Raw genomic sequence first — 56057 nt, forward strand, 5'->3', positions numbered from 1 at the left:
GCCTCCGCCTGCCGGATGAGCGCATGCTGAAGCTTTGTCTCCGCATCGACATTGACGAGCCTAGCCTCCGCCGCTTCGACGTTGGCGACCGCTTGCGCAAGCCGTGCCCGGTAGTCGCGATCGTCGATCCGGAACAGGATGTCGCCCGCCTGGACGGCTTGGTTGTCCTTAATATCTACCGCCGTGACGTAACCCGCAACCTTCGGAGCGAGCGAGGTAACATCGCCGCGGACGTAAGCGTTGTCGGTCGACGCCTCGCCGCTCGAGCGAGCCTTGGCCCATCCAGCAGCCACAACCACCACGGCGCCGAGGCACAGCAGCAGGCCGATCATCTTTCTCTTGTTCTGCCGCGTCCCGACAGTTCCGGTCACGGAACCTCCGCCGGTGACGTGGGCAACCTTGTTCTCAAGCGAATCCATTTTCTCATGTCCTGTTGAAGGCGCAGCCCGGAACCGGGCCGCCGCCTGACGGGTCCGTGGGGAGCTTCAGTTCGCGGCTTGCTGCGCGAGCCAGTCCTCGAAACGGATCGCGCCGATGCGCGGGTTCTTGCCGGGGGTCAGCGATTTATCGTCCAGAACGGCGCCGAAGTAGCGCGCGTGGACGTCTGGCACGACCTTGCGCGTGTCCTGCGTTGCGCTGAGGAAACGCCGGACCACTTCGTCGAGCGGGATCGCCTCCGGACCGGCGACTTCGACCGTGCCGTTGACCGGCGGTGCGACGGCGACTTCGGCGAGCGCCGCCGCCACGTCTTCAGATGCGATCGGTTGGAACAGCGCCGGCGATAGGCGGATCTCCTCGCCGACGGCGGCCGACTCGGCAATGCCGCCGACAAATTCGAAGAACTGCGTGGCACGCAGGATGGTGTAGGGAATGCCGGACGCCTTGATGAGGTTTTCCTGCGCGACCTTCGCCCGGAAATAGCCGTTCTCGGGAAGCCTTTCGCTGCCAACAATGGACAGGGCAACGTGGTGGCGCACGCCGGCGGCAGCTTCGGCAGCCAGCAGGTTGCGGCCCGAGGTCTCAAAGAATTCGAGGACGGCCTTGTCTTCCCACACCGGCGCGTTCGCCACGTCGACGACAATCTCGGTGCCATCCATCGCTTCGGCCAACCCCTCGCGGGTGATGGTGTTCACACCCGTGTTGGGGGCGGCGGCCAGGACGTCATGGCCGCGCTCTCTGAGGTTCTTGACAAGTTTCGATCCGATGAGGCCGGTGCCTCCGATGACGACGATCTTCATGGCTTCTCTCCGCTTCTGTCGACCGCACCCATTGCCGTCGACTTGATGGAGAGTGCCTGCAAGCTTGCGGGAAGTCCTTGCGGCGTGCTTGAATTGACCTTGAGGGAAGCTTGGTTATTCGTCCAAGACGGATTGCCCGACGGGGATGGATTCTCTAACCAGGCGTTGCCGTGCTATCGAATGGACGGGAACATTCGCCGTTGCCCCGGCCATGAAGCCGACGGCACCCGGCCGAGGGACACGCGACGTGCAATTCGCATTTGGAGACTACGTGCTCGACCCCGAGCGCCGGGAACTCACCCTGCGCTCGCAAGTCGTGACCGTCGGACCGCAGGTTTTCGACCTGTTGCTCCATCTGATCATCAACCGTGACCGCGTCGTCAGCAAGGACGATCTGCTGCAGGCGGTATGGAGCGGCCGGATCGTCTCGGAATCGACGATCACCAGTCACATCAACGCGGTTCGCAAGGCCATCGGCGACAGTGGCGAAGAGCAGCGCCTGGTCCGAACAGTCGCCCGCAAGGGCTTCCGTTTCATTGGCGATATCATGATCGGCGAGATCGGGGACGCGCTACAGACCGGCGGCGCAGGAACTGTCGGACACGCCTCCACCGAATCGAGCGAGCCTCCCTCCGCGCTTGTCCTTCCGGACAAGCCCTCGATTACCGTCTTGCCCTTCCAGAACCTGAGCGGCGATCCGGAGCAGGAATATTTCGCCGATGGCGTGGTGGAGGATATCATTGCCGCCCTGTCGCGTATCCGCTGGCTGTTCGTCATCGCGCGCAATTCGAGTTTTACCTACAAGGGCAGGGCGGTGGACGTGAAGGACGTCGGCCAGGAGCTTGGCGTGCGCTACGTGCTGGAGGGTAGCGTGCGCAAGGCGGCAAACAGGGTGCGCATCACCGGCCAGCTCATCGACGCCACGACCGGAACGCATCTCTGGGCGGAGCGCTTCGAAGGCACGCTTGACGACATTTTCGAACTGCAGGACCGGATGGCCGAAAGCGTCGTCGGCGCGATATCACCGCAGCTCGAACGGGCGGAGATCGAGCGCGCCAAGCGCAAGCCGACGGAAAGCCTGGACGCCTACGACTATTATCTGCGTGGCATGGCGAAGCTGCACAGCGGAACAAGAGAAGCCATCGAGGCGGCGCTGCCTCTGTTTTACAAGGCTACCGAGCTCGACCCGGAATTCGCATCGGCCTTCGGCATGGCGGCCTGGTGCCATTTCTGGCGCAAGGTGAACGGCTGGATGGCCGACCGCCCGAGCGAGATCGCCGAGGGTGCGCGGCTGGCGCGGCTGGCGGTGGAGCTCGGCCGGGAGGATGCGGTGGCACTGACGAGAGGCGGGCATGCGCTCGCCCATCTGGTCGGCGACCTCGACAGCGGCATTGCGCTCATCGACAGGGCCGTGCTGCTCAACCCGAACCTCGCCCCCGCCTGGTTCCTCGGGGGCGCCCTGCGCGCGCTTCGCGGTGAAACAGACGCCGCGATCGAACACTTGGCGAATGCCGTTCGCCTGAGCCCGCTGGATCCGGAAATGTTCAGGATGCAGGTGGGGATGGCGCTGGCACATTTTTTTGCGGGGCGCTTCGATTTCGCCACGGCCTGGGCGGAAAAGGCGCTGGGAAACCTGCCCAGCTTGCTCCCGGCGGCCGCCCTGGCGGCGGCGAGCCACGCGCTTGCCGGACGGACGGACAAGGCGAAGCAAGCGATGCAGCACCTGCGCAGGCTCGATCCGTCGCTCCGCGTCTCCAATCTCAGGGACTGGCTCCCGATTCATCGCCCGGAAGATCTGGCGCGGTTCGCGGATGGATTGCGGCTGGCCGGGTTGCCCGAGTGACCGCGGCACGATGCCGTCCTCCACTTTTCTCGATTGGGTCGCAACGCCGCAACTACTGCACCAGCGGCCGCAGCGCGGCCTGCATCTCCCGGAGCATGGGCAGATAGCATTCCGCCAGATCGGAAGCGGCGACATGGGCGGCAGGCGCCCCGATATTGAGCGCCGCGACCACCTGTCCGCGCGCATTCATCAATGGAACGGCAATTGAACAAAGCCCGAGTTCGAGCTCCTGGTCGATGACCGCATAGCCCTGCTCGCGAACCCGGCGCAATTCCGCGATCAGTTCGTCCGGATCTGTCTTCGTCCGCGGCGTGTTGGCCTTGAGTTCAGTGCGGCTGAGGATCTCCCGCGCCTCAACTTCAGGAAGTGCGGCAAGCAGCACTCTTCCCATCGAAGCGCAGTAGGCGGGAAGCCGCGAACCGGGCATCAGGTTGATCGACATCACCCGGCGCTGCGAGGCGCGGGCCACATAGACGACCTCCGTGCCATCGAGCACCGAGGCCGAGGCGCTTTGCCCGGCCCTTTCCGAGAGCTGGTCGAGATAGGGCTGGACGATCGCCGGCAGCGGCGTCGCCGAGAGATAGGCGTGGCCGAGCCGCAGGATCTTCGGCGTCAGGGTGAAGAACTTGCCGTCATAATCGGCATAGCCGAGTTCCGCGAGCGTCAGCAGCGAGCGCCGCACGGTCGCACGGTCGAGGCTGGTGCGTTTCGATGCCTCGGCAATCGACAGTCGCGGCTGCGCCTCGCCGAAGGCTTCTATGACTTTCAAACCGCGTGCGAAGCCGCTGACGAAATCCGTATCCCGCATGATTCTCCCCCTCATCAACCTCGCTTTTACTTTGTGCGATATACGAACAAATGTCAAATATCGCACAAAATATTTGACGATCGACGGAAATGAGCGCTTATTCCCGGCAATCGCCGCTGCCGGACGCCTATCCGTTCGAGGCAAGACGCACCGCCAGGCGGCAAACAGAGGAGGAATTGGATGGCTCGCATAATGTCGCTCGCCGACGCGGTGGCGCAAAACGTCCGGGACGGCGACACAGTCGCCATGGAGGGCTTCACGCACCTCATCCCCTATGCTGCCGGTCACGAGGTGATCCGCCAGGGCAGGAAGGATCTGTTCTTGGTACGCATGACCCCGGACATCCTCTACGACCAGCTGATCGGCGTCGGCGCCGCCCGCGGCATGAAATTCTCCTGGGGCGGCAATCCCGGCGTCGGCTCGCTGCACCGCTTCCGCGATGCGGTCGAGAACCAATGGCCGCGGCCGCTCCAGATCGAGGAGCACTCACATGCGGCGATGGCCAACGCCTATGAGGCGGGCGCGGCGAACCTGCCTTTCGCCATGCTGCGCGGCTATATCGGCGCCGACCTGCCGAAGGTGAACTCCAACATCAAGAGCGTCACCTGCCCCTTCACAAACGAAGTACTCGCCGCCGTCCCGGCGATCCGTCCCGACGTGACGATCATTCACGCGCAGCGCGCCGACCGCAAAGGCAATGTGCTGCTCGAAGGCATCGTCGGCGTCCAGAAGGAGGCGGTGCTTGCGGCGAAGCACTCGATCGTCACTGTGGAAGAGATTGTCGAGGAGCTCTCGCCGCCCTCCCCCAATTCCGTGGTGCTGCCGACCTGGGCGGTGACCGCCGTCGCCCATGTACCCGGCGGCGCCTTCCCATCCTACGCGCATGGCTACTATCCGCGCTCCAACGCCTTCTACATCCGCTGGGACGAGATCGCCCGCGGCCGGGAGAGCTTCACCGCCTGGATCAAGGAGAACGTGCTCGACGCGAAGCCCGAGGATTTCGCCGAGCATGCCGCAAAGTCGGCCAAGGCCGCGTGAGGAGGAGACGATGACGGATTTCACGCCCACCGAAATGATGACCATCGCCGCGTCCCGCGAGCTTTCCAATAACGACGTCTGCTTCGTCGGTATCGGCGCGCCTTCGGCCGCCTGCAACGTCGCCCGGCTCACGCACGCGCCCGACATTACGCTCATCTACGAGAGCGGCACCGTCGGCACCAAGCCGGACGTCCTGCCGCTGTCGATCGGCGACGGCGAGCTTTGCGATACGGCGCTGTTCACCGTCTCGGTCCCGGAAATGTTCCGCTATTGGCTGCAGGGCGGCCGCATCACCACCGGTTTCCTCGGCGGTGCGCAGATCGACAAATTTGCCAACCTCAACACCACCGTCGTCGGCCCCTATGATCGTCCGAAGGTCCGCCTGCCGGGTGGCGGCGGCGCGCCGGAGATCGCCTCCAATTGCGGCCGCATCTTCATCACCATGGCACTTTCGAAGCGCGGTTTCGTCGAGAAACTGCCCTTCGTCACCTCCATGGGTCATGGCGAGGGCGGCGATCATCGCGAGAGGCTCGGCATGAAGACCAAAGGACCGACGCGCGTCATCACCGATCTCTGCATCCTCGAGCCCGACCCGGTGACGAAGGAAGTGACCGTCGTCTCGATCCATCCCGGCGTCGGCCGCGAACAAATCATCGAGAATTGCGGCTGGGCGATCAAATTCGCCGCGTCCGTCATTGAGACGCCTGCGCCGACCGAGACGGAGCTTTCGGTGCTGCGCGACATCAACGCCCGCACCAAGAAGGCCCATGAGGGTACCGGCACCGGCAAGGAGGCAGCCTGATGCGCGACGCTTACATCTGCGACTATATCCGCACGCCGATCGGCCGATTCGGCGGCGCGCTCGCCGCGGTGCGGGCCGACGACCTCGGCGCCGTCCCCTTGAAGGCGCTCGCCGAGCGCAATGGGTCGGTCGACTGGGAGGCAGTCGACGACGTGATCTTCGGCTGCGCCAATCAGGCGGGCGAGGACAACCGCAACGTTGCGCGCATGGCGGTGCTGCTTGCCGGGCTGCCGGTCACTGTTCCCGGCACGACGATCAACCGGCTTTGCGGCTCCGGCATGGATGCGGTGATCGCCGCTGGCCGCGCCGTCAAGGCCGGCGAAGCTGAGCTGATGATCGCCGGCGGCGTCGAATCAATGTCGCGGGCACCCTTCGTCCTGCCCAAGGCCGACAGCGCCTTCTCGCGGCACGCCGAAATCCACGACACGACGATCGGCTGGCGCTTCGTCAATCCGCTGATGAAGGCGCAATACGGCGTCGACTCGATGCCGGAGACCGGCGAGAACGTCGCCGAAGACTTCAAAGTTTCGCGCGAGGATCAGGACGCCTTCGCGGTACGCAGCCAGGCGAAGGCCGCGTCCGCGCAGGCAAACGGTCGTCTGGGCAAGGAGATCGTCGCCGTCACCATCCCGCAGAAGAAGGGCGAACCTATCGTCGTCGACCGCGACGAGCACCCGCGCGCCACGACGATCGAGGCGCTTGCCAAGCTGAGGGCGCCATTCCGCGCAGGCGGCAGCGTCACCGCCGGCAACGCCTCCGGCGTCAACGACGGGTCGGCGGCGCTAATCATCGCGTCGGAGGCGGCAGCAAGGAAACATGGACTGAAGCCGATCGCCCGCATCCTCGGCGGCGCCACCGCCGGCGTGCCGCCGCGCATTATGGGGATCGGCCCCCTGCCCGCCTCCAAAAAACTGATGGCGCGGCTCGGCATGACGCAGGACCAGTTCGATGTCATCGAACTCAACGAGGCTTTCGCCAGCCAGGGTCTGGCAGTGCTGCGCGAGCTCGGAATTGCCGACGACGATCCCCGCGTCAACCGCAATGGCGGCGCGATCGCGCTCGGCCATCCGCTTGGCATGTCCGGCGCCCGCATCACCGGCACCGCGGCGTTGGAGCTTGCCGAGACGGGCGGGCGCTATTCGCTCTCGACCATGTGCATCGGCGTCGGCCAGGGCATCGCCGTGGCACTGGAGCGGGTCTGACGCGGCCCGCTCGTTTTTGGCGACGGGCTGACTCGAGTGGCGGCTCCAATCGCCCCTCACCCTAGCCCTCTCCCCGCAAGCGGGGCGAGGAGACATTTGCGATCGCTTCGTCTTTCTTCAGCCGCACCGACTGGGGCGAGCGGGTACCGCGAGTCTGCTTCGCCCCCTTGCAGGGAGATGGTGGCCGGCAGGCCGGATGAGGGGGACCATTCAACTGCACATCGCGAGAACGCCTGCTAATGGGTGATCTGAAATCCGACAGGTGGGCGAACGGAGGAAGCGTCCTCACTCGCGACGCTGGCCACCGAAGCGCCCGGCGGCCCTTTCCAGAACTGGGCAAGCATCGTGTCGATGGCCGCATCCGGCCCGGAGATCAAAGCCGTCACCGAACCGTCGCTTTCGTTACGCACCCAGCCTGTTAATCCAAGCCGCTCCGCCTCGTCGCGCGTCCAGACGCGGAAGCACACGCCCTGCACCCTGCCGGTGATGCGGACCAAAGCCACCTTGCGCTCCTCCGTCATGGCCGCCTCCTCGTTCTTTCTTTGCGAATCTGGCGCAGAATGCCGCGAAGGCAAGCGCTGCGAGCTCGTCACCCGCCTACGACTCGCCCTATCGTTGTCGCAATTTTCCGTCATGTTTTTACCGGCCAGATAAATTTTTGTGTTTTTGCTCTTGCAATTGCTGCATTGCAACATTATTGTATGACTTATCGATAGAGCACTCCTCCTCCCGGCTCTATCGAGGGATCGGCAACCCTCCTCCTCCCAGTTGCTGATCAGGATCGAAGGCCCGGCGCACCTCCTCCCGCGCCGGGCCTTCTCTTTTTCCAGCCGAAATACAGTCCCGTATTCGCCCGAGAGACACGGATCGCCTATTGGCGGCTGCAGACGCTCGGTGGATCGCTCTGGTTTCGGAGGAAAGCCGGCGGTAATTTGGGAACGTTTCAGGAGTTAGGGCATCCAATCCGCGACAAGGAGCCGATCATGCCCGTTGCCGAAAATCACCGTTCGCTCAATCACCCGCGATCCGCGCCGGATATCGAAGGATTCCGCGCGATCATGCAGGCGCACAACCGCAAGCTCTACCGGATCGCTCGCAGCATCCTGCGCAACGACAGCGACGCGGAAGACGTGCTGCAGGAGGCCTATGTCCGCGCCTTCACGCGGTTTCAAGATTTTCGCGGCGACTCCACCGTCACGACCTGGCTCGCGCGCATCGTCATCAACGAGGCGCTCGGCCGCCTGCGAAAGCGGCGACGCCAGATGAGGCTCGTCGAGGATATGCGGCAGTCGCATCAGGCCGAGGTCATTGCCTTTCCCCTCAATTCGAACAGCAACGATCCGGAAAGAACGATGGCGCAACGGCAGATTCTCGATCTGGTCGAAAAGCTGACGGATCATCTTCCGGACACCTACCGGACGGTGTTTGTGCTGAGGGTGATCGAGGGGATCGGCAACGAGGAGACCGCCGCGTTGCTCGGTCTACGGCCGGAAACCGCCCGCACCAGACTGCATCGGGCCCGCCACCTCCTGAAAGAACAACTGGAACGGCAGATCGGCCCCGTCCTGCTCGACGCCTTCCCCTTTGCCGGTAAACGCTGCGAGCGTTTGACCGCAGCCGTCCTCGCCCGCATCTCGCATCAATTGGCCGAACCAAGCCGCAGATAAAACGGGAACGTTCCAAGCCGCGAAGCATCCAAAGCACGTCAACATAACGCTTTGATCTTCGAGGAAGGAACATCCCATGACCATCCGACTGACGACCGCGGCAACCGTCATTGCCCTGCTCTTTGGTGCCAATGGAGCGATCGGCGCCGACAAGCCGACGGATCCGCAGATTGCCCATATCGCCTACACGGCCGGCGTGCTCGACATCGAGGCGGCGAAACAGGCGATCGCCATGTCGAAGAACAAGGCCGTCGTCGAGTTCGCAGAGACCATGGTGCGCGACCACGACGCGGTGAACAAACAGGCCCTCGATCTCGTCAAGAAGCTCAACGTTACGCCCGAAGACAACGACACAAGCAAGGCTCTCTCTCAAGCCGCCGAAACGAAGCGCCAGGAACTGGCGAAGCTTTCCGCCGCGGAGTTCGACAAGGCCTATGTCGAGCACGAGGTCGCTTATCACAAGCAGGTCAATGGCGCGCTAGAAACCCTGCTGATCCCGGCCGCCCAGAACGGAGAACTAAAGGGTCTGCTCGAGACCGGGCTGAAGCTGTTCCAGGGCCATCAGCAACATGCGGAGCATGTCGCGACCGAATTGAAGTGAGCGCGGAAATGTTGCCAACGCGAGCAGCCATTCTCGCTCTCATGTTGGGAGCGGCCGCCGTCGCCGCTCCTTCGCAGGCCGAAACCATTGAGGTGACGATCGATCGCCTGGTTTACGCGCCCGCAGAAATCGAAGCCAAAGTGGGCGATGAGATCGAGTGGGTGAACAAGGATGCCCTCGTCCACACCGCCACCCTGAAAGGCGGTGCAGAAGTGCTGCTCCCGGCCAAGAAATCAGGCAGCCTTCTGCTGCAAGAGCCCGGCAGCTTCGATTATATCTGCCGCTATCATCCCAATATGAAAGGCCGCATCACCGTGCGGCCCTGACCTGCAACGGCCGGCGTTTCTGCCGGCCGTCCGCGATCCGGTTTTCAATGCACGCCGAGGAACTGCTTCAGTTCCGGCGTCTGCGGATTGGCAAAAACCTCATCTGGCGGACCGATTTCGTGGACGCGTCCCTGGTGCATGAAGACGACGCGCGAGCAGACGTCACGGGCGAACTTCATTTCATGCGTCACCATCAGGAGCGTCATGCCCTCGGCGGCAAGCTCGCGCACGACGGCCAGCACCTCCGCCACCAGCTCCGGATCGAGCGCCGAGGTGATCTCGTCGCAGAGCAGCGCGATCGGCTGCATGGCAAGCGCGCGGGCGATCGCCACGCGCTGCTGCTGGCCGCCGGAGAGTTCGTCCGGATAAGCGTCGAATTTTTGGCTGAGGCCGACGCGCTCCAGCATCTTGCGGGCCATCGCCTCCGCTTCCGGCTTCGGCGTCTTGCGAACGACCATCTGCGACAGCATGACATTGCCGCCGACCGTCAGATGCGGGAAGAGGTTGAACTGCTGGAAGATCATGCCGACCTTCAGCCTCAGCGCCTTCAAGTGCGCTTCATCGTCGAGAAGCTGTGCTCCGGCGACCGAAATCGCGCCATCGCTGATCGTTTCGAGCCCGTTGATGCAGCGCAACAGCGTCGACTTGCCCGAGCCGCTTTTGCCGATGATGGCGATCACCTCTCCGGGCTCGACATCGAGATTGATGCCCTTCAATACCTCGTTCGACCCAAAGCTCTTGCGGATGTCAGTGATTTCGATGAGCGACATTGAGCTTCCTTTCGAGAATCTGGCTACTCTTCGACAAGGGCCAGCAGAGCGCGAAATAGATAAGGGCCACGAGGCCGTAGACGGTAAAGGGCTGGAAGGTGGCGTTGGTGACGACGGTGCCGGCCTTTGACAGTTCGACGAAGCCGATGATCGAGGTGAGCGCCGTGCCCTTGATTACCTGCACGGAAAACCCGACGGTTGGCGGCACGGCAATCCGCATCGCCTGCGGCAGGATGACGTAACGCATCTGCTGCAGCCGCCCCATGCCGAGACTGGCCGACGCCTCCCACTGCCCCTTGGCGATCGCCTCGACGCAGCCGCGCCAGATCTCGCCCAGGAAGGCGGCACTCCACAGGATCAGCGCCAGGACCGCCGCAAGCCAGGCCGGCACGTCGATGCCGAAGAGGCCGAACCCGAAGAAGGCGATGAAAAGCTGCATCAGCAACGGCGTGCCCTGGAACAGCTCGATGTAGTATTTCGCTAGCGCCCGCAGCCATTTACGCCGGCTGATGCGTGAGAAAAGCAGGACGAGCCCGACGATGCCGCCGCCAATGAAGGAGACCAGCGACAGCGCGATCGTCCAGCGGGTGGCGAGCAAGAGGTTGCGCAGGATGTCCCAGATGGTGAACTCGATCATCGCGCCGACCTCCTCGGAAAGATCAGCCAACCGACCATCCCGAGCATTTGACGGAGCAGGATGGCAAGCAGAAGGTAGACGGCGGTCGAGATCATATAGGCCTCGAAGGCGCGGAAGGTCCGCGACTGGATGAAATTGGCGGCAAAGGTCAGGTCCTCGGCGGCGATCTGCGAGACGACGGCGGAACCAAGCATGACGATGACGACCTGCGAGGAGAGCGCCGGCCAGATTCGCTCAAGCGACGGGATGAGAACCACATGTCGGAAGGTTTCGAAGGGCGTCATGGCGAGGCTGGCGCCCGCCTCGAACTGGCCCCTCGGCGTCGCCTGGATGCCGGCGCGGATGATCTCCGAGCTATAGGCGCCGAGATTAACGATCATGGCGAGATTGGCCGCCTGGAGTTCGCTGAGCTGCACGCCGAGCGACGGCAGACCGAAGAAGATGAAGAAGAGCTGGATCAGGAACGGCGTGTTGCGGATCAGTTCCACATAGGTGGCGACCACCGGCCTCAGCCAGGCGGGGCCGAGCGCCCTCACCCAGGCGCAGACGATGCCGAGCGAGATGCCGGCCACCGCGCCGACGGCGATCAGTTGGATCGTAATGCCGATCCCCTTGACGATCTGCGGGTAGTATTCGAAGAGCCAGCCGAATTCGAATTGGTAATTCAAAGGCGCACCCCTGTTTGCAAAGCGAGATGGCGCCAGCCCTTGGGCGGAGTTGGCGCCTGCCTCGTGATCAGAGCTCGGCCGGCAGATCCGCGCCGAGCCATTTCTGCGCAATGGCGTTCAGGCTGCCGTCGGCCTTGGCGGCGGCGATGATGCCGTTGACCTTCTCGAGCAGCGCCGGCTGCTCCTTGGAAAGGCCGATATAGCAGGGCGAGTTCTTGATCAGGAACTTGAGCTCCGGGCGCTTCGGCGGGTTCTTGGCGAGGATCGCCGCTGCGACGACGTTGCCGGTCGCGACCGCTTCGACCTGACCCGAAAGGAAGGCCGAGATCGTGCCGTTATTGTCCTCATAGCGCTTGATGACCGTATCGGCCGGTGCGACCTTGGTCAGTTCCAGATCCTCGACGGCGCCGCGGGTAACGCCGACGGTCTTTCCGGCAAGCTCTTCCGGCTTCGTGGCCACGAAATCGGCCGGCGCGAAGACGCCGTTGTAGAAGGGCGCGTAGGCAGCGGTGAAGTCGATGACCTTTTCGCGATCCGGGTTCTTGCCGAGACTCGAAATGACGAGATCGACCTTGTTCGTCTGCAGATAGGGAATGCGGTTGGCGCTGGTGACCGGCACCAGCTCGACCTTCACCCCGAGCTTCTCGGCGATCAGATTGGCCATGTCGATATCATAGCCGGCCGGCGTCATGTCGGGACCAACGCTGCCGAAGGGCGGGAAGTCCTGCGGTACGGCGACGCGGATCGTGCCGCGGGCGGTGATGTCGCCGAGTGCATCGGCTTGCGCCACGGAGCCAAAGCCGACCGCAGCGGCCATTGCCGTCATCGCGATGAACAATCTTCTTGAAAGCATTGGGTCATTCTCCTCTGTTGATTTCATGGTTTGGATTTGCGGGGTGCATTCGAAGGCGCAATCGGCGTCTGCGGCGGAAGCGAGAGGGAGTGTCTGAGATCAGCAAGCGGATCGGGACGGCGGGTGAGATCCAGCCCCGTCTCCACCTCGTCCAGATGCTCGACGGAAAGTGCTGCTGCCTTGAGGAAATCCCCCTCCTCCATCGCCGCGACGATGCGGCAATGACCGAGATGCGACTGCATGGCATGGAAATCGGACTGATAGAGCAGAGAGATAAGAATGGTGCGCGCCGTCAGGTCGCGCAGGATCTCGACGAGGGTGGCGTTACCGGAGAGTTCGGCGATGCGGATATGGAAGTCGCCCATCAGGCACGTGAGGCGCTGCCGGTCGCCGGCGGCAATCGCCAGCTTTTCCTCGGCAAGATGTGCATGGAGCGTGTCGCGGCCGCTTTCGGTCAGTCGGTCCATGCTGCGCAACAGCCCCGCCTCGATGACACGGCGGGCCGCGTAGACCATCATCGCCTCTTCGGCCGAAGGCTCGACGACGAACCAGCCGCGCCGTGGGCTGACCTTGACGATGCCGCGCTGTTCGAGCCGCATCATCGCCTCCCGCACCCTAGTGCGTGACACGCTGAAGAGGCTGGCAACCTCGCTTTCGCCCAGCCGCGTGCCGGGCCGAATACGGGCGGACAGGATGCCGGAGACGATGGCTTCGTCGATGCCGGTCTGACCGTTCTGTTGTGGCGACAAATCTTGCATACAAGATTGGAAAGCAAGCGGCGTGCCAAGATTATACGGTGGTGTTTTTTCGGCGGCACGCTCCGCCCAATGCCGCCTGTTTAGGCGAGGAGCGGTCCGCCCATCAGCATCTGCTTATCTTTTCATCAAATGGACCAGCCCATAAAGCAGCAGGTTGCGCTATGCCGGAGGGGCTAGTCACCCTCCCACTGGCGCAGCACAACGACCTCCTCGGCCTTGCCGGGCCAGACATGCACCGCATAGTGATCATCCCCCTCAAGGCCGTTTTTGCTCAGCCTGCCAAGTCCGCTCGATACCACCATGGCACACAAGGGACCGGCGGGAACCGCAACAGGGCGGGCGTCCGGCAAATAGTCGTTCAGGCCCGCGATGACGATTTCGCCCGATGTGTAAAATCCGCCAATGACGACATGGTCCGCATCTTCGAGACCTATTTTCGGCTGGTGCTGGTGCAGTTCGACGATAAGTCGGACGCCGTGTTGCGTGCAGTCATAGCGATGAGGCTCTGTTCCCCCACGAGCAGTCGGGCGCCGAGGTCCCCCGCTGTCCAGTTCACAGCGAGATCCGAGCCGCTCAATGCATCCGCGACAAGGAACTGATGATAGTCAGCCAGCACGCTGTCATCGAAAAGGATCGTCATTGGGAAACCCCTTTGCTCAATCCATATCGCCTTCGTCGCTCTTCACTGCCTGGTCGCGGTTGCCATAGATGATCTCGCGCTTGCCGACATGGTTGGCCGGGCCGACGAGGCCGTCCTTCTCCATGCGTTCGACGAGCGAGGCGGCGCGGTTGTAGCCGATGCCGAGGCGGCGCTGGATGTAGGAGGTCGAGCATTTCTTGTCGCGCAGCACGACCTTGACCGCCTGCTCGTAGAGTTCGTTGCCGTCTTCGGCGGCAATCGCACTCTTGTCGAAGACGGCGCCTTGATCCTCTTCCGCCTCTTCTTCCTCTTCGTCCGCCGTCACGGTCTCCAGGTATTCGGGCCGGCCCTGTGTCTTCAGATGCGCCACCACATGCTCGACCTCGAGGTCAGAGACAAAGGGGCCGTGGACACGGGCGATGCGGCCGCCGCCGGCCATGTGCAGCATGTCGCCTTGGCCCAAGAGCTGTTCGGCGCCCTGCTCGCCGAGGATGGTGCGGCTGTCGATCTTCGAGGTCACCTGGAAGGAGATGCGGGTCGGGAAGTTCGCCTTGATCGTGCCGGTGATGACGTCGACCGACGGTCGCTGCGTCGCCATGATCAGGTGGATGCCGGCGGCGCGTGCCATCTGGGCGAGCCGCTGGATCGCCCCTTCGATCTCCTTGCCAGCGACCATCATCAGGTCGGCCATCTCGTCGACGATGACGACGATATAGGGCATCGGCGCCAGATCCATCTCCTGCTGCTCGAAGAGCGGTTCGCCGGTGCCCTTCTCGAAGCCGGTCTGCACCGTCGCCAGGATCGGCTCACCCTTTTCGCGGGCGGCGGCGGCGCGCTGGTTGTAACCGTCGATGTTGCGCACACCGAGCCGCGACATCTTGCGATAGCGGTCCTCCATCTCGCGCACCGCCCATTTGAGCGCCATCACCGCCTTCTTCGGATCGGTGACGACGGGCGTCAGAAGATGCGGAATGCCGTCATAGACGGAGAGCTCGAGCATTTTCGGGTCGACCATGATCAGCCGGCATTCCTCCGGCTTCAGCCGGTACAGCAGCGACAGGATCATCGTGTTGATCGCCACCGACTTGCCCGAGCCGGTGGTGCCGGCGACGAGTAGATGCGGCATCTTGGCAAGCTCGGCGATGACCGGCTCGCCGCCGATCGTCTTGCCGAGGCAGAGCGCCAGCTTGCAGCCGGTCCTCAGAAAGTCGTCGGATTCGATCAGTTCGCGGAAATAGACCGTCTCGCGCGTCGCATTCGGCAATTCGATGCCGATGACGTTGCGGCCGGGCACCACCGCGACGCGGGCCGAGAGCGCCGACATCGATCGGGCGATATCGTCGGCAAGGCCAATGACGCGCGAGGATTTGACGCCGGGTGCCGGCTCGAATTCGTAGAGCGTGACGACGGGCCCGGGGCGCACATGGATGATCTCGCCCTTGACGCCGAAATCCTCGAGCACGCTTTCGAGAAGGCCGGCATTCTGCTCGAGCTGCTCCTGGGTCATGAAGAAGCCTTGGCCCTGCGGCGGCTCCTGCAGCAGCTCCTTAGACGGAAACTCGTAAGCGTCGCCGACTTGATGGCGTTCGCTGGTGCCGATCGGCGGAAACGGCGAAGAGGAGCGCTGCACGACGGCCGGCATGGTGATCGCAGCCTTGGTGACCGGGACATCGGGGACCGGCACCTTCTCCTCGGCTTTGACAGCCTCGACCTGCGCCGGCGCAGGCGCTGGCAAGGGTGCGGTCGCCACGGCATCTATTTTCGGCGCGTTATCGACGCTCGCGGACGGAACAGGTGCGACCACGGCCGTTGCAGGCCGGCATTCGACCACGCGGAACATCGAGGTGATTGCCGTTGGCGGCAGCGGACGGATTTCCACCGACGGAGCGGCGGGCTTCGGCGCCGGCGCCATCTGCACCGGCACTTTCGCCGGTTGCTTCGCCGGCTCGGCGGCGATCCGAGGGACGGCCACCATCTCGAGCGGCATGAATTCGAAGAAAGCGTGATCGGAGAGGCAGGAAAGACGGGCATTTGCCCCGTTACGCACGACGATGTCGGAAGTGTCGGGTGCTGCCCCGACGTTGGCAGGGGTTATCTGGGCCACCTCCACCTCACTGACCGCAGACGCCAACGCCTCTTGCGTTGCGGCGGCCGCGGATTCCTCGTCCGTCGCCGCCTGCGCGGCGGTGCCCGTATCGCGCGCCTGCGCGGCACGCCAAGAGGGAAGCTGCTGCAACAGCACCCGCAGAAGTTCCGAGGGACTGTGTGCCGGCGCCTCGGATTCGGGCCCAGCGGGTGCCCCGTCGACGGCCGCCGTTTCAGCGACGACCTCTTCCTCCGCAATCTCGATCGCCACCGCCTCGGCCTCGCTTTCATCGGCCAACGGCGCCCGGCGCTTCATGAATTCGCGCTCGGGCGTGCGGGTAAAGCGGACATTCGGCGACAGGAAGAAATGGCTCTCCCAGCCGTCCCCGTCCGATTGGCCGGTGATCTCGGCAAGGGTTGGCAGCGGATCGTGGGTCGAGGCGGTGACCTGGGCTGGCGCGTAAGGCGATCCGTGACCGTAAAGGCGCGCGGCGCGCCCCGCATATCCCCCGTCGTCGCCCTGATGGCTGGTCGCCCGGCGTGGCGCTACCGGCGCCTCGAACAGGTGATCGTGCGCGGCCACCTGCGTCGCCTGGGCGTGCGTGCCGCCAGGCGCTCCCGGATGCGGATGCTCAAAATCATCCGCCTCATCTGCATCATGCAAAGCTGCTGTCGAGAAATTTGTCCGGGGAATACGCATGGCCTGAAACTCGAAATTCATCATCGAAAGGGCTGTCCCTAGCGAATAGGAAATGAAGGTTAACAACTCCCTTCCAGAGACTTCGTCGAATGGCCCCCACTGCCCGCCGCAGAGGATCACAGGCGTCGCTTCCCGGACGCTCGCTCGTGGATTCCCGGGGTTTCGACACGAAACTCCGCCGCAGAGGATCGCCGATCAATTTCTATTTCAGGTCAGGAAATTCTGCCGTCGACGGTAAGGCCGCCTGGGACCGGCCCAGGCTCGAACCTTGCCTGGTCAGGCCCATCGCGAACCGCTCAGGTGCTATTGAGTTTTCCATTCATCCCGTTCGGATAAAAGCCACCCTTGGTCGCACCCTCCTGATCGGTGAGATAGACGATGCGCAACACCTCTTGCGGCGTGCGGGTGAAGGCTATCGCATCCGGCGTCGAAGGGACGATGTTCGCCTTGCCCTCCACCTGGATGCCTTGGTCCTTGTCTTCCGATCCATCGATCTTGTCGCGCGCATCGGAGACCGCGTTCGCCGCCTTCCAGGCTTGCTCGCCCATTCTATAAAGCGTCGAACGGGCCATTCCCATGTGGTAGGCCTCAACCGCCAGAATTCCGGCGGCGGCGGCGAGATAGTCCTCGTTCTTCAGAACTGTCGCAGCGCCGGCATAGGCGGTGACGCCGACATCCTCGAACAGCATGCCGCCGAGCACGAAGTTCATCTCGTTGCCGAAGGGATCGAAGGTCTCGCCCAGCCCTGCCGCCTTTGCAACGGCCGCAAAGCCCGCATCAAAGTCGATGGTCGGCCGAGGCACGGCATCGGCGCCAAGCGTTTTGCGGTAGAACTTCACATGAGCAAGTTCGTTTTCCGCCACTTCGCTCATGAACTCGCCAATTGCCGGCGTTTCGAACGATACCTGCTTGCCGCCGGTTACGGCGCCGGCCTCCGCACCCGCATCGGCATCATCGATCCCTTTACCGGTCGTGCCGCGCAGGTAATACTCGGCTTCCATATATTCGAGGTTGAGCGCGAACTGCAGTATGTCCTCGTCCATCAGGTCAGTTGGTTCATCCGCGCGCGAGACACGTACGAGGCCCGCGGTCGAGGCGAGCGTCGCTCCGAGGCCCAACTGCAGCAGGCGACGGCGCGGAAGTAAAAGAGAAGGCATCATACGGATCATGGCTTCCTCCGAAGCCCGCCCGGCGTCAGTTTTGGCACCCTGGATCAGGCGGGCCAATCGGTGTCCAACATCATCAACGATGAAAAGTTCCGGCGCTCGTTGCACATAGCTGAATTGATCGCTTGACGGGCAACGAATACCGGACGGCCGCCGCGTCGTGACGTCCGCCCGATTACTTAGTATCGCCTTAGTCGCCCCCTAGGTGTTCCCTTGTGCGTCGCAACATAGCGCGCGGCAGTAACCTTTAGTTGCTCACAAGGACGCAGTGTACTGATGGCTGACTATGATCCCCGCAAAACTCGAATCGATTGTCTGGATGGGCTCCGCGGCCTGGCGTCCCTCTGGGTGATGATCGGCCATGCGCTGTTGCTGACGGGCTGGCGTCTGCCGGTTCTCTCGGAGCCTGATCTCGGCGTCGACCTCTTCATCATGCTGTCCGGCTTCCTGATGGTATTTCACTATCAGCTACGTGCCGGCAAGGAGCCGTGGGAACTGACCTCGACTTGGGTCACCTTCTGGGTTCGGCGTTTCCTGAGGATTGCGCCGCTTTATTATCTCCTCCTGGCAGTTGCCTTCATGCTCGGCGCCTGGCTGTTCGAATCGCGAATGGTCATCGACGCCTTCCTCGATCGGACGCCGCAATCACCGCAGCGTTATCTGGATAACGGACTGACGAACGGGCTGATGCATGTCAGCTTTCTTTTCGGTCTCTCTCCAGACTACGCATATAGGACTCCCCTGCCGGACTGGAGCATCGGGCTCGAAATGCAGTTCTATGCGGCCTTCCCCTTCATCATGCTTCTGCTTAAGAAGTTCGGCTGGCTGAAGGGCGCGCTGTTCACTGCCGTCCTTGCCGCCGTGATCGTGTCGGCGGCGAGCCTCTTGGGCGTTCACTTTCCAATGCCGGCGTTCCTGCCCCTGAAGATGCACATCTTCCTTTGCGGAATGCTTTTGGCGCTTGGTCTTCAGGCGGATGGATCGAAGGCTGTTCTCCACGGCGGGGCCGCCATGGCGCTCGCCCTTCTGCCGATCGGCGGTGACATGACGGCGACGAAGATGATGATGCGGGTCATGCTTGTCGGCGTTTTCTTCGCCCTGCTCTATCATCGCCTGGTCGGCGACGCGCTGGGTGTCGCCCTTCGTGCCGTCTCCTCATCTCTAGGCAACAGGTTCTTCCACTGGCTCGGGGAACTGTCATTCGGGGCCTATCTCTGGCACCTCATCTTTCTGCAGCCGATTGCCGCCTATTTCATCGGCACGTTCCGCGACACGATCTCACCGCCGGCGCGCTTCGCCGCGGTGACTGTCCTTCTGGTGCCTTTGGTTTACACGGCTGCCTGGATGACATTCGTCGCGGTCGAGAAACCGGGTCAAAAGCTCGCCAAGCGCTTGGTCAACAGACGGAAACCTCAGCCGGTCAGGGCATGAGCGTCTGAACCTAGCCGTCCGACGATCTCGGGGGTGAAGTCGACGGGATTGGCCGTTTTCACTTGAGGTCGAGAGACCAGGTCTGTCCCACAAGGTCATGACCGAAGGAGTGGTGCGGCGTTTCGTCGATCAATTTGAAACCGGCCCGCTCGTAAAGGCGGCGGGCCGCGACAAGAACGCTGTTCGTCCACAGCACGAGCCGCTCGTACCCGACTGCGCGAGCACGCTCGATGCAGGCGTTGACGAGCATCGCTCCGACGCCCGCCCCACGCGTATCCGGCTCGACGTAAAGCAGGCGGAGCTTGCCCATTCCCGGCTTGTCCCCGCGCACCAGGAAAATCGAACCGACGATACGGCCGTCGATCTCGGCAATCCAAGCCGCCTCATGGGTCTTGTCGAATGACTGGACGAAATCGGCGAGGATGCGCGCGACCAGAGCTTCATAGTCACGAGTCCAGCCATACTCCTCGGCATAGAGTATCGCTTGGCGATGGATGATCCAGCCAAGGTCGCCGGGCTTCAGATCGCGCAACACGATCCCCGAGATTGGACTGTCTTCGAACACCTGCCCGATAGTCCTGGTGGCCGAAAGCAGGCTCGAACGCTTACTCGGCGGCAGCGTGTCGAGCAGCGTGCCGATTGCGTCACGCGTGTTCGCTTCGAGCGCGGCGAACGCATTACGTCCGGCGCTTGTCAGCGAAAGCGGCCGACCACGACCGCCTAGCGGGTGCTCACAGGTCTCGATCAATCCTTTCTCGGCGAACCGCTTCAGCGTCCGGCTGAGCTGCGCCCGGTCGAGGTCGAGCGCCCGCGTGATCTCGGCGGCCGTGGGGTCTGTTCGGTGAGCGAGTTCATAGAGAATGCGCGCTTCGGTCAGCGTGAAGGGGCTTTTGTCGAGGTGAGCGTTCAGCAGGCCGAGGCGGCGCGTGTAGAGCCGATTAAAGGCGCGCAGCGCCGCAACGTCCTGATCATGATTGGGAACTGACATGGGGCTACATCTCATGTTGACTGAGTCAACAATACATCACGTTGACGGAGTCAACAATACGTGGTCCGATCGCCGTAACCTGCTTCCGACCACCGCCAAGAAAGGCACCCGACATGAGCGACAACCCTGCACTTCAGAGCGGCCTAGCCCTCATCGGCCGCCTGCTTCTCGCCGCCATTTTCCTCTCGTCCGGCTTCGAAAAACTAGCCGATCCCTCCGGAACGATCGGCTATATCGCGGCGGCCAACCTGCCCCTGCCTTCGGTAGCCTATGTTGTCGCCCTTGTGGTGGAACTCGGCGGAGGCATCCTTCTCGTCCTCGGCTATCAGGCGCGGTTGGCGGCACTCGTCCTTGCGGTCTTCACCCTAGCGTCGGCTCTCGGCTTCCATACCAATTTCGCCGACCAGAACCAGATGATCCATTTCATGAAGAACCTCGCGATGACCGGCGGATTCCTGCAGATCGTCGCCTTCGGCGCGGGCGCCTTCAGCCTGGACGGACGCGCCGGTCGCGCCTGAGCCAGAAATCACGTCAGAAATCAAAAATTCTCCGGCGTGATCGTTAGAAACCGCACCGGCTCGGGGCTCACCTCGACGTCGATCAGCCCAAGCGACCGCAATGTCAGGTCGATTGAGCGCCGCGCCTGGATCTCCGGCGCCTGGTCGAGGACGATCGACATGACGCCGTCGCGGAGAGCGCCACGCGACTGTTCGGAAAGTTCGTGACCGACCCATAAGATCCTGCGCGAGGCATGCTCCTTCAGCACCGCGGCGACAGAGCGGTTGTCACCGCCGGCGGTGTAGAGCCCGACGATCTCCGGGTCGTCGCGGAGCGCCCCACGCAGCAGTTCCATCGAATTCAGGTCGTCGTCATAGTCGAACATCACCTGCTGGAAGCAGTGATCGCCGTCACGGTCGGCGAGATAGGAGGAGAAGCCGCGGATGCGTTCCTTGTGGTTCTCGTAGGCGCCGCTGTGGCAGAGCGCCACGAAGGAACCTGACCGGCCGACGAGCATCCTCGACATGTAATAAGCGGCCGTCCGCCCCGCAGCATAATTGTCGATCCCGACATAGGGGAGTTCCGGCGCCGGTCGTGTCATGATTTGCACCACCGGCGTGCCGTGGCTCGCGGCCGTCCTCAGGCTTTTCACGACGTCCGGATGGTCGGGAGCCACGACGATCAGCGCAGAACGGCGAACCGCCGGATTGACGATGTAGTGGGCGAAGTCGACCGGATCGTTCTCGCGGGCGAAGGTGCGGTGAACGGTGATGCTTTTGTCGAGCAGGGCTGCGATCCGCTCGAAGGCCTGGTTCATGCGCGAGTAGAAGCTCGTCTCGGGCCGGACCAGGATGACCTCGATCCTGATTAGCCCGCGATGCGTTTCCGGCATACTATGCCGGTAGTCCAGCTTCCGGACTGCTAGGAACACCCTTTCGACCGTTTCCGGACGAACCCCGCCGCGACCGTTGACGACGCGCTCGACCGTCGCGGTGCCGACGCCGGCCTCCAGTGCCACATCCTTCAAGGTCACCTTGGTCACCGCGGTCCTTCGTGAGATCGCCTCGTCGACTCGGCCTCTGGACGACGCCAAATGATCAAATTTGATCAAGGAAGCTTTAGGGCAAACTGGCGCCCGGCGCTAGTCTCGTGACTGTTCGGGAGGAACAAAGGATCGAGACCGATCTGGAACCGAGAAGGACGATCCGGATGCTCTGGCGCGCCGGATTTGGAGGAGCACCGATGAAGATCGCACTCGACCCCTATATGCATCGTCACCTCGGCTTGCATGATCTGTGCCGCAAGGCGGCGGAGCTCGGCTATGACCATATCGAACTGTCGCCGCGCGACGACTTCCTGCCCTGGTGGGTGCGGCCGCGCGCCCACAAGGAGCGGATCGCCGAATTCAAGTCGGCGCTGAAGGACCACGGTGTCAAGCTCGCATCTATCCTGCCTATGTATCGCTGGGCGAGCCCGCATGAGGACGAGCGCCAGGCGGCTGTGCGCTACTGGAAGGAAGCGATTGAGGTCGCCGTCGAGATGGGCTGCGACACGATGAATTCCGAATTCGGCCGCGGCCCGTCGCCCGACCGTAGCCATCGCTCCAACTGCTGCGGCGGCATGCACACGCACGAGCACAGCGAGGCGGCCTGGTGGCGCTCGATGGAGGAGCTCGTGCCGGTGTTCGAGAAAGAGGGCGTGACGCTCAACATGGAGCCGCACCCGGAAGACTGGTGCGAGACGCTGCATCCGGCGATCGACATGCTGAAGACGATCGGCTCGAAAAACGTCAAGTTCCTCTATTGCGCCCCGCATACCTTCTATTTCGGCGACGACATGTCAAAGATGATCCGCGATGCCGGTCCGCTGATCGCCCATGTGCATGTAGCCGACACCTATAACCACAAGGCCTCTTCCGGCCTGCGCTACATCGTCAATCCGCCCGGCGCCAAGGTGACGATCCACCAGCACATGGACATGTACCAGGGCGAGATCAACTGGGATGTCTTCTTCTCCTCACTCGCCGAGGTCGGCTTCGACGGCATCGTCACGGCCTGCGTCTTCGGCTGGGAGGAGCGTGCCGATGCTTCCGGCCGCTTCATGCGGGCCGAGATCCAGAAATACGTGGACAAATACTGGCCAGCCAAGCGCGGCTAGCCACTGCAGACCATCATTATCAAGGAACAAAGCCGTGAGCATCACGATCACGACCGCCCCCTGCTGCTGGGGCGTCGACGACGTCAAGAATCCAAAACTGCCCGCCTGGGAGCGGGTCTTCGACGAGGCGGCGGCGGCCGGCTATGGCGGTCTGGAACTCGGCCCCTACGGCTATATGCCGCTCGACTCCGAGCGGGTCGCCAAGGCGCTCACCGACCGCAACCTCTTCATCGTCGCCGGGACGATCTTCGACGATCTCGTCTCGCCGGAGAACCGCGCCAATCTGCTGCGCCAGACGGACGAGATCTGCGCCGTCATCACCCGGCTGCCGCAGCCGGAGCAAGTGCCCGGTGAGCGCTTCAAGACACCCTATCTTACGGTCATGGACTGGGGCCATGACGAGCGGGATTACGCTGCCGGCCATTCCGAGCGCGCGCAGCGGCTCTCGGATGAGGAGTGGCGCGGCATGGTCGCCAACATCAAGGCGATCGCCGAACTCGCAAGCAGCAAATATGACGTGCGCGCCGTCATCCACCCGCATGCCGGCGGCTATATCGAGTTCGCCGACGAGATCGAGCGGATCGCCAGCGACGTGCCGGCGGAACTCGCCGGCTTCTGCATCGATACCGGTCACACCTATTACGCCGGCATGGATCCGGTCGAGACGCTGAAGGAATATGCCGACCGCCTCGACTATGTGCATTTCAAGGATATCGACGAGACGGTCTTCCGCCGTGTGCTCGGCGAGAAGATCCGCTTCTTCGAGGCCTGTGCCCAGGGCGTGATGTGCCCAATCGGCCGCGGCGTTATCGATTATCCGGCGGTAAAGCGCGCGCTCGAGGAGATCGGCTACCACGGCTTCATCACCGTCGAGCAGGAGCGCGATCCTTTAAGCGTCGCCGGCAGCCTCGCGGATGTGAAGGAAAGCCGCGATTATCTGCGGTCGGTCGGATTTTAGTGGCGACGTTTTACCCCCCTCTGCCCTGCCGGGCATCTCCCACAAGAGGGGAGATTGGCCAGCATCGATCTCTTCGCCGGCTGGAACGGCCAAGCTCCAGTGCCGTCACTCTCCTGCACCGAACTTAACGCTGTGGGAAAGATGGAAGAGGGAGCCCGCACCTTGCCGATCTCCCCCTTGTGGGGGAGATGCCCGGCAGGGCAGAGGGGGGTGAAACGCGGCACCGGCAGAAAAGCAACAGTGGGAATTCAAAACAAACAGGAACGGGATAATGTCGGTGAAGAAAACAAGGCCGATCCGCTGGGGCATGGTCGGCGGCGGACGCGGCAGCCAGATCGGCTATATCCATCGCTCGGCAGCGCTCCGGGACGACACCTTCGCGCTCGTCGCCGGCGCCTTCGATATCGACGCGGAGCGCGGCCGCACCTTCGGCGTCGAGCTGGGGCTCGATGAAGCGCGCAGTTATCCGGATTACCAGACGATGTTCGCCGAGGAGACCAAGCACGCCGACGGCATTGAGGCGGTCTCGATCGCCACACCGAACAATACCCATTTCGCCATCTGCAAGGCCGCGCTCGAGCATGGCCTCAACGTTGTCTGCGAAAAGCCGCTCTGCTTCACCGTCGCGGAAGCCGAAGAACTGAAGGCGCTTTCGAAAGCGCGTGGCCTAATCGTCGGCGTCACCTACGGCTATGCCGGCCACCAGATGATCGAGCAAGCGCGCGCCATGGTGAAGAACGGCGATCTCGGAGAGGTCCGCATCGTCAACCTGCAATTTGCCCACGGGTTCCACAGCGCGGCGGTCGAAGAACAGAACCCGTCGACGCGCTGGCGGGTCGATCCGAAATTCTCCGGTCCGAGCTATGTGCTCGGCGATGTCGGCACGCACCCGCTCTATATTTCCGAGGTCATCCTGCCGCATCTGAAGATCAAGCGGCTGATGTGCGTCCGCCAGAGCTTCGTCAAGAGCCGCGCTCCGCTTGAGGACAATGCGGTCACCCTGATGGAATACGATAACGGCGCCATCGCCAATGTCTGGTCGAGCGCCGTCAATGCCGGCTCCATGCACGGCCAGAAGGTGCGCATCGTCGGCTCGAAGGCGAGCATCGAATGGTGGGACGAGCGGCCGAACCAGCTGTCATACGAGATCCAGGGCGAGCCCATCCGCATCCTCGAACGCGGCATGGATTACCTCTATCCGGAAGCCCGGCTCGACGACCGTATCGGCGGCGGTCACCCGGAAGGCTTGTTCGAAGCCTGGGCCAACCTCTATCGCCGTTTCGGCCTGGCGATCAGCGGCAACCGCAGGCTTGCGCCAGAGGGCATTGAGGACCTGGTCTTTCCGGGTGTCGATGCCGGATTGGAGGGTGTGCGCTGGGTGGAGAACTGCGTCCGCTCGGCCGATGCCGGTGGCGTGTGGGTGGAGTACGAGTAGGAGGGACGGCGGAGGATTTCCGCCCATCCTGTGACCGGTTTATGTGGCTTGGAATAGCCCCTCCCTGCCCCTCCCACAAGGGAGAGGGGCTCGTAGGCGTCACCGCTTCCCCAACTCAGCGTCTCCGCAATCGGCGGCGGTGCTGTCATGTGTGTAGGACGCCGCACGGAAGCTTTCCGTGGGGAGGGGTTGGGTGGGGTTCCGGACGCGCCGTATTGTGAGGGCAACTCAAAAACGCGCGTCGGCAACAATCTAAGACTTCTGATTTTTCACAAAGCTTGCGTGCCATTTCGCCAGCATCGACACCGCCTCCTTGATGAAGGACGGATGAGTGCCGGGCAGGAACTCGATTCTCGGGGCCTTGCCCTCAAGCTTCAACCGCGCAAAGACCCGCCCCGCCTCATCCTTCAGTTCCTCCGGCTTTTCCGGCGCGGGCCTGTCGCTCTGAGACAGGCAATTGAAGACGAGTTGGAAGCGCTGGTCGGTATCGGCGGCGCGGAAGCGTGGCGAGGCGATCTCCGCTTCCGCCGTGTCGCGCCTCTCTGCCCCTTCCAGCAAGGTGCCGATCGCCATCCAGCGCTCGCGGCCGGCTTTCGGCGCCGGGCCGATGGCGCGGGCAAGTTCATGCGGCACGCTGTCGGCGACCTGAAGGAGGCGCGACAGCTCGCTCTTCTGCACGGCGAGCGCGTCGCCGATCACCTTGCGGTCGAAGCCGCGGGTGGCAAGGGCGGCGGCGAAAAGCGCCCGCTCGATGAAGGAGAGGTTGCGCCGCTCGGCGTTTTCCTTGCCTTGGGCCAGCACCAATTCGTCGTCGGACAGCGGCCGGACGATCGCCTTCACCTGAAGCTCGAGCCGGCGCACGGCCTTCAAGCGGCGATGACCATAGGCGGTCTGGTAGTGCCCCGGCTTTTCCGGATGCGGGCGGACGAGGATCGGCGATTGCTGGCCGTTGTCGCGGATGCTCTCGATGAGCGCCAGGAAATCCGGATCGTCGACTTCGCCGTCGGTCAGCCGGTCCTCGACGAAGGAAGCTTCGACGAGCGCCGGATCGAGCGCCACGACGCGCTCGCCCTGGGTCAGCGCTTCGCGGAGCGAGCGCGCCTCTTCGGCCTCGCGGGTGATGCTGCCGAGCGAAAGGCCCATCGCCTTGACCGCCCCTGACGCCGCGCGCGGTGCGCCGGCCGGCTGGCCGTTGACAGGTGTCAACTCCGCTGGCCCCGCTTCCTGGGCTTGTGGCGTGGCACCAGGAGCACCGCCCATGAACAGTGCCCGCAATTCGTTCTTCCGGTTGTTGCCAGCCATGTCTTAGCGCCCCCAGGCCGCGTGGATGAGAGCCTCGATCTCGCCATTGACGGCGTTGAGCGACTCGATCGCCCGGTCATAGGTGGCGCGGGTGAAGTTCTCGCGGCCGACCTCATAGAGCGTCTGCTTGGTGAGGCCCGCGTCCGAGATCGCCGTCGACTTGACCATGGCCGAGGTCAATACTCGGTCGCCGAAGAGCGAGCGCATGAAGCCGACGATCTGGGCCTGCGGCCCGTCATTCGGTTCGAAGCGGGTGACGAGGTAACGCAGGAAGTCGAAATTGAGCTCGCCGCCCGCCTCGCGCACGACGCTCAGGAGGTCCGAGGTCATGTAGAGGAACTGGTTCATGGAGGCGACATCCAGCATCTGCGGATGCACGGTGACGATGACCGAAGTCGAGGCGCAGAGTGCCGACAGCGTCAGGTAGCCAAGCTGCGGGGGGCAGTCGATCACGACGATGTCGTAGTCGTCGGCGACGCTTGCGAGGGCCGCCTGAACGCGGGCGAAGAACAGCGGTCCCGCATCGGTGCCGTTCTGCCGCGCGCTCAAGGCCTGCGGCGTCGTGTGCTCGAACTCCTGCAGTTCCAGATTGCCGGGCACGAGATCGAGGCCGTCGAAATAGGTCTTGCGGATGATGTCCCTGAGCGGCCGTGCCTCGGCGTCGTAGCGGATCGCGCCGTAGAGCGTGTCGTTGCCGGTCAGGTCCAGTTCCGGCTGATAGCCGAACAGCGCCGAAAGCGAGGCCTGCGGATCGAGATCAACCGCCAGCACCCGATGGCCGGTCAAAGCGAGATATTGCGCCAGATGGACGGAAGAGGTCGTCTTGCCGGAGCCGCCCTTGAAATTGGTGACGGAGATGACCTGAAGATGCTCGCCCCGGGCGCCGTCGCGCCAATTCACGTAGCCGCGCGCCTTGGCGGCATTGCCCTTGGCGAGCGCCTGTTCGGCGAGATGCCGGCGCAGCGCATTGATGTCGGAAAGCGAATAGGAACGCCGCCCGCCAATGCCGGTGTCGGGCTGCGGCCCCTCGCCCGCCAGCGACAATTGCCTGAGATAGCCGTCGGAAACGCCGATCAGCTTGGCCGCCTCGCCGGAAGTGAAGCTCCGGAGCGTCTTCATCGCCGTCGGCGCGAACAGGCGGTCGCGCATCGCCTTCAACTGCTCGGAGAGCGCCCGCGCATCCGCCGCAATCGCCTCGTCGGCGGACCTTCGAGACGCAGCGCCGGCGGTCGCCGCCTTGTCGATTGCGCTTGCGGCGTCCACGGCCGATCCTGTCATGTCCATGGTCAAATCCCCTCGTGCTTGGCGCAAATCGCGCCTCGAGCCGCAGGCGAATGGCAACAGCCATCCCCCCCGCCGGCCGCACAGATGCGCCCGCCGCATTCCCTAACAGAGCAATCGCTGAACTACGCTGAAATATGGAATATGCGATCTGTTCCGTTACAGGAATGATTCATCCGCTGATTCGCGTCAAGCCATTTCTCCCATCGCGGCCCTGCCGCTAGGCGCGATAGGTGTAAGTCTCGATCGATTGAGGCTTCATTTCGATCGAAAAGCCCGGCCGCTCAGGCGGCATATAGGCGGCATTCCTGATGACGCACGGGGCGACGAAGTGCTCGTGCAGGTGGTCGACATATTCAATCACGCGGCCGTCCTTGGTGCCGGAAACGGCGACGTAATCGATCATCGACAGGTGCTGCACGTATTCGCAGAGACCCACTCCGCCGGCATGCGGCCAGACAGGCAGCCCGTATTTTGCCGCCATCAGCAGCACGGAAAGAACCTCGTTCAGACCACCCAGGCGGCAGGCGTCAACCTGCACGATGTCGATGGCGCCCTCGGCTATGAACTGCTTGAAGAGAATGCGGTTCTGGCACATCTCGCCGGTTGCGACCTTGACCGGGGCGATCGCCTCGCGGATCTTTCGGTGGCCGGCAACATCGTCCGGGCTCGTCGGTTCCTCGATGAAGAAAAGCTTGGCGACAGCCAGCGCCTTCACCCACTCGATCGCCTCCCCCACCTCCCAGACCTGGTTGGCGTCGATCATCAGATAGCGGTCGGGACCAAGCACCTCGCGGGCGATCGTCAGGCGGCGTAAGTCATCGGCGCGGTCGCGCCCGACCTTCATCTTGATATGGTTGAAGCCCTGGTCGACCGCCTCCTGCGCAAGCCGCCTGAGCTTCGCGTCGTCGTAGCCGAGCCAGCCGGCGGACGTCGTGTAGCAGGGATAGCCCTCCTTCTCGAGCGTCGCAATGCGCTCCGCCTTGCCCGGCTCGGCGCGCTTGAGGATGTCGACCGCTTCCGCGCGCGTCAGCACGTCGGTCAGGTAGCGGTAGTCGACGATGTCGGCGATCTCCTCCGCCGGCATGTCGGCAATGAGACGCCAGACCGGCTTGCCGGCCTCCTTGGCGATCAGATCCCACACCGCATTGACGATCGCTCCCGTGGCGAGATGGATCGCGCCCTTCTCCGGGCCGATCCAGCGCAGCTGGCTGTCGCCGGTCAGGTGCCGCCAGAAACGGCCGGGCTGCGCGCGAATAGTCTCGATCTCCTGGCCGACGACAAGGTGGCGCATGGCCTTGATCGCCATGCAGCAGATGTCGTTGCCGCGACCGATGGTGAAGGTGAGGCCGTGGCCGGCAAGCCCCGGCCGGTCGGTGTCGAGGATGACGTAGGCAGCGGAATAGTCGGGATCAGGATTCATCGCGTCCGAACCGTCGAGGCTTTGCGAGGTCGGAAAGCGCAGATCAAAGACGCGGAGATCGACGATGCGGGTCATGGCATGCTCCTGATGCGTTCGGCCGCCAACTGGGCGGCAAGCCCGGATGGTATCACTTGGCGGCAACGACATGCATCCTCGACCCCTCCGGAGAGATCGAGCGACAGTGACGTCAGCGGCTCGGCGGCGCGCGGCCGTAAAGCAACAGCATCACGACGATGACGACGCCGTAGACGATCTGCCGGCCCGCCTCCGGCATCTGCATGACCGAGAGAATCGACTGTAGCAGCGTGATCAGGATGACCCCGGCGACCGTGCCGAGATAGGAGCCGCGGCCGCCGAGGATGGACGTGCCGCCGAGCACGACGGCTGCGATGGAGGGTAACAGATAGGCGTCGCCCATCGCCTGCGCCGCCTTCGAGGCATAGCCGGCAAGCAGCACGCCGCCGAAAGCGTTCAAGCCGCCCGAGACGACGAAGGCGATCATAACCACGCGCCTTGTGCCGACACCGGAGAGGAACGCCGCGCGCTCGCTGTTGCCGATGCCGTAGACCGCCCGGCCGAAGGCTGTACGCGTCAGCAGGAAGATCATCGCCGCGCTGACCGCAAACCAAACGAGAATGGCGTTCGGAACGCCCGGCACAAGTGCGCCGGTCGCCAGCCACCGTACGGCATGCGGGGCTGAATCCTGCGGCGAGAAGCCGCCGGTGTAGACGACCATCAGTCCCTGCGCCACGACATTGGACGCCAGCGTCACGATCATCGAAGGAATGCGCAGATAGGCCACGCCCAGGCCGTTCAAGAGGCCGAAGGCCATGCCGCAAAGCACGCCGGCCGGAATGGCGACGGCGGCTCCCATGTCGCCGAAACCGGCAACGGCGCAGGCCATCATAGCCCCCATCGTCATGACCCAGGGCACCGAAAGATCGATGTGCCCGAGGAGGATGACGATCATCATGCCGGCGGCCACGACGCCGAGGAAGGACGCGACCTTGAGCTGCTGCAGCAGGTAGTCGGGCGAAAGGAAATTGCTCGAATAGAGGCTGCCGAGAAGAAGCAGGAGCAAAATGCAGCCGAAAGCGGTGAGCACGGCCGGATCGGCGCGGCGGAGAAAGCGCGGCAGGCGCGCCTTGACGGACAAGCGGCTTTCGGATGTCTGGCTCATTGAAACCAGTCCAGACGGTTTCGGACGCGCAGCAGCGCCAGCGAGCCGATGCTGACGGCGATCATCAGCACGATACCCTGGAGCAGGGGCTGCCACAGCGGATCGACGTCGAAGGCAAACAGCATGTCGCCGGTGGTTCGGGCCGCGAAGGCGCCGAAGATCGCCCCGATGGCGCTGCCGCGGCCGCCATAGAGCGAGACGCCGCCGAGGACGACAGCGGCGATCGACCAGAGCGTATAGGCGCTGCCGCTCGCATAGGCCGCCTCGCCGGTGTAGGTGAAGAAGGTGAGGAACAGGCCGCCCATGCCGGCAAGCAATCCGCCCAGGAGGTAGGCCGCGAACTTGCCGCGCCGGATCGGCACGCCGGACATGAAGGCGGCCGGCTCGGAAGAGCCCGCCGCATAGGCAGCCCTCCCGGCGACAGACCGCTTGAAGGGCAGCCAGACGACCAGGACGACCGCCGCCAAGGCGATAAGGCTCGAGGGAATGACGCCGAAGAGCCGGCCGGTCAGGGCGTCGGCGAGATCCTCGTTGACGGAGCCGCCGGGGAAGGGCCGGAGCAACAGCGCCAGGCCGAAATAGACGGCGCCGGTTGCGATGGTCGCGACGATCGGCTGCAAGCGTCCGTAGATCACCAGCATGCCGTTGATTGCGCCGCAGAACGTTCCGGTTGCCAGCACAGCTGCTACACCAAGGCTCGTCGGTACCGCTCCGCCGATGACGATCCAGGAGGCGAGGCAATTGGTGAGCACCAGGATCATGCCGACCGACAGGTCGATCCCGGCGGTGATCACCACCAGCGCCTGCGCCATGGCGACGAAGGCGAGCAGCACGCCCTTGTTGGCGGCGGTGTGGACGACATTGGCCGTGAACCCGGCCGGATGATTGGCGACATAGACGGCAAACATCACGAGGAAGATCGCAAGGCCCGTCAGCGTGCCGCGCTGCTCATTCAGCCAATAGCGCCATTCGCTCATGTCGCCGTTCCCTCCTGTCGTTCCTCGACATTGAGCGCGCTGGCGATCAGCGCCCGTTCGTTGATCTCTTCGCCTGCGAGTTCGCGCACGACCCGGCCATCATAGAGAACCAGGACCCGGTCGCAGCAGCCGATCAGTTCGTCATAGTCGGTTGAATAAAAGACGATCGCCGCACCCGCCTCCGCCAGCCGCCGAAACAACCGATAGAGCTCCTGTTTGGTGCCGACGTCGATGCCCCGTGTCGGATCGTTGAGCAGAATGATCCGCGGCTTGCGCATCAGCCATTTGGCGATGACGACCTTCTGCTGGTTGCCGCCCGAAAGGGCGCCGACGGCTGCATCGAGCCCGGCGGTCTTGATCTCTAGTAGCCGCATCATGTCATCGATCAGTTGCTCCTCCCTGCCCCTGTCGATCACTCCGCCACGGGCTATGTGGTCGAGGGCGGCAAAGGACAGGTTCTCGCGCACCGTCATCGGCAGCATCAAGCCCTCGGTCTTGCGGTCCTCGGGAATGAGGGCCATGGAGAACGGCGGTTTACGCGCCGCCGACGGGCCGCCGATCGTCACCGGCGCACCGTCGACGAGTACCGAGCCGCTCATGCCCCTGAGCACGCCGAAGAGCGCGAGGAGCAGGAGCCGCTGGCCCTGGCCCTCGAGCCCGCCCAGCCCGACGACCTCTCCCTCACCGACGGAGAACGAAACATCGCGCAGCCGATCGCCCCAGCCGAGATTGCGGCACTCGAGCACGGGCGTCTTTCCCGGCTCCCCCCCGCGCTTCTGCCGCGGCGGGAAGACGTTGCTGTATTCGCGCCCGATCATCATTTCGACGACTTCGCCGTTGGTCCGGGTGCCGGCGCGGAAGCTCTCGACGTTGCGGCCGTTGCGGAACACCGTGCATGTGTCGGCAAGTTCGGCGATCTCATGCATGCGATGCGAGATGTAAAGCAGCGCCAGACCTTCGGAACGCAGGCCTTTCAGCACGGCAAATACCTTGGCGACATCGCCGGCCGTCAGCGCCGAAGTCGCTTCGTCGAGGATCAGGATGCGCGGCCCGGAGGCCAGCGCCTTGGCGATCTCGACCATCTGCCGGCGCGACAGGGGCAGGTCCTTCACCATGGCGCGCGGGTGTATGTCCCCGGCGCCGGCCCGGGCGAGCGCCTCCTCCGCGATCGCACGCTGGGCCCGGCGATCGATCAAGCCGAAGCGGCGCGGTGGATTGGAAAGGGCGATATTGTCGGCGACGCTGAGATCCGGGATCAGCGACAGTTCCTGAAAGACGCAGGCAATGCCCGCGGCAGAGGCTTCGGCCGGCGAGCCGAACACGGCCTCCCGGCCGTCGAGCAGCATGCGGCCCCCGTCCGGCGCCACCACCCCGGCCATGATCTTGATCAGCGTCGACTTGCCAGCACCGTTCTCGCCAAGGATCGCGTGGATGCGGCCAGCTTCCACGTCGAGATGAGCATTTTCGAGGGCGCGAACCCCGCCGTAACGCTTCGATACGCCCTCGACCCGGAGGAGCGGGGGCGTCGCCTGTATCTCAGCCATTGCCATCCGTCGCCTCGGCTCCCGACCGGTTGCGCAGGCCGCGTGCTGACGCGCGCGGCCTGGTGTTCAGGCAAATCCCGCGGGGACTACTCGTTTTCCTTCGTCTGACCCATGATCTCCTGCGCCGTGAAGTTGATGCCGCAGGTCGGGAAGGCGTTGCCGACGAAGAAGTTGTCCGACTGGTCGGGATAGAAATCCTGGCCCTCCTTGAAATTCGGATCCTCGACGATCGCCAGCGGCAGCTTGATCGACTGCGGCACCACCTGCCCTTCGAGCGCCGCGATCGCCGTCTTGATAGCAACTGCGACCTGAGCAGGACCTGTGCCGGCCGACGAGCACTTCAGACCCTCGGCGGCGTGCTTGGCGCAGAATTTCCGGAAGCCGTTTTCCGTCTCGCCACCGAACGGCACGAAGGGGTGACCGGCGTCGATCATCGCCTGCACGACGCCGGTATCGCCGCCCTGCGCGGTGATGCCGTCAAACTTCTTGTGAACGGCAATCGCGTCTGCCGTCGCCTTCTGCGCCGTCGGATCGTCCCATTTGCCGATGACCTCGACGACCTCCCACTTCTTGCCCGTCGCGGCGAATGTCTCCTGGATGCCGTTGTGCCGATCGGTATCGACGGACGTACCGGGGACGCCGCGAACCTCGAGGATCTTGCCGCCTTCCGGCAGATGCTTAGCGAGCCAATTGGCCCAAAGCACGCCGAGGCCTTTCTGGTCGACATTGACGTTGATGGCGTCCTCGGTGTCCAATATATTGTCGAAAGCGACGAGAACGACGCCGGCTTCCTTCGCCCGCTTGATGACCGGCCCGAAGGCGGTCGGGTTCTGGGCATTGACGATGATCGCGTCATAGCCGGAATCGATGAAGTTGTTGATCGCCGAAATCTGCGCCGGCACGTCCTCGCCGGTGGAAACGACCTTGAACTCCTTGAGCTTGGCGGCAACGTCCGGCTGCGCGGCATAGGCCTTGGCCGTCTGGATCATCTGGATGCGCCAGGTGTTGGCGATGAAGCCGTTGGCGAGCGCGATCCGGTAGGGACCATCTTTTTTCGGGAACTTGAAGAATTTGGTTTCGGCCGACCATGGCGCGAAACAATCCGGTTCGGCCGCGGGGCCGCTGACGATTTCAGGTTCTGATGAGGCGGTGGTGGATAAAAGTGCGAATGCAGCGACCGCGAGAATGCCGCTGACGAATGTTCTGGTCATCGATTTCCCTCCCGTTGTTATGCGGGGACAGGGCATCGAACGGGTGTCGATATTGCCCGCAGACATGTCTGCGGGCTGAAGCAAAAGAACGTCGAACGAACGCAGTCGAATTGCTCCAGGACACTGCAAAGCACCCTTTACACCTGGGCAAGTGCTTCAGTGGCCGATCCGGCACGATTTATCGATACGCGAGTCCAGTGACGCCAGACAGGCTCCTCCCGAGGGCGTCCGGTGGAAATGGTAGCGCTACCAATAAGTTATGTAAAGCGCGCTGCGGACAAGGCCGGAGGAGGAACATGTCCTCACACGTGGAAACAGCGCAGCTTTTCGGGCCACGCTGCTTCGCAACTCTCGGTTCAGCCTGGTTGTCCAGATCGTATCGGCTGATTGAAGCGCTCGGCGAAGGCCTCGATCGACCCGCGGCCGAACCGCCTCAGGCGCCGTCGCACCAGCACGGACATGACGCGTGCAGCGGTGGAAACGGTCATCTCGTCGAGCGGTCCCGTGCCGCTCCAGGGCTTCGTCAGCCGGTCCGTGACGATGCCGAGCAAGTTGGCGGGCATGATGTCGGTGCAGGGTCTCATCCATTCGAAGACGGCGCTGATCGGCACCACCTTGCCTTCGAAGGAAACGATCGGTTCGGGCATGTCTTCGTCCCAATCGTCATAGGCTTCGAGCGCATCTCTGAAGAGAGTCTGCAGGGTGATCGGGGCATGCCCTTCATAAAGGGCGGGCAGGAAATTCGTCATTAGGGTCTCCTCCGCGTGGTTAGGCCGGAAACGCGAAATGGCCAATTCTGTCAGCGATAACGGATTGTGATGTTCCTTCATAAAACGTGCATCGGGAGTATGGTTCAAAGCAAAGCGCCGTGCAAACGCAATCGATCAAAGAAGTGGATTTTCCGTCGCAAGCCGGCGACACGGCATCGCGACACCGACGCAAGTCCCTGAACTACTGAAAGAATCTCGGACCTGTGGAAAACAGCTAGACCGTCAGATGCCGGCGCGCTTCCGGCATATTCAGCGACTCCGCCGGCCCCTCGTGCACGAAGGCGCCCCGGTCCATGATATAGACCTGGTCGGCGAGCTCCCGGCAGAAATCGAGATATTGCTCGACCAGCAGGATCGCCATGCCGGTGGAATCCCTGAGATATTTGATCGCCCGGGCGATGTCCTTGATGATCGACGGCTGGATACCCTCAGTCGGCTCGTCGAGCACCAGGATCTTTGGGCGGGTGACCAACGCACGGGCGATCGCCAACTGCTGCTGCTGGCCGCCGGAAAGGTCACCGCCACGCCGGCCAAGCATCGTCTTCAGAACCGGGAACAGGCTGTAGATATCGTCGGGGATCGAGCGGTCGGCCCGGTTCAAAGGCGCATAGCCGGTCTCGAGATTCTCCTTCACCGTCAGCAGAGGAAAGATCTCGCGACCTTGCGGCACGTAGCCCACGCCGTGCTTCGCCCGCCGGAAGGGCGGCAAGCCATCGAGCGGCGCGCCGTTGAAGGAGATCACACCACTTGTCACCGGATGCTGACCGGTGATCGCCCGGAGCAGGCTCGATTTGCCGACGCCGTTGCGCCCTAGCACGCAGGTGATCTTGCCCATCTCGGCCTTGAACGAGACATTGCGAAGCGCTTGGGCGGCGCCGTAATGCAGGCTGACGTTTTCGACGCTCAACATGGGTACAGTTCCTTCCACTCGCGCTCGGCTTATCGGCCGAGATAGTTCTCGATCACCTTCGGATCGTTGCTGACGAAATCGATCGAGCCTTCCGCCAGCACGGAGCCTTCGGCAAGGCAGGTGACCTTGACGCCCAAATCGCGGATGAAGCCCATGTCGTGTTCGACGACGACGACGGAGCGCGTCTTGGCGATTTCCTTCAGGAGGAGCGCGGTTTCCGCCGTCTCCGCATCGGTCATGCCGGCGACCGGCTCGTCGACAAGCAGCAGTTCCGGCTCCTGGGCGAGCAGCATGCCGATCTCCAGCCATTGCTTCTGGCCGTGCGACAGATTGGCGGCGAGATCGTCGCGTCGCGCCGTCAGCCGCACGGTCGAAAGGATCTCCTCGATGCGGGACTTGTCCTCGCCCGTCAGCCGGTAAAACAGCGTCGCGAAGACGCCGCGGCGACGGTTCAGCGCCAACTCCAGATTGTCCCAGACCGTGTGGTTCTCGAACACTGTCGGCTTCTGGAATTTGCGGCCGATGCCGAGCTGGGCGATCTCCGCCTCGTCCTTCTTCGTGAGGTCGATATCGCCCTTGAAGAAGACCTCGCCCTCGTCCGGCCGCGTCTTGCCCGTGATGATGTCCATCATCGTCGTCTTGCCGGCGCCGTTCGGGCCAATGATGGCGCGCAACTCTCCCGGCTCGACGATGAAGGAGAGCGAATTCAGCGCCTTGAATCCGTCGAAGGAGACGGAGACGCCATCGAGATAGAGCAGGCTTTTCGGTTTCTTCTCGGTCATGGCGATCACTCCGCAGCCATCGGTTCGGCAGCCGGCAGACCCGCCTCTTTGTCGTTCTCGCCCTCCTTGCGGGCGGCATAGCGATAGGCCCTGCGCCGGCCGACATAATGCTGCGCCGTGCCGACGACGCCCTTCGGCAGGAACAGCGTCACAAGCACGAAGAGCCCGCCGAGCGCGAAGAGCCAGAATTCCGGGAAGGCGGCGGTGAAGATGCTTTTGCCCCCGTTGACGAGGATCGCGCCGATGATCGGGCCGATCAGCGTGCCGCGGCCGCCGACCGCCGTCCAGATGACCACCTCGATCGAATTGCCGGGCTCGAACTCTCCCGGATTGATGATGCCGACCTGCGGCACGTAGAGCGCCCCGGCGACACCTGCCATCATCGCCGAGACGGTGAAGGCGAAGAGCTTCATGTGTTCGACGCGGTAGCCGAGGAAGCGGGTGCGGCTTTCCGCGTCACGCAGTGCCACCAGCACCTTGCCGAATTTGGAACGCACGATGCCGGAGGTGATGACGAGCGAGAGGGCAAGTGCCAGCGCCGAGGCCGCGAAGAGCGCGGCGCGAGTGCCCGCCGCCTGGATGTTGAAGCCGAGGATGTCCTTGAAATCGGTCAAGCCGTTATTGCCGCCGAAGCCCATGTCGTTCCTGAAGAAGGCGAGCAGCAGCGCATAGGTCATCGCCTGGGTGATGATCGACAGATAGACGCCGTTGACCCGCGAGCGGAAGGCGAACCAGCCGAAGACGAAGGCGATGAGGCCGGGCACCAGCGCAACCATCAGCGCCGCGAACCAGAACATGTCGAAGCCGTACCAGAACCAGGGCAGTTCCTTCCAGTTGAGGAACACCATGAAGTCCGGCAGCAGCGGATTGCCATAGGAACCGCGCGCGCCGATCTGGCGCATCAGATACATCCCCATCGCATAGCCGCCGAGCGCGAAGAAGGCGGCGTGGCCGAGCGAAAGGATGCCGCAGAAACCCCACACGAGGTCGAGCGCCAGCGCCAGGAGCGCATAGGTCAGATATTTGCCGAAGAGCGACACGAGATAGGTCGGCACGTGCAGCGGATGGTCCGGAGCCGTCAGCAGATTGAGCGCCGGTACGAGCACGGCAAGCGCCAGAAGAATTGAAACCGCGATGACGATCGTGCGATCCAGCGATTTGAGGAGAAAAGAGGTGATCATGCTTCCACCGCCCGGCCTTTGAGTGCGAACAGCCCGCGCGGCCGCTTCTGGATGAACAGGATGATCAGCACGAGCACGAGGATCTTGCCGAGCACGGCGCCGGCATAGGGCTCCAGGAACTTGTTGAGGATGCCGAGGGAGAAGGCGCCGACGAGCGTCCCCCAGAGATTGCCGACGCCGCCGAAGACCACGACCATGAAGCTGTCGATGATGTAGCCCTGACCGAGGTTCGGCGAGACGTTGTCGATCTGCGAGAGGGCCACGCCCGCCATGCCGGCAATGCCGGAGCCGAGCGCGAAGGTGAGCGCATCGACCCACGGCGTACGGATGCCCATCGAGGAGGCCATGCGCCGGTTCTGCGTCACCGCCCGCATCTGCAGGCCCATCGGCGTCTTCTTCAACAGGAACAGAAGCGCGGCAAAGACGGCGAGCGCGAAAACGATGATCCACAGGCGGTTCCATGTGATCGTCAAGCCGCCGAGCTCAAAGGCGCCGGACATCCAAGACGGGTTACCGACCTCGCGATTGGTCGGCCCGAAGATCGACCGCACCGACTGCTGCAGGATCAGCGAGATGCCCCAGGTAGCGAGCAGCGTCTCAAGCGGCCGGCCGTAGAGGAAGCGGAGGACGCCGCGTTCGATCGCCAGGCCGACCGCCCCGGTCGCCAGGAAGGCAAGCGGCAGCGCGATCGCCAGCGACCAGTCGAAGAGACCCGGGAACGAGGTGCGCAGAACCTCTTGCACCATGAATGTCGTGTAGGCACCGAGCATCACCATCTCGCCATGCGCCATGTTGATGATGCCCATGACGCCGAAGGTGATCGCAAGCCCGATCGCCGCAAGCAGCAGTACAGAGCCGAGCGACAGGCCGTACCAGACATTCTGGCCGGCAGCCCATAACGCCTGCGTCTGTTCGATGCTGGCGAGCGCCGCCTCGATATCCGGCTTGAGGGTCCCGTCGGCGGAGCCCAGCGTGGCGGAAAGGATGGAGAGCGCCTCGCGCCCGCCGTGTTCCTTGAGAAGCCGCACCGCCTCCTTCTTCTCCCCGGCCGGCCGGTCCGAAATGATGAGGGTCGTGGCGCGTGCCTGTTCCAGGAGGGTGCGAACCTCTCCGTCCTTTTCGGCCGCAAGCGCGTTCTCGATGGCCCCGAGCGCCTCGGCATTGGGCGACTGAAGGACCGATTGCACGGCCTTGAGGCGGGCATTCCGGTCGGGGCTGAGAAGCGTCAGACTGCCGAGTGCCGTGCGCACCGCGCGCCGCACGCTGTTGTTGACCTTGACCTTCGAGAGCGCCGCCTTCGGCGCCTCGCCGGCGCTTTCGCCGGTGACCGGGTCGGTGAGCGCCAGGCTCGAACCGCTCTCCTTCGTCAGGAACACCCGGTCGTCCGTCTTGCGGGCATAGAGATTGCCTTCGCCGAGCGCTTCGAGGATGGGCACGACCCTGGGATCGCCGGTCTTCGCCAGGGCGGCGATGTGCTCATCCATGTCGGACAGTTTCGCCTCGGCCAGCGCGTTCACCAGATCACTCAACGCCTCTTCCGCCCGAAGCCCGGTCGGGACTGCGCTGAAGAGGAACAAGGCAACAAGCACGCTTTGGATGATGCGGGACATTGGCCATCTCGCTTGGTTCGCGTCGCCTGCCGTTGAACAAATCATGGCAACCGCCGCTGTCGGGCCGGAATTGCAAAGTCCCTCCGTCCGAATGGAGGCCGTCGGACGGAGGGTATTTCATGCTATCGGTTCGTCATGAAACACGATGTCGGAGACGGGCCGCATCCGGCCCGTCAGCGAACAATTGCTTCGTCATGAAATCACGAGCCCTTGCCGCCGCACTTGCCCGTGGCGACATTGAAGTTGCCGCAGGACATCGGAGCGCGCCAATCGGAGATCAGGTCCTTGGAGTCCGGCAGGTAATCGGACCACTCGTCGCCTACGACCAGGCCGGGCGTTTCCCAGACGGTCTCGAACTGGCCATCCGACTGGATTTCGCCGATCAGCACCGGCTTGGTGATGTGGTGGTTCGGCATCATCGTCGAATAGCCGCCTGACAGGTTCGGCACCGAGACGCCGATCATCGCGTCGAGCACGGCGTCGGTGTCAGTGGTACCGGCCTTCTCCACCGCTTTCAGCCACATGTTGAAGCCGATATAGTGGGCTTCCATCGGGTCGTTGGTGACCCGCTTGTCGTTCTTGGTGTAGGCCTTCCAGGTCTTGATGAATTCGGCATTGGCCGGATTGTCGACCGACTGGAAGTAGTTCCAGGCGGCGAGATGGCCGACGAGCGGGCCGGCGTCGAGACCGGCAAGCTCTTCCTCGCCCACCGAGAAGGCGACGACGGGAATGTCCTCGGCCTTGATGCCCTGGTTGCCGAGTTCCTTGTAGAAGGGAACGTTGGCGTCGCCGTTGATCGTCGAGACGACGGCGGTCTTCTTGCCGGCCGAGCCGAACTTCTTGATATCGGAGACGATCGTCTGCCAGTCGGAGTGACCGAAGGGCGTGTAGTTAATCATGATGTCCTCGGGCTTGACGCCCTTGGCGATCAGATAAGCTTCGAGGATCTTGTTGGTGGTGCGCGGATAGACGTAATCGGTGCCGGCGAGCACCCAGCGCTCGACTTCTTCGTTCTCCATCAGATAGTCGACGGCGGGGATCGCCTGCTGGTTCGGCGCGGCACCCGTATAGAAGACGTTGCGCTGGCTTTCCTCACCCTCGTACTGGACGGGATAGAAGAGGATCGAGTTCAGCTCCTCGAAAACCGGCAGCACGGATTTGCGCGACACCGAAGTCCAGCAGCCGAAGACCGCCGAGACCTTGTCGACCGAGACCAACTCACGCGCCTTTTCGGCAAACAGCGGCCAGTCGGAGGCCGGGTCGACGACGACCGCTTCGAGCTTCTTGCCGAGCAGACCGCCCTTCTTGTTCTGCTCGTCGATCAGCATCAGCATGGCGTCTTTCAACGTCGTCTCGGAGATCGCCATGGTTCCGGAAAGCGAATGTAGAATGCCGATCTTGATCGTGTCCTCGGCGGCAAAGGCGCCGTTGAACGCGGTCGTCGAAAGGACGGCAGCGAGGAATGCGCCGGTGACGCGTGCCCTGTAATGCATCTGATTGAACCCCTCTAGCTCTGGTCGCCGCAACGGAGTGTTCGTTCTCCTTGGCCGTTGCTTGAGGGATCATCGGGCAGGCGCGCTGCACTGCACATACGTCATTCTACGTAGGTGCCGGGGGGAAGAAGGAAGCTGCTATCGGCAATCCGGCTCAGACCACCGGTTTGCCCTTTGGAGCATTGCTCGGCTGCAGCAGCCAGGTCATCAGGAAAAGCGCGCAAACCGCGCCGATCAGCTCGGCGGCGATGAAGCCGGGAAGATCGAGGGGGCGGATGCCGGAGAACGTGTCGGTCAGCGATCGGGCGAGCGCCACGGCCGGGTTGGCAAAGGAGGTGGACGCCGTGAACCAGTAGGCAGCGGTGATATAGAGACCGACCAGCCAGGGCACGGATTTCTGCTCGAAGCGGATGCCGGCGAGAACGGTCGCGACGAGCCCGAAGGTCGCCACCCATTCTGCGAGCCACTGTCCTCCCCCGGTGCGCACCTTCGTCGACCATTCCAGGACCGTGTGATCGAACATCAGATGCGCTGTGATCGTGCCGATGATGCCGCCGGCAATTTGCGCCGCCACGTAGCCGACGAGATCGCGCTGTGGCAGGGAACGCGACAGCGCGAAGATCAACGATACGGCCGGATTGAAATGGGCTCCGGAGATCGGCCCGAGAATGGTGATCAGCACCACCAGCATCGCACCCGTTGCAAGCGTGTTTCCAAGCAGAGCGAGTGCCGTATCCTGCGTCAGCGACGCGGCCATGATGCCAGAGCCGACAACGGTGCCAACGAGCATCGCCGTGCCAAGGCCCTCCGCGACGAGGCGGCGGGAGAGATCGAAAGATGACATCAGGGCGCCTCGGACGGGCGGGGCGTGGAGCCTTCGAGTCGGCCGATCTCGTGGAGCTTCGTCTCGAGCGCGAGCTTATCAAGCGAGGCGATCGGCAGGGCCGCGAAGACCGATATGCGGTTCTTCAGGTATTTCGCGGCAAGCGCGAAAGCGCTTCCCTTCTCGACATCGGATCCCTCGACGGCGGCGGGGTCCTCGATCCCCCAGTGCGCCGTTGCCGGATGTCCGATCCAGACCGGGCAGGCCTCGCCGGCGGCGTCGTCGCAGACAGTGAAGATGAAGTCCATTTGCGGCGCGCCCGGCTCGGCGAAGACGTCCCAGCTCTTCGACGAGAATCCCGTGGTGCGATAGCCGAGCGCTTCAAGCGTCTTCAGGGCCCAGGGATTGACTTCCCCTTTGGGCTGGCTTCCGGCCGAAAAGGCCCGGAAACGCCCCTTCCCCTCCACCTCGAGAATGGCTTCCGCCATGATCGAGCGCGCGGAATTGCCGCTACAAAGAAAGAGGACATTGTAGATTCGCTCATCACTCATTGGCATTTCGCCTCCACGGTTGGCGCACAGCAGGCCGCGACGGCGGCTGCAGGTGCGCAAATTTCAGGATGGCCGCCACAGCAGTCTTCCATCAGGAAACGGATCAGGCCGCCCAGTGCCTCGAAATTGGCGGAGTAGATGATCGATCTCGACTCACGCTGCTGGCTGATCAAGCCCGACCGTTCCAGTTCCTTCAAATGAAACGAAACGTTGGACGGAGAAACATGCGCAGTCTCGGCGATCGCACCGGCCGGCATGCCGCCCGGACCCGCGATGACGAGCATGCGCACAATCTGCAGGCGGGTCTCCTGCGAGAGCGCGCCGAAGGAAATGAGCGCTTGACGTTCATTCATACTTCAACAATCCTTGAATTATTGAAACGAGGAATAACGCAGATGAGCGCGCCCGACAACACCAAAATTCGCAACGACGACATCTCGCTCGGGCTTCTGCTTGAGACCCTGGCTGGGGCGAGCGAACTTCCCCTCGTCTTTCACTATGACGACCGGCCAGTCAAAGCCGGCTACCACGTGACGGAAGTCAAGGCGGCGCAGTTCGCGGCGCTCGATTGCGGTGCCAATCCGGAAGCCTGGACCGAGATCTTCGTGCAGCTCTGGGATGTGGACGGAGAGGATCGCGCACATATGCCGGCCGGCAAATTCGCCGCGATCATCCGGAAGGTTTCGGAGCACGTGCAGCTCGAGGAATCGGCGAAGCTCACATTTGAAGTCAGCGATGGCGTGCGCCCGATGCAGCTCTACTGCGCCTCTCTGCCAAGACTGCGCGACAACGCCGTGCATGTGGAACTCGCTCCGAGGCCCGCGAGCTGCAAGCCGCGCTATCGTTGGCTTGCCGAGGAGAGAAGCAAAGCGATAGCCTGCTGCGGCCCTGCCTCATCGAAGAGTGCCTGCTGCCCGTGATGGGCGTGCGTCTATTGCTGACAGATTTTACGTTGCCACTTTCGTGACACTCATCTCGCAGGCTCTCAAGAACTCGATCCGTAATGCGGCAGCGACGAGCGAGACAAGGAGTGCGCCAACGAGCGATATCCGGTGCTCACAAATATCCGGTCAGGGATCGCGCCCGATCCCAGGCAGCGTGCCGGCCATCCTCGTAGACGATCGGCGCATTCGCCAGCTCCTCGTCGCTCGCGTCGTCGAGGCAGGCGATGGTCACCGCCCCAGCCCTCACCTGAAATAAACGGCGCTCTGCTTACCACTAGCCCCGATTTGACGATCGTGGCGACCCGTACAGGTTGGCGCAGGTTCGGCGCGAGGGCGAACGGTATCGCAGTATGATGCCGTAGGGCACCTTCTAGAGATCACGCTCGCCCGTGACGGCCAAGGCGATCGTCATGCTTCAATTGCTTGACCACCTCTACTTCTCATGTTCTAGCGACGCCGTTGGGATGTGCAATATAAAACCCGCCTTTAAAATTCGTTTAAAAGTAATACTTGAAAAATAGACTCGACCGGAAAGTCGTTCTCTGGTTCTATATTGGCGTACTGTTTCCCAATAGCAAGGGCGTAGCAAATGGCTTACGACTGGGATGGAAAGCGCACACGTCGGCTCCAAATGCTCAGGTTCATGGGAGCTCTGGCCATACCTGCTCTGCTATTCGGCTCCGCCATTGCGGCACAGCAGTGGATCGATACGCAGGGTCCGGCCGTAAGGACGGTTCACTTTCGATAGATCTCCAGCGAAGCTGCACCCTTTCAAATCAGACTGAAAGCCAAGGGCACAAAGGGTCTCCGTCGCATCGGGTGGCGGAGGGAGGGGGAATGATGAATTCAGCTCAAACCTTGAGTTTCGATCCAATTGGGCCTGACGAGTTGGCTATGATCGGAAAGGCCTTCCAAGACGAGCTGCAAAGGCGAGCCTTGTCCCGCAAGTCTGAAGAAGCTGAAGCGCTCGCCGCAAAGCTGATCAACGCTTATCAATCCGGGATTCGCGACGACCTTGGCTTGAGTATTGTCGCCGGGCTGTCCTGAGGCGCAGCGCGCCGATGGAGCTTTTGAGCGAGTTGGATCCTCAGCATTTTGATTTCTTCGTCGAGTGTTGCCGCTTCATGGAAGAACAAGTCGCGTGAAGACAAGGTTTGCGAGCTTTGATTGTACTTTGGGGCGACAGCGCTCTGCGCAGCCACGCGGGCGTTGGCTCTCTTCCCACGTTCTCGACGCTTGATCCGCGGTTTGATAACTCCGGCCGCCGATAGCCAATTCACAGGGGATCGCGTCCATTCGATCCTGAGAAAAGCGAAGCGTTCGCTGCGAGCAGGGCCGAAAGGCGGTTCGCGACCGTGCGCACTGCCTCGCGTTCCCGTTCGTCATCATGCAGTACGATCCATATATGATGGCCGAGTTCTTCGATCACCTTCCCCGCCCGAACAAAGGCTGAATCGCCATCGCCGATGAAACACGGCATGACACCGATGCCTGCTCCCGCCTTCACCAAATCGAACATCATTCGCGCAGAGTTTACCCAGTTCGTAATGTATCGGCCCGGCTGTTCAAATGCCCACCGCATCCATGGCTGGTTGGCGACGTCCGTGCCGAGCGAAACCCAGTTGCAATGGTGCCGGTAGTCGAATCCTTGGGCGCAGTAAGGCGCGTATGCGACGGCGACGGAACGCCGGATCGCGACATTGCCCATCTGCGGCCGCTCCGCGGAAAGTCCGATGTCGGCGTCGCGGTGTGTGAGGTCGACGGCGGCCTCGGATGTCTTGAAGCAAACGCGAAAAGCATCCTGCGGCGTCCAAAGATGTCGCAAGCTTACCGCCGTGAAGCAGGACAGCGTGCTGTCCGAGAGAAGCCGGACGATTGGCATCGAATGCACCATCTCTCGCCAGTCGACGATGTCCCGCGCTGCCTCATGCATCGCCCTCACGCGGTTCAGCAATATTTGCCCCGTCCGGTGCGAGCTCGTAGCCTGTCCGCGCCCGCACGAATAACGCCCGGCCCGTGGCGCGTTCCAGCGCCAGCATCCGCCGCCCAATAGTCGGCGCACTGATGCCGGTCTTCTCGGCAGCACCCGCGAGCCCACCTTGCTCGGCGACGTGCAAGAACAGACGAAGATCTTCCCAGTTTTCGACTTTCATCCGTGAAAGATGCCTTTCGTTTATAGGTCTACAGGTGCATGCCTTCGCGAACCACCTTTTCGGGCAACGTTACAAGCCCGGAGAAACGAGATGCTGCTTCAATGGACGATTCTATATAGGGAGCGGGTAAGCCAACAGCGCAAAAAGAAAGTAGACGCCTTTGCCGATCCGCTCGACGGTGCGGAATGGGAAGGTTTCGGCTGGTTCGTAAAGCGGATCGAGAAATCTGCGGAGCGTCGTTCGGCGGCTGACCGCAAAGGGAGAGGCGTGCCAGATGCGGCGAGCCGTACGGAACGCCCTTCTCGGCGGCCCTCTTTATCGCAATCTTTTCGATGCACTGAACGGGCGAGATAACGGTCCGACATGGAGCTCATGGGTGGGGATGCGGACATCATCGCCGCCGCCGTGCAGCACCAGGGCCTCGAGCTGAACGAGTTCGCCGTCGAACCACAGCAAGGCGCAGGTGTCAGCGAAATGCATCCGGCCAAGCTGTCGCTTGGCAGATGGGCCGCTCGAGGCTATCCCGCGACGTCCCGGCGGATGGTGACGGAGTATCTCGCCAAGAACCTATTTTAGCGATCGGGCAGTGCCAGCCGGATTGCCGGGGCACTGCCGAAAAACGAGGAGAATTTTCCATGACTGTCGCTCGGATAAGGACGGCGATAGAGAACCCGTGACGTGTGGAATTGTTCCGCCGTGATGAAGGACGCCGTGGAATGGCAACGTCCGCGCTTGGCGCAACCAAGCGCGCTATCAGCCAACGATTTCGGAAATATTCAGCTGGCACAGCAGACCGTAGCACCGTCGTCGCTGCCGTTACTGATCCCGTCGTGCGTACTTTTGTCCCCAGGCGTGAGGATCTCGTCGGGGCAACCACCTACCGGATCACCAGGAAGAGTCTCGCCCCGCCGCGAAACAGATCGAGTGCGATCGTGCCGCCGGCATGCTTTAAGGCCGCCGCGAGTTCCGCCACGGTCGCGATAGGCCGGCGATTGACGGCAACGATTACGTCGCCCGTGCGCAGACCCGATCGGGCCGCAGCACTGTCATCTTTAATGCTGGAAACAACAACGTTGCCGGCCGTATCCTGGAACTCAGCGCCCTCGAGGCGAGCTGGCATGGCGTCGGATTTGGCAATTGCCTCCTCCGGCTCGATTCGCATAGTCACCGTTTTGCGATCTCGATCGCGCCGATATTCGATTTCGACTTCCGATCCGATCGGAGCCAGACCAACACGATTGCGGAGATCTGCCGAGCTTTTGATTTTGCGATTGTTGACGGCGGTGATGACATCGCCGGCTTGAAGGCCTCCCTGTGCCGCCGGCGAATTCTCCTCAACGCTGCCGACGACGGCGCCGGAGTTCTCCTCGATGCTGAGCGCTTCGGCCAGGTCGGGCGTCAGGTCCTGAGCGGAGATGCCGATCCGGCCACGCCGCACCTCGCCGTGCTCGACCAGTTGCCCCATCACTGCGGAGGCCATTGCGATCGGAACCGCAAAGCCGATGCCGACATTGCCGCCGGTCGGTGCGATGATCGCGGTGTTGATGCCGACCAGCAGGCCGTCCGCCGTCACCAGAGCGCCTCCAGAGTTGCCGGGATTGATCGGGGCATCGGTCTGGATGAAGTCCTCATAGCCCTCGACATTGATGCCGCCACGGCCAAGGGCGCTGACGATGCCGGAGGTTACGGTCTGACCAAGCCCGAACGGATTGCCGATCGCGACAACCGAGTCGCCGACACGCAGCGCGCCGGAATCTCCGAACGAAAGCGCCGTCAGCTTGTCCGCGTCTATCTTCAGCAATGCTATGTCGGTTGCCTCGTCGCTGCCGACCAGTTCGGCCGTGAAGCGGCGGCGGTCCTTCAAGGTGACGGCAATCTCGCCGGCGTCCGCGACGACGTGGTGATTGGTGAGAATACAGCCTTTATCGGCGTCAACGATAACGCCGGAACCGGCGCTTAGCCGCTGCTGCGGCTGCTCAGGCAGGCTGAAATAGCGGCGGAAAAACGGGTCGTTGTAGAGCGGGTTGGTTTCCGCGGGCGCGCGAGCCCGCACTGCAATATTGACGACCGCCGGCGTGACCTCCTCCAAGACATCGGCGAGCGATCGTTGAGTGCTTGCCGAAATGGCGGCCTGCGGCTGCGCCGCCGGCAAAGGCGCAGGAACGAGGATGAGGACGAGTGCGGCGAATACGCCAACGGATTTCGACGAACGCGTGGTCATTTTAGGCCCCGACTTCTTCAGATCCTCCTTCGGCGCGGGTGGCGGCCCTCGGGTCCGGCCTCATCGGAGCCACGTGTTTGGCTCCTGCCACCTGCACAGTCCAACCTCCCAGACGCCGCACCCACTCCGGCGCAGCGCCTGCTTTGCTTCACTATCTACCGAGCGTCCGCGCCCCGTCAGGGCGCGGACTTTCCGGCGCCGTCAGAAGTCCATCCCGCCACCCGGCATTGGCGGAAGCGGTGCTTCCTTCTTCGGCTTCTCGGCGACCATCGCCTCGGTGGTAATCAGCAGGCCGGCGACCGAGGCCGCGTCCTGCAACGCGGTACGAACAACCTTGACCGGATCGATTACCCCTTGATCGTAAAGATCGCCGAACTCGTTGGTCTGAGCGTTCCAACCAAAACCAAATTCGGTCTTTTCGCGCAGCTTGCCGACGATGATCGAGCCCTCGGCGCCGGCATTCTCGGCGATCTGGCGCACCGGCGCCTCGACTGCACGGCGGACGATCTCGATGCCGTGTTTCTGGTCGGCATTCTCGGTCTCAACGCTGTCCAGTGCCTTGACGGCTCTCAGCAAAGCGACACCGCCGCCGGGCAGCACGCCCTCCTCGACCGCCGCCCGCGTGGCATGCATGGCGTCGTCGACGCGGTCCTTGCGTTCCTTCACCTCGACCTCGGTCGAACCGCCGACGCGGATGACGGCAACGCCGCCAGCAAGCTTGGCCAGCCGTTCCTGCAGCTTTTCGCGATCATAGTCCGACGTGGTTTCCTCGATCTGCGCCTTGATCTGAGCGACGCGGCCCTGAATCTCGCTCTTTGAGCCCGCACCGTCGACGACGGTGGTGTTTTCCTTCTCGACGACGACCTTCTTGGCGCGGCCCAGCATATTGAGCGTCACGTTCTCGAGCTTGATGCCGAGATCTTCGGAGATTGCGGTTCCGCCGGTGAGGATTGCTATATCCTCCAGCATCGCCTTACGGCGGTCACCGAAGCCCGGAGCCTTGACAGCTGCAACCTTCAGGCCGCCGCGCAATTTGTTGACGACGAGCGTCGCCAGCGCCTCGCCTTCGACATCCTCTGCGATGATCAGAAGCGGCTTGCCCGATTGGACCACGGCTTCGAGAACCGGAAGCAGCGCCTGCAGGTTGGAGAGCTTCTTTTCATGGATCAGGATATAGGGTTCCTCGAGTTCAACCCGCATCTTGTCCTGGTTGGTGACGAAGTACGGCGAGAGATAGCCGCGGTCGAACTGCATGCCCTCGACGACTTCCAGCTCTGTCACCGCGGTCTTGGCTTCCTCCACGGTGATGACGCCTTCATTGCCGACCTTCTCGACCGCCTCTGCGAGGAAACGACCAATCTCGGTGTCGCCATTCGCCGAGATCGTTCCTACCTGGGCAATCTCGTCGTTTTTGGTGACTTTACGCGCGTTTGTCTTCAATTCCTCGACGATGGCCTCGACGGCCTTGTCGATGCCGCGCTTCAGGTCCATCGGATTCATGCCCGACGCCACGGCCTTCGCACCTTCCTTGACGATCGCCTGGGCGAGAACTGTCGCGGTGGTGGTGCCGTCCCCAGCGATGTCACTGGTCTTCGAGGCAACCTCCCGCACCATCTGGGCGCCCATGTTCTCGAACTTGTCCTCCAGCTCGACTTCCTTGGCGACGGTTACGCCGTCCTTGGTGATGCGAGGTGCGCCGAACGACTTGTCGATAACGACATTTCGCCCCTTGGGGCCGAGCGTCACCTTGACGGCATTGGCGAGGATATCGACGCCGCGCAGCATCTTCGCTCGAGCTTCGGAATGGAATTTCAGTTCCTTGGCAGCCATTTTCCTACTCCTTCCTGAGGCAGAATTGCTTGTCTGGCATGGGTTCTGATCGGCACTAGGCTGCGTTTCTCGCTGCGGTCTCGACCTCGATCACGCCCATCACGTCCGTTTCCTTCATGATCAGCAGATCCTCGCCATTGAGCTTGATCTCGGTACCCGACCATTTTCCGAACAGGATGCGATCACCCACTTTCACATCGAGCGGCCGCAGCTGCCCGCTGTCGTCGCGCGACCCCGGGCCGGCGGCGACGACCTCACCTTCTTGCGGCTTTTCCTTCGCCGTGTCTGGGATGATGATGCCGCCGGCCGTTTTTTCCTCGGCCTCGATACGGCGAACCAGGATTCGATCATGCAGGGGACGGAACGTCATGTCTCTCTCCTCATGGACAAACAGATTTTCAAGAGATCCTCCGCGCCGCATTCGGAGTGAAGCCGACGCGGGGCGCCAAGCCTTTCGGCCTCGCGCGCAAATCGATCTGGTTTCTGATTTTTCGAGATTCAAGAGGCCGCTGAAAATTTTTAGCACTCGAGGCCACCGAGTGCTACCGGCATGAGTTGTTGGGGCTATTTCCATCCAGGGGCCGTTAAAAAAGGCGGCCTTCTCCCTTATGGGAGAAGGGAAGGCGGCGCCCGGGGAGGGACCATAGTTTGGATACCGATGTCATCATTGTGGGCGCCGGGCCGGCCGGCCTCGCCGTCGGTGCCTGCTGAGACGGGCGGGGCTCAATTTCATCATCCTTGAAAAGGCGCATGAGATCGCGCCAGCCTGGCGGCGCCACTCGCCAGCCCCCCGATCTCGGCCTCTATCTGGTCGGTTCAACCCGGTCACCGGCCTGCTCAGGGAGATCGGCGGGGAGGCGGTTGCGGTGACCGCTGATATCGAGCGGCGGAGCAGCACAAGATGAATGCGGCGGCATTTTCGTCGAAAGATGGTTGGTTCCTAGAATCGCGCAGAGGCGCTCTTGCGAAATGCGTCGGCTCGAATCACAGACTTGCCTCACTCGCATGCCGGAGAATGGGCCGGCGCGCTCGGCCCTGCCGGGGTCGTCCTGACCGCCGCAATCCAAGACGTCGTTTACAAGTAAGTGAGCGTATATGGGCCCGAAAGGCAGAGGAACAAACGCGCGTTCGACGCCGTTTCGGATACTTGAACGGTAGAAGCTTCGAGGCCACCTGAAATGGCACCCCGCTCGTTCTGGAAAGGTTATCTGAAACTATCGCTCGTCACCTGTCCGGTGGCGATGACGCCTGCCACCACGGAAAACGAAAAGGTCCGCTTCCACACGCTCAACCGGAAAACCGGCAATCGCGTCGTCAGCCAATATGTCGATGCGGTGAGCGGAAAATCTGTCGACGAAGATGACGAAGTCAAAGGCTATCAACGGGGCGAGGATGACATCGTGCTGCTTGAGGACGAAGAGCTCGAAGCCGTGGGACTGGAAAGCACCCGCACCATCGACATCGACATGTTCGTGGAGGCCGATAGCATTCGCTGGATCTGGTACGACAAGCCCCACTACCTCGTTCCAGACGACCCCGTCGGTGAAGAAGCTTTCTCGGTGATCCGCGACGCGATGGCCTCCACTGGCACGGTCGGGATCTCGCGGCTCGTCATGTATCGTCGCGAGCGCGCCGTGATGCTCGAGCCACGAGGCAAAGGGATCGTCCTATGGACACTTCGCTATGGTGACGAGGTCAGGAAGCCCGAAGAGTTCTTCCGCAATATTGATGACGGCGATACCGATCCCGAACTGATGCGGCTTGTCACGACCCTGATCGAAGAGCGCAGCAAGCCGTGGGATCCGGATATGGTAGGCGACCCCGTCCAGGCGCGCCTCTTGGACATTATTTCCGCTAAGAAGAAAGGCAGGAAACGGCCTGCCAAGGCTAAGGCTGAGGAAGCGGAGCGCCCGAGCAACGTCGTCAACATCATGGATGCGCTGCGCAAAAGCATCAGCTCAGAAAAGAAGAAAAAGCCGAAGGCTTAGCCACCCACTCGATCAATCCGGCTCGGCGACGCGATACTTGAATCGATCGCGAATATAGGAGTTGAAGAAGCGGCCCTTCGAGAAAGCCCTTCTAAAGGCAGCGTATGTCTCGGGAGGCACGTTTTCGTAGTCATAACGCTTTTCGTTCGTCAGGAGCCAAACCGACAGCGTCCGCGTCTCAGCGTCGTAATCTGCTCTTTTTATCAGATGCGACGGCATTGCTCACCGCTTCAAATCAAAAGACCTGTCTTGCCCGGTTGGAGGCGATCAGGCGGCCTTTCGGCGCCCGGCCTTCGGCTCCTTGAGCGGAATGGCGGCTGCGCGAAAATCTGCCCATGGATCGGCGCTCAAGGATTGAAGGCGCGTCGGCGTGTTCTCCACCGTGAAGTACGCCGGACCGATGCCAGGGGCCAATTCGTCCCAGGAGAGCGGCATCGACACGGCCGCACCCGGTCGCGCCCGCGTCGAATATGCTGCGACCGCTGTCGCTCCACGCTGATTGCGAAGATAGTCGACGAGGATTTTTCCGCGGCGCTTCGATTTGGTGATCGTCGAGACGAAGCGGTCGGAACTGTCGGACGCCATCGCGTCCGCAATCGACTTCGTGAAGGCCTTTACGGCCGGCCATTCAGCCTTTGGGATCAATGGTGCCACCACGTGAAGTCCCTTGCCGCCGGACGTCTTGACGAAGGGTACAAGGCCGGCCGCTTTCAGACGGTCTGCCGTCTCGAAGGCGGCGTCGATCACCGCTTCGAAAGGCACGTCCTCGCCCGGGTCAAGGTCCATGATGATCGTGTCGGGCTTTTCCCAATCCGCCACGGTCGATCCCCACGGATGGATTTCGAGAACGGCAGACTGAACGAGCGCGATCAGGCCATCGAGGTCTCTGATGCTCAACAGCTGTTCGTCGGGTGGTTCTTTCGGGTCGTTCACCAGAACGATGTTGGGATTCAGGCCTTTCCAGGCGTGCTTCTGGAAGAACTGCTCTCCGGTAATTCCGTTGGGGCATCTGACCAATGCCAGCGGGCGACCGACGATATGCGGTCCGATAAAGCGCCAGACCTCGGCGTAATAATCGGCAAGCCCCTCTTTCGTCACCCCCTCATCCGGCCAATAGAGCCGGTCAGGGTGGGTGAGCTTCACGGTCCGACGCGGAGGCTTGGGCTGCGTGCCAGTGGACTTGGGCGTTTCGCGGACGATTTCGCCGGCGAGCCTGTCCTCACGCAAGCCCCTGAAAGAGGCGTGGCGAAGATGGCCGTCAGCAGTCCAGGCTCTGAACTCGACCTCTGCCACAAGCTCAGGCTTGACGTATCGGACCTGGCGCGCATCCTCCGCGCTTAGGCGTGCCGCAAACGGACTTTCCGACGTCCTCAAGCGGTCAAGTCTCTTGAGGAGATCCTCCGCAAGCGCCGCGGTGAACCCCGTTCCCACACGGCCTACATGATCGAGCTTGTCGCCGTCATAGACGCCGAGCACCAGTGAGCCGATCGCCTTTCGCGACGTGGTCGACGGCACGTAGCCGGCAACAACGAATTCCTGACGCGCTGAGCACTTGGATTTTACCCAGCTCTTGTTCCGACCGGTCCGATAGGGGGCATCGCGCAGCTTTGAGACGATACCTTCGAGGCTCAATCTGCAGGCGTGACTGAGGACCAGGCGGCCTTCCTCCTCAAAATGACTGCTGAAGCGGACGATCCCGTCGTCTTCGCCGATCAGTTGGTCGAGCAACTCCTTCCGTTTGATCAGTGGCAGGGCGCGCAGGTCGTAGCCATCGAGATAAAGAAGGTCGAACACATAGAAGCGGAAGCGATCGCTGCGACCCTCGCTCAAGTCAGCTTGCAATCCCGAGAAGTCCGACGCGCCGGATCCGGTTTCGACGACGATCTCACCATCGATCAGCGCCGTTCCGACGGGCAGCGCCTGCAACGCCGACACCAGAGCCTTGCCGAACCTCTTGGTCCAGTCGAGCCCGCTGCGCGTGAGAAGCCTGACACGGCCGGCTTCGATCCGCGCCTGCAACCTGTAGCCGTCGAACTTGATTTCGTGAAGCCAGCGCTCGCCGGCCGGTGCGGAAGAAACAAGCGTCGCCAATGAAGGCTCGACGAAATCCGGCAAGGCGGCCGCTTTGGCGCCCTTGATCTTTGAAGGATCAGGGACATTCATGACGGCTTCGGGCTCCTGCTCTTGAGGAGCGGTCGTTTTCTTGCTGCGAGCCCTCTTGCGGATCCTGCCGGTCTTCGACGACCAGCCGGGCTCTTCACCCGCAACGTCCTTGATTTCGCGGCCGGTCAGTACCGACTCGGGCCGTTCCTCCAGAATATCGGGGTCTTCCTCCGATCGCGCCGCCTGGTCGTCACCCTTGATCAGCAGCCAGTTCTCCCGTTTTTCGCGCGGCTTGCCGGCCATGCGAACCAGATGCCAGCGCCCGCCGAGCTTTTCACCACTGAGTTCGAAGTCGAGGTGCCCCTTCGCGTAGCCCCGTCGGGCATCGCCGATCGGCGACCAGGTGCCGCGATCCCACAGGATGACGGTTCCGCCGCCATATTCTCCCTTTGGAATCGTCCCCTCGAAATCTCCGTACTCGAGAGGATGATCCTCGACGTGAACGGCCAGCCGTTTCTCGCCAGGAATGAGGCTCGGCCCCTTGGTGACGGCCCAGCTCTTCAGAACTCCGTCCATTTCCAGGCGGAAGTCGTAGTGGAGGCGTGTCGCGTCGTGCTTCTGGACAACGAAACTGTTGCCGGCCCGGCGCGCCTTGCGGCCCTTCGGCTCGGGCGTCGAGTCGAAATCGCGCTTCTCTCGGTAGAGATCGAGACCCATGGCTCAGCTCGCCTTGCGACGCGGGGACGCTTCCTTTGTCTTCGCCCCGCGGGTGGGTTTCTTTTTGGCCTGGGTCGTCGCCTTGGCCTTTTTGGCGTGAACGCCGGCGCTCTGGCGCAACGCCTCCATGAGGTCGACGACTTTTTCACGCTTCGGCTCCTTGCGCGGCTCGATCTTCTTGCCTTCGAGTTTGGCTTTGACCAGTTCGGCAAGTGCGGTCTCATAGCGATCGTCGAATTTTGCTGGATCGAACTTTCCTCGCTTCGTCTTGACGATGTGCTCAGCAAGCTCCAGCATCTCGCCCTCGATCTTCAGATCCGGCACCCCGTCGAATGCTTCTTCGGCCGAGCGAACCTCGTAGTCGAAATTCAAGGTCGTCGCGATCAGACCGTCCTCGTAGGCGCGGATCAGAAGTGTGCGGACGCGGCGAAACAACACTGTTCGCGCGATGGCAGCGACTTTCTTCTTTCGCATGCCCTCGCGGATCAGAGCGAATGCGTCTTCGGCATGGCTCTTCGTCGGAGCAAGATAGTAGGGCTTGTCGAAATAGACGTCGTCGATATCGCCGCAGGCGATGAAGGCCGAGATCGACAGCGTCTTGTCGCTTTCGGGAACCGCCGCCGCAACCTCCTCGGGCTCCAGCACGACGTAATCCTCGGATCCGACCTCGTATCCCTTGACCTGATCCTCCTTTTCGACCGGCTTTCCCGTCTCGCTATCGACGAATTGCCGGTGAACACGATGCCCGGTGGCACGGTTGATGGTGTGAAAGGCAATCCGTTCCGAGGTCGACGCTGCCGTGTAAAGCGCTACAGGGCAGCTCACCTCAGCGACTTTCAGGTACCCCTTCCAATTTGCTCTCGGCGCCACAACGCGGCCTCATCTTGGAAACGGCGCGGCAGACAGTCCGCGCAACAGACTCGACGTTTCGGAACGTGGAGGCGAGAGGTTTGTTCCGTTTGGAAGAACGGCAGAGCGCGGATGGCGAAGTGGCCGCATCGATGTGCGGCCAGACGCAGGTCCTCCGGCCGCCGCTAGAGTGGGTAGCGGTGTCGTTGACGATCAAGCGCTCGCCATGCCCGGCGCGAAACATCTCGCCCATTGCGGTCTTTTCGGCGGCTTGTCCACGTAGGGGGTAGCGCGAGCGCCTTCGGCACGTCCTTCTGATTATGGCCGTAGATCACATCATAGGACGCGCGGTCGCTCTCGCCGACTTCCTTCTGCGAATGAATTCAAGAGGATCGCCGCGCCGGAGCACGGTTCTATCCTCTATTTCGCCTTGTTAGTGGAGAGGAAGTTGTCTGCCCTACGGGCAATAAGGAACCCGCCGAAGCGGGTTTCTTGTCGATATTCCAGATTAGGATAACCAGTCCCATCTCTGGCGGCCGTACCAATCATCGAGGTCACGCCGAGCGCGATCCTTTTCGATCCCGTAGCGTTCTTGGATCTTGCCTTCGAGCTGGTCGCGGTTACCCGCGATCTGGTCAAGATCATCGTCAGTGAGCTTGCCCCACTGCTCTTTGATTTTGCCCTTTACCTGTTTCCAGTTTCCTTCGACGCGGTTCCAATCCATTGCGAATATCTCCTAGTCTTGAGATTTGCCATGAGGACAAAACTCGCAACATGGGCGTTGGTTCAAGCCGTTTGCGACTACGCCAACACCGCTGCCGGGAACGACTTTTGGAGAGACGCCACTCGGTGGAAGCTCATAGCCGCCAGGTTGGGAACTGACGTTTGACCTTGCTATCGTATATCCGTGCCCCATGTTGAGAGGGTCTATTTGGCGGCCAACTG

Annotated in this window: 53 protein-coding genes and 3 pseudogenes; 16 read left to right on the plus strand and 40 right to left on the minus strand. The window is 62.5% G+C overall.

What is annotated here, in order from left to right:
- The coding region (locus tag CO676_RS28890; protein ID WP_144340217.1) for a biotin/lipoyl-binding protein at positions 1–419 on the minus strand (419 nt) is incomplete at its 3' end.
- A 66-nt stretch (positions 420–485) separates the two neighbouring features.
- On the minus strand, positions 486–1238 hold the full coding sequence (locus CO676_RS28895) for an SDR family oxidoreductase (RefSeq protein ID WP_014762374.1): 753 nt from the start codon (positions 1236–1238) through the stop codon (positions 486–488).
- A 247-nt stretch (positions 1239–1485) separates the two neighbouring features.
- Between CO676_RS28895 and CO676_RS28900 the strand changes: the two genes are divergently transcribed.
- Positions 1486–3081 carry a winged helix-turn-helix domain-containing tetratricopeptide repeat protein gene (locus CO676_RS28900; protein ID WP_097523652.1) on the plus strand — a complete coding sequence of 532 codons (1596 nt, stop codon included), beginning with the start codon at positions 1486–1488 and terminating at the stop codon, positions 3079–3081.
- 52 nt (positions 3082–3133) lie between these two features.
- Here the strand turns inward: CO676_RS28900 and CO676_RS28905 are convergent, their stop codons facing one another.
- Positions 3134–3889, minus strand: coding sequence for an IclR family transcriptional regulator (locus CO676_RS28905; protein ID WP_097523626.1), 756 nt, complete (start codon positions 3887–3889; stop codon positions 3134–3136).
- Positions 3890–4069: 180 nt separating this feature from the next.
- Between CO676_RS28905 and CO676_RS28910 the strand changes: the two genes are divergently transcribed.
- From CO676_RS28910 to pcaF, 3 genes are read left to right on the plus strand one after another with little or no spacing between them, the layout of a single operon-like run.
- A complete protein-coding gene (locus tag CO676_RS28910) occupies positions 4070–4927 on the plus strand; it encodes a CoA transferase subunit A (protein WP_097523627.1) in 858 nt (285 codons plus the stop codon).
- 10 nt (positions 4928–4937) lie between these two features.
- Positions 4938–5729: a CoA-transferase subunit beta gene (locus tag CO676_RS28915; RefSeq protein WP_097523628.1), complete on the plus strand. Its 792-nt coding sequence runs from the start codon at positions 4938–4940 to the stop codon at positions 5727–5729.
- Entirely contained in the window at positions 5729–6931 is a 1203-nt protein-coding gene (pcaF, locus tag CO676_RS28920) for a 3-oxoadipyl-CoA thiolase (protein ID WP_097523629.1), read from the plus strand. Before CO676_RS28915 ends, pcaF begins: the two co-directional genes overlap by 1 nt.
- 236 nt (positions 6932–7167) lie before the next feature.
- Here pcaF and CO676_RS28925 read toward each other — a convergent pair whose 3' ends face one another.
- Positions 7168–7452 (minus strand): acylphosphatase, encoded by a 285-nt coding sequence (locus CO676_RS28925; RefSeq protein ID WP_041415024.1) that lies wholly within the window; start codon positions 7450–7452, stop codon positions 7168–7170.
- 462 nt (positions 7453–7914) lie between these two features.
- On the opposite strand from CO676_RS28925, the gene CO676_RS28930 reads away from it, so the two are divergent.
- The 3 genes from CO676_RS28930 (at position 7915) to CO676_RS28940 (ending at position 9525) form a co-directional block, all read left to right on the plus strand.
- Positions 7915–8598, plus strand: coding sequence for an RNA polymerase sigma factor (locus CO676_RS28930; RefSeq protein WP_014762381.1), 684 nt, complete (start codon positions 7915–7917; stop codon positions 8596–8598).
- A gap of 76 nt (positions 8599–8674) precedes the next feature.
- On the plus strand, positions 8675–9199 hold the full coding sequence (locus tag CO676_RS28935; RefSeq protein WP_014762382.1) for a DUF4142 domain-containing protein: 525 nt from the start codon (positions 8675–8677) through the stop codon (positions 9197–9199).
- 8 nt (positions 9200–9207) lie between these two features.
- Positions 9208–9525 (plus strand): cupredoxin family copper-binding protein, encoded by a 318-nt coding sequence (locus CO676_RS28940; protein WP_014762383.1) that lies wholly within the window; start codon positions 9208–9210, stop codon positions 9523–9525.
- A 44-nt stretch (positions 9526–9569) separates the two neighbouring features.
- On the opposite strand, the gene CO676_RS28945 is transcribed toward CO676_RS28940, so the two are convergent.
- The 8 genes from CO676_RS28945 to CO676_RS28980 all read right to left on the minus strand — a co-directional run bounded on the left by CO676_RS28945 (position 9570) and on the right by CO676_RS28980 (position 17805).
- Positions 9570–10295, minus strand: coding sequence for an amino acid ABC transporter ATP-binding protein (locus CO676_RS28945; RefSeq protein WP_097523630.1), 726 nt, complete (start codon positions 10293–10295; stop codon positions 9570–9572).
- Entirely contained in the window at positions 10273–10932 is a 660-nt protein-coding gene (locus tag CO676_RS28950) for an amino acid ABC transporter permease (protein WP_097523631.1), read from the minus strand. Before CO676_RS28950 ends, CO676_RS28945 begins: the two co-directional genes overlap by 23 nt.
- Positions 10929–11600, minus strand: coding sequence for an amino acid ABC transporter permease (locus CO676_RS28955; protein ID WP_014762386.1), 672 nt, complete (start codon positions 11598–11600; stop codon positions 10929–10931). The genes CO676_RS28950 and CO676_RS28955 overlap by 4 nt, the downstream gene beginning before the upstream one ends.
- Before the next feature lie 67 nt (positions 11601–11667).
- Positions 11668–12453, minus strand: a complete 786-nt coding sequence (locus CO676_RS28960) for a transporter substrate-binding domain-containing protein (protein WP_014762387.1) — start codon at positions 12451–12453, stop codon at positions 11668–11670.
- Positions 12454–12476: 23 nt separating this feature from the next.
- Positions 12477–13211: a GntR family transcriptional regulator gene (locus CO676_RS28965; protein ID WP_014762388.1), complete on the minus strand. Its 735-nt coding sequence runs from the start codon at positions 13209–13211 to the stop codon at positions 12477–12479.
- A 430-nt stretch (positions 13212–13641) separates the two neighbouring features.
- The gene (locus CO676_RS34850) at positions 13642–13851 is read right to left on the minus strand and encodes a hypothetical protein (protein ID WP_014762390.1); all 210 of its coding nucleotides are present in this window, start codon (positions 13849–13851) and stop codon (positions 13642–13644) included.
- A gap of 16 nt (positions 13852–13867) precedes the next feature.
- Positions 13868–16636, minus strand: coding sequence for a DNA translocase FtsK (locus CO676_RS28975; protein ID WP_179875690.1), 2769 nt, complete (start codon positions 16634–16636; stop codon positions 13868–13870).
- A 296-nt stretch (positions 16637–16932) separates the two neighbouring features.
- Positions 16933–17805, minus strand: a complete 873-nt coding sequence (locus CO676_RS28980; RefSeq protein ID WP_097523632.1) for a ferritin-like domain-containing protein — start codon at positions 17803–17805, stop codon at positions 16933–16935.
- Positions 17806–18078: 273 nt separating this feature from the next.
- Here CO676_RS28980 and CO676_RS28985 point away from each other — a divergent pair, with 273 nt between their 5' ends.
- Positions 18079–19233, plus strand: coding sequence for an acyltransferase (locus tag CO676_RS28985; protein WP_097523633.1), 1155 nt, complete (start codon positions 18079–18081; stop codon positions 19231–19233).
- A 58-nt stretch (positions 19234–19291) separates the two neighbouring features.
- Here CO676_RS28985 and CO676_RS28990 read toward each other — a convergent pair whose 3' ends face one another.
- The gene (locus tag CO676_RS28990; protein WP_041413994.1) at positions 19292–20221 is read right to left on the minus strand and encodes a helix-turn-helix domain-containing GNAT family N-acetyltransferase; all 930 of its coding nucleotides are present in this window, start codon (positions 20219–20221) and stop codon (positions 19292–19294) included.
- Between the two features lie 113 nt (positions 20222–20334).
- Here CO676_RS28990 and CO676_RS28995 point away from each other — a divergent pair, with 113 nt between their 5' ends.
- Positions 20335–20739 (plus strand): DoxX family protein, encoded by a 405-nt coding sequence (locus tag CO676_RS28995; protein WP_014762395.1) that lies wholly within the window; start codon positions 20335–20337, stop codon positions 20737–20739.
- 20 nt (positions 20740–20759) lie between these two features.
- Here CO676_RS28995 and CO676_RS29000 read toward each other — a convergent pair whose 3' ends face one another.
- The gene (locus tag CO676_RS29000; protein WP_097523654.1) at positions 20760–21761 is read right to left on the minus strand and encodes a LacI family DNA-binding transcriptional regulator; all 1002 of its coding nucleotides are present in this window, start codon (positions 21759–21761) and stop codon (positions 20760–20762) included.
- 200 nt (positions 21762–21961) lie between these two features.
- Between CO676_RS29000 and CO676_RS29005 the strand changes: the two genes are divergently transcribed.
- The 3 genes from CO676_RS29005 (at position 21962) to CO676_RS29015 (ending at position 25269) form a co-directional block, all read left to right on the plus strand.
- Positions 21962–22876: a sugar phosphate isomerase/epimerase gene (locus CO676_RS29005; protein ID WP_014762397.1), complete on the plus strand. Its 915-nt coding sequence runs from the start codon at positions 21962–21964 to the stop codon at positions 22874–22876.
- 34 nt (positions 22877–22910) lie between these two features.
- On the plus strand, positions 22911–23834 hold the full coding sequence (locus tag CO676_RS29010; RefSeq protein WP_097523634.1) for a TIM barrel protein: 924 nt from the start codon (positions 22911–22913) through the stop codon (positions 23832–23834).
- Between the two features lie 271 nt (positions 23835–24105).
- Positions 24106–25269: a Gfo/Idh/MocA family oxidoreductase gene (locus CO676_RS29015; protein WP_014762399.1), complete on the plus strand. Its 1164-nt coding sequence runs from the start codon at positions 24106–24108 to the stop codon at positions 25267–25269.
- A 252-nt stretch (positions 25270–25521) separates the two neighbouring features.
- Here CO676_RS29015 and repB read toward each other — a convergent pair whose 3' ends face one another.
- The 16 genes from repB to CO676_RS29095 all read right to left on the minus strand — a co-directional run bounded on the left by repB (position 25522) and on the right by CO676_RS29095 (position 42660).
- Positions 25522–26571: a plasmid partitioning protein RepB gene (repB, locus tag CO676_RS29020; protein ID WP_014762400.1), complete on the minus strand. Its 1050-nt coding sequence runs from the start codon at positions 26569–26571 to the stop codon at positions 25522–25524.
- Positions 26572–26574: 3 nt separating this feature from the next.
- A complete protein-coding gene (repA, locus tag CO676_RS29025; protein ID WP_161623553.1) occupies positions 26575–27849 on the minus strand; it encodes a plasmid partitioning protein RepA in 1275 nt (424 codons plus the stop codon).
- Between the two features lie 223 nt (positions 27850–28072).
- Positions 28073–29350: an L-fuconate dehydratase gene (locus tag CO676_RS29030; protein WP_097523635.1), complete on the minus strand. Its 1278-nt coding sequence runs from the start codon at positions 29348–29350 to the stop codon at positions 28073–28075.
- Between the two features lie 112 nt (positions 29351–29462).
- Positions 29463–30455, minus strand: coding sequence for an ABC transporter permease (locus CO676_RS29035; RefSeq protein WP_097523636.1), 993 nt, complete (start codon positions 30453–30455; stop codon positions 29463–29465).
- Complete coding sequence (locus CO676_RS29040) at positions 30452–31432, minus strand: ABC transporter permease (protein ID WP_097523637.1); 981 nt, start codon at positions 31430–31432, stop codon at positions 30452–30454. Before CO676_RS29040 ends, CO676_RS29035 begins: the two co-directional genes overlap by 4 nt.
- Positions 31429–32982 (minus strand): sugar ABC transporter ATP-binding protein, encoded by a 1554-nt coding sequence (locus tag CO676_RS29045; protein ID WP_179875688.1) that lies wholly within the window; start codon positions 32980–32982, stop codon positions 31429–31431. The genes CO676_RS29040 and CO676_RS29045 overlap by 4 nt, the downstream gene beginning before the upstream one ends.
- Before the next feature lie 80 nt (positions 32983–33062).
- Positions 33063–34187: a sugar ABC transporter substrate-binding protein gene (locus CO676_RS29050; RefSeq protein ID WP_014762406.1), complete on the minus strand. Its 1125-nt coding sequence runs from the start codon at positions 34185–34187 to the stop codon at positions 33063–33065.
- 356 nt (positions 34188–34543) lie between these two features.
- Positions 34544–34936 carry a hypothetical protein gene (locus tag CO676_RS29055; protein WP_014762407.1) on the minus strand — a complete coding sequence of 131 codons (393 nt, stop codon included), beginning with the start codon at positions 34934–34936 and terminating at the stop codon, positions 34544–34546.
- A gap of 235 nt (positions 34937–35171) precedes the next feature.
- A complete protein-coding gene (urtE, locus tag CO676_RS29060; protein ID WP_097523638.1) occupies positions 35172–35867 on the minus strand; it encodes an urea ABC transporter ATP-binding subunit UrtE in 696 nt (231 codons plus the stop codon).
- 29 nt (positions 35868–35896) lie between these two features.
- The gene (gene urtD / locus CO676_RS29065) at positions 35897–36649 is read right to left on the minus strand and encodes an urea ABC transporter ATP-binding protein UrtD (protein ID WP_097523656.1); all 753 of its coding nucleotides are present in this window, start codon (positions 36647–36649) and stop codon (positions 35897–35899) included.
- Between the two features lie 5 nt (positions 36650–36654).
- Positions 36655–37830 carry an urea ABC transporter permease subunit UrtC gene (urtC, locus tag CO676_RS29070; protein ID WP_097523639.1) on the minus strand — a complete coding sequence of 392 codons (1176 nt, stop codon included), beginning with the start codon at positions 37828–37830 and terminating at the stop codon, positions 36655–36657.
- Positions 37827–39440, minus strand: a complete 1614-nt coding sequence (gene urtB, locus CO676_RS29075) for an urea ABC transporter permease subunit UrtB (protein WP_097523640.1) — start codon at positions 39438–39440, stop codon at positions 37827–37829. Before urtB ends, urtC begins: the two co-directional genes overlap by 4 nt.
- Positions 39441–39640: 200 nt before the next feature.
- Positions 39641–40933, minus strand: coding sequence for an urea ABC transporter substrate-binding protein (gene urtA, locus CO676_RS29080; protein WP_097523641.1), 1293 nt, complete (start codon positions 40931–40933; stop codon positions 39641–39643).
- A 154-nt stretch (positions 40934–41087) separates the two neighbouring features.
- On the minus strand, positions 41088–41777 hold the full coding sequence (locus tag CO676_RS29085; RefSeq protein WP_097523642.1) for an MIP/aquaporin family protein: 690 nt from the start codon (positions 41775–41777) through the stop codon (positions 41088–41090).
- Positions 41777–42307, minus strand: a complete 531-nt coding sequence (locus CO676_RS29090) for an arsenate reductase ArsC (protein WP_179875689.1) — start codon at positions 42305–42307, stop codon at positions 41777–41779. The genes CO676_RS29085 and CO676_RS29090 overlap by 1 nt, the downstream gene beginning before the upstream one ends.
- Complete coding sequence (locus tag CO676_RS29095) at positions 42304–42660, minus strand: metalloregulator ArsR/SmtB family transcription factor (protein WP_097523644.1); 357 nt, start codon at positions 42658–42660, stop codon at positions 42304–42306. Before CO676_RS29095 ends, CO676_RS29090 begins: the two co-directional genes overlap by 4 nt.
- 42 nt (positions 42661–42702) lie before the next feature.
- Here CO676_RS29095 and CO676_RS29100 point away from each other — a divergent pair, with 42 nt between their 5' ends.
- Positions 42703–43227, plus strand: coding sequence for a DUF6428 family protein (locus CO676_RS29100; RefSeq protein ID WP_097523645.1), 525 nt, complete (start codon positions 42703–42705; stop codon positions 43225–43227).
- A gap of 136 nt (positions 43228–43363) precedes the next feature.
- Here the strand turns inward: CO676_RS29100 and CO676_RS37065 are convergent.
- Positions 43364–43486 (minus strand): annotated as a pseudogene (locus CO676_RS37065) (GFA family protein); the annotation flags it as partial.
- A gap of 602 nt (positions 43487–44088) precedes the next feature.
- On the opposite strand from CO676_RS37065, the gene CO676_RS29115 reads away from it, so the two are divergent.
- Entirely contained in the window at positions 44089–44298 is a 210-nt protein-coding gene (locus CO676_RS29115) for a hypothetical protein (RefSeq protein WP_097523647.1), read from the plus strand.
- On the opposite strand, the pseudogene CO676_RS36405 reads toward CO676_RS29115, so the two are convergent.
- Positions 44244–44501, minus strand: a pseudogene (locus tag CO676_RS36405) (hypothetical protein); the annotation flags it as partial. The gene CO676_RS29115 and the pseudogene CO676_RS36405 overlap by 55 nt on opposite strands.
- A gap of 26 nt (positions 44502–44527) precedes the next feature.
- Positions 44528–45404, minus strand: a pseudogene (locus CO676_RS29125) (LysR family transcriptional regulator).
- Between the two features lie 363 nt (positions 45405–45767).
- Between CO676_RS29125 and CO676_RS34860 the strand changes: the two are divergent.
- Entirely contained in the window at positions 45768–45980 is a 213-nt protein-coding gene (locus CO676_RS34860) for a hypothetical protein (protein ID WP_144340219.1), read from the plus strand.
- 301 nt (positions 45981–46281) lie between these two features.
- Here CO676_RS34860 and CO676_RS29135 read toward each other — a convergent pair whose 3' ends face one another.
- From CO676_RS29135 to CO676_RS29145, 3 genes are all read right to left on the minus strand, one after another.
- The gene (locus CO676_RS29135) at positions 46282–47625 is read right to left on the minus strand and encodes a DegQ family serine endoprotease (RefSeq protein WP_097523648.1); all 1344 of its coding nucleotides are present in this window, start codon (positions 47623–47625) and stop codon (positions 46282–46284) included.
- Between the two features lie 201 nt (positions 47626–47826).
- Complete coding sequence (gene groL / locus CO676_RS29140) at positions 47827–49455, minus strand: chaperonin GroEL (RefSeq protein ID WP_097523649.1); 1629 nt, start codon at positions 49453–49455, stop codon at positions 47827–47829.
- Positions 49456–49510: 55 nt separating this feature from the next.
- Positions 49511–49825, minus strand: coding sequence for a co-chaperone GroES (locus CO676_RS29145; protein WP_014762424.1), 315 nt, complete (start codon positions 49823–49825; stop codon positions 49511–49513).
- Between the two features lie 808 nt (positions 49826–50633).
- Here CO676_RS29145 and CO676_RS29155 point away from each other — a divergent pair.
- Positions 50634–51443 carry a Ku protein gene (locus CO676_RS29155; protein WP_097523650.1) on the plus strand — a complete coding sequence of 270 codons (810 nt, stop codon included), beginning with the start codon at positions 50634–50636 and terminating at the stop codon, positions 51441–51443.
- Positions 51444–51455: 12 nt separating this feature from the next.
- Here CO676_RS29155 and CO676_RS29160 read toward each other — a convergent pair whose 3' ends face one another.
- The 4 genes from CO676_RS29160 to CO676_RS29175 all read right to left on the minus strand — a co-directional run bounded on the left by CO676_RS29160 (position 51456) and on the right by CO676_RS29175 (position 55836).
- Positions 51456–51662 carry a KTSC domain-containing protein gene (locus tag CO676_RS29160; RefSeq protein ID WP_014762427.1) on the minus strand — a complete coding sequence of 69 codons (207 nt, stop codon included), beginning with the start codon at positions 51660–51662 and terminating at the stop codon, positions 51456–51458.
- 48 nt (positions 51663–51710) lie between these two features.
- Entirely contained in the window at positions 51711–54263 is a 2553-nt protein-coding gene (gene ligD / locus CO676_RS29165; protein ID WP_014762428.1) for a DNA ligase D, read from the minus strand.
- Between the two features lie 3 nt (positions 54264–54266).
- Positions 54267–55133, minus strand: coding sequence for a Ku protein (locus tag CO676_RS29170; RefSeq protein ID WP_097523651.1), 867 nt, complete (start codon positions 55131–55133; stop codon positions 54267–54269).
- A 487-nt stretch (positions 55134–55620) separates the two neighbouring features.
- Positions 55621–55836 carry a CsbD family protein gene (locus tag CO676_RS29175; protein WP_014762430.1) on the minus strand — a complete coding sequence of 72 codons (216 nt, stop codon included), beginning with the start codon at positions 55834–55836 and terminating at the stop codon, positions 55621–55623.
- Between the last annotated feature and the right edge of the window lie 221 nt (positions 55837–56057).

The organism is Sinorhizobium sp. BJ1, from assembly GCF_002531555.1.
In the GTDB taxonomy this organism is placed as follows: domain Bacteria; phylum Pseudomonadota; class Alphaproteobacteria; order Rhizobiales; family Rhizobiaceae; genus Sinorhizobium; species Sinorhizobium fredii_B.

Coding starts and splice junctions, on each gene's coding strand:
- CO676_RS28895 (WP_014762374.1), bottom strand. CDS start 1,238: ATGAAGATCGTCGTCATCGGAGGCACCGGCCTCATCGGATCGAAACTT.
- CO676_RS28905 (WP_097523626.1), bottom strand. CDS start 3,889: ATGCGGGATACGGATTTCGTCAGCGGCTTCGCACGCGGTTTGAAAGTC.
- CO676_RS28910 (WP_097523627.1), top strand. CDS start 4,070: ATGGCTCGCATAATGTCGCTCGCCGACGCGGTGGCGCAAAACGTCCGG.
- CO676_RS28915 (WP_097523628.1), top strand. CDS start 4,938: ATGACGGATTTCACGCCCACCGAAATGATGACCATCGCCGCGTCCCGC.
- pcaF (WP_097523629.1), top strand. CDS start 5,729: ATGCGCGACGCTTACATCTGCGACTATATCCGCACGCCGATCGGCCGA.
- CO676_RS28925 (WP_041415024.1), bottom strand. CDS start 7,452: ATGACGGAGGAGCGCAAGGTGGCTTTGGTCCGCATCACCGGCAGGGTG.
- CO676_RS28930 (WP_014762381.1), top strand. CDS start 7,915: ATGCCCGTTGCCGAAAATCACCGTTCGCTCAATCACCCGCGATCCGCG.
- CO676_RS28935 (WP_014762382.1), top strand. CDS start 8,675: ATGACCATCCGACTGACGACCGCGGCAACCGTCATTGCCCTGCTCTTT.
- CO676_RS28940 (WP_014762383.1), top strand. CDS start 9,208: ATGTTGCCAACGCGAGCAGCCATTCTCGCTCTCATGTTGGGAGCGGCC.
- CO676_RS28945 (WP_097523630.1), bottom strand. CDS start 10,295: ATGTCGCTCATCGAAATCACTGACATCCGCAAGAGCTTTGGGTCGAAC.
- CO676_RS28950 (WP_097523631.1), bottom strand. CDS start 10,932: ATGATCGAGTTCACCATCTGGGACATCCTGCGCAACCTCTTGCTCGCC.
- CO676_RS28960 (WP_014762387.1), bottom strand. CDS start 12,453: ATGCTTTCAAGAAGATTGTTCATCGCGATGACGGCAATGGCCGCTGCG.
- CO676_RS28965 (WP_014762388.1), bottom strand. CDS start 13,211: ATGCAAGATTTGTCGCCACAACAGAACGGTCAGACCGGCATCGACGAA.
- CO676_RS34850 (WP_014762390.1), bottom strand. CDS start 13,851: ATGACGATCCTTTTCGATGACAGCGTGCTGGCTGACTATCATCAGTTC.
- CO676_RS28975 (WP_179875690.1), bottom strand. CDS start 16,636: ATGCGTATTCCCCGGACAAATTTCTCGACAGCAGCTTTGCATGATGCA.
- CO676_RS28980 (WP_097523632.1), bottom strand. CDS start 17,805: ATGATCCGTATGATGCCTTCTCTTTTACTTCCGCGCCGTCGCCTGCTG.
- CO676_RS28985 (WP_097523633.1), top strand. CDS start 18,079: ATGGCTGACTATGATCCCCGCAAAACTCGAATCGATTGTCTGGATGGG.
- CO676_RS28990 (WP_041413994.1), bottom strand. CDS start 20,221: ATGTCAGTTCCCAATCATGATCAGGACGTTGCGGCGCTGCGCGCCTTT.
- CO676_RS28995 (WP_014762395.1), top strand. CDS start 20,335: ATGAGCGACAACCCTGCACTTCAGAGCGGCCTAGCCCTCATCGGCCGC.
- CO676_RS29005 (WP_014762397.1), top strand. CDS start 21,962: ATGAAGATCGCACTCGACCCCTATATGCATCGTCACCTCGGCTTGCAT.
- CO676_RS29015 (WP_014762399.1), top strand. CDS start 24,106: ATGTCGGTGAAGAAAACAAGGCCGATCCGCTGGGGCATGGTCGGCGGC.
- repB (WP_014762400.1), bottom strand. CDS start 26,571: ATGGCTGGCAACAACCGGAAGAACGAATTGCGGGCACTGTTCATGGGC.
- repA (WP_161623553.1), bottom strand. CDS start 27,849: ATGACAGGATCGGCCGTGGACGCCGCAAGCGCAATCGACAAGGCGGCG.
- CO676_RS29030 (WP_097523635.1), bottom strand. CDS start 29,350: ATGACCCGCATCGTCGATCTCCGCGTCTTTGATCTGCGCTTTCCGACC.
- CO676_RS29035 (WP_097523636.1), bottom strand. CDS start 30,455: ATGAGCCAGACATCCGAAAGCCGCTTGTCCGTCAAGGCGCGCCTGCCG.
- CO676_RS29040 (WP_097523637.1), bottom strand. CDS start 31,432: ATGAGCGAATGGCGCTATTGGCTGAATGAGCAGCGCGGCACGCTGACG.
- CO676_RS29045 (WP_179875688.1), bottom strand. CDS start 32,982: ATGGCAATGGCTGAGATACAGGCGACGCCCCCGCTCCTCCGGGTCGAG.
- CO676_RS29050 (WP_014762406.1), bottom strand. CDS start 34,187: ATGACCAGAACATTCGTCAGCGGCATTCTCGCGGTCGCTGCATTCGCA.
- CO676_RS29055 (WP_014762407.1), bottom strand. CDS start 34,936: ATGACGAATTTCCTGCCCGCCCTTTATGAAGGGCATGCCCCGATCACC.
- urtE (WP_097523638.1), bottom strand. CDS start 35,867: ATGTTGAGCGTCGAAAACGTCAGCCTGCATTACGGCGCCGCCCAAGCG.
- urtD (WP_097523656.1), bottom strand. CDS start 36,649: ATGACCGAGAAGAAACCGAAAAGCCTGCTCTATCTCGATGGCGTCTCC.
- urtC (WP_097523639.1), bottom strand. CDS start 37,830: ATGATCACCTCTTTTCTCCTCAAATCGCTGGATCGCACGATCGTCATC.
- urtB (WP_097523640.1), bottom strand. CDS start 39,440: ATGTCCCGCATCATCCAAAGCGTGCTTGTTGCCTTGTTCCTCTTCAGC.
- urtA (WP_097523641.1), bottom strand. CDS start 40,933: ATGCATTACAGGGCACGCGTCACCGGCGCATTCCTCGCTGCCGTCCTT.
- CO676_RS29085 (WP_097523642.1), bottom strand. CDS start 41,777: ATGTCATCTTTCGATCTCTCCCGCCGCCTCGTCGCGGAGGGCCTTGGC.
- CO676_RS29090 (WP_179875689.1), bottom strand. CDS start 42,307: ATGAGTGATGAGCGAATCTACAATGTCCTCTTTCTTTGTAGCGGCAAT.
- CO676_RS29095 (WP_097523644.1), bottom strand. CDS start 42,660: ATGAATGAACGTCAAGCGCTCATTTCCTTCGGCGCGCTCTCGCAGGAG.
- CO676_RS29100 (WP_097523645.1), top strand. CDS start 42,703: ATGAGCGCGCCCGACAACACCAAAATTCGCAACGACGACATCTCGCTC.
- CO676_RS29115 (WP_097523647.1), top strand. CDS start 44,089: ATGATGAATTCAGCTCAAACCTTGAGTTTCGATCCAATTGGGCCTGAC.
- CO676_RS34860 (WP_144340219.1), top strand. CDS start 45,768: ATGGAGCTCATGGGTGGGGATGCGGACATCATCGCCGCCGCCGTGCAG.
- CO676_RS29135 (WP_097523648.1), bottom strand. CDS start 47,625: ATGACCACGCGTTCGTCGAAATCCGTTGGCGTATTCGCCGCACTCGTC.
- groL (WP_097523649.1), bottom strand. CDS start 49,455: ATGGCTGCCAAGGAACTGAAATTCCATTCCGAAGCTCGAGCGAAGATG.
- CO676_RS29145 (WP_014762424.1), bottom strand. CDS start 49,825: ATGACGTTCCGTCCCCTGCATGATCGAATCCTGGTTCGCCGTATCGAG.
- CO676_RS29155 (WP_097523650.1), top strand. CDS start 50,634: ATGGCACCCCGCTCGTTCTGGAAAGGTTATCTGAAACTATCGCTCGTC.
- CO676_RS29160 (WP_014762427.1), bottom strand. CDS start 51,662: ATGCCGTCGCATCTGATAAAAAGAGCAGATTACGACGCTGAGACGCGG.
- ligD (WP_014762428.1), bottom strand. CDS start 54,263: ATGGGTCTCGATCTCTACCGAGAGAAGCGCGATTTCGACTCGACGCCC.
- CO676_RS29175 (WP_014762430.1), bottom strand. CDS start 55,836: ATGGATTGGAACCGCGTCGAAGGAAACTGGAAACAGGTAAAGGGCAAA.